General features: G+C 67.2%; 55 protein-coding genes and 1 riboswitch (1 of these 56 only partly in view). Of the genes, 29 read left to right on the plus strand and 26 right to left on the minus strand.

The window, feature by feature from the left end; genetic code table 11:
• Positions 1-192: 192 nt before the first annotated feature.
• From ASE61_RS24935 to ASE61_RS24945, 3 genes are all read left to right on the plus strand, one after another.
• On the plus strand, positions 193-630 hold the full coding sequence (locus ASE61_RS24935; RefSeq protein WP_185745155.1) for a hypothetical protein: 438 nt from the start codon (positions 193-195) through the stop codon (positions 628-630).
• Complete coding sequence (locus ASE61_RS24940) at positions 627-1820, plus strand: HlyD family secretion protein (RefSeq protein WP_061971603.1); 1194 nt, start codon at positions 627-629, stop codon at positions 1818-1820. Before ASE61_RS24935 ends, ASE61_RS24940 begins: the two co-directional genes overlap by 4 nt.
• A gap of 177 nt (positions 1821-1997) precedes the next feature.
• Positions 1998-2591 (plus strand): class I SAM-dependent methyltransferase, encoded by a 594-nt coding sequence (locus ASE61_RS24945; protein ID WP_082617740.1) that lies wholly within the window; start codon positions 1998-2000, stop codon positions 2589-2591.
• Positions 2592-2747: 156 nt separating this feature from the next.
• Here the strand turns inward: ASE61_RS24945 and ASE61_RS26725 are convergent, their stop codons facing one another.
• Both ASE61_RS26725 and mutM read right to left on the minus strand, forming a co-directional pair.
• Entirely contained in the window at positions 2748-3014 is a 267-nt protein-coding gene (locus tag ASE61_RS26725; RefSeq protein WP_156407228.1) for a hypothetical protein, read from the minus strand.
• Positions 3015-3077: 63 nt separating this feature from the next.
• Positions 3078-3974: a bifunctional DNA-formamidopyrimidine glycosylase/DNA-(apurinic or apyrimidinic site) lyase gene (mutM, locus tag ASE61_RS24950; protein ID WP_061971607.1), complete on the minus strand. Its 897-nt coding sequence runs from the start codon at positions 3972-3974 to the stop codon at positions 3078-3080.
• A gap of 99 nt (positions 3975-4073) precedes the next feature.
• Between mutM and ubiE the strand changes: the two genes are divergently transcribed.
• Both ubiE and ubiB read left to right on the plus strand, forming a co-directional pair.
• The gene (ubiE, locus tag ASE61_RS24955) at positions 4074-4850 is read left to right on the plus strand and encodes a bifunctional demethylmenaquinone methyltransferase/2-methoxy-6-polyprenyl-1,4-benzoquinol methylase UbiE (RefSeq protein ID WP_061971608.1); all 777 of its coding nucleotides are present in this window, start codon (positions 4074-4076) and stop codon (positions 4848-4850) included.
• A gap of 16 nt (positions 4851-4866) precedes the next feature.
• Positions 4867-6423: a 2-polyprenylphenol 6-hydroxylase gene (gene ubiB, locus ASE61_RS24960; protein ID WP_061971610.1), complete on the plus strand. Its 1557-nt coding sequence runs from the start codon at positions 4867-4869 to the stop codon at positions 6421-6423.
• A gap of 7 nt (positions 6424-6430) precedes the next feature.
• Here ubiB and ASE61_RS24965 read toward each other — a convergent pair whose 3' ends face one another.
• Positions 6431-7885, minus strand: a complete 1455-nt coding sequence (locus tag ASE61_RS24965; RefSeq protein WP_061971612.1) for an AMP nucleosidase — start codon at positions 7883-7885, stop codon at positions 6431-6433.
• Between the two features lie 155 nt (positions 7886-8040).
• Here ASE61_RS24965 and ASE61_RS24970 point away from each other — a divergent pair, with 155 nt between their 5' ends.
• From ASE61_RS24970 to ASE61_RS24985, 4 genes are read left to right on the plus strand one after another with little or no spacing between them, the layout of a single operon-like run.
• Positions 8041-8388: an ArsR/SmtB family transcription factor gene (locus ASE61_RS24970; protein WP_061971863.1), complete on the plus strand. Its 348-nt coding sequence runs from the start codon at positions 8041-8043 to the stop codon at positions 8386-8388.
• 41 nt (positions 8389-8429) lie between these two features.
• Positions 8430-8975 carry an SRPBCC family protein gene (locus ASE61_RS24975; RefSeq protein ID WP_061971865.1) on the plus strand — a complete coding sequence of 182 codons (546 nt, stop codon included), beginning with the start codon at positions 8430-8432 and terminating at the stop codon, positions 8973-8975.
• Positions 8976-9028: 53 nt separating this feature from the next.
• A complete protein-coding gene (locus ASE61_RS24980; protein ID WP_061971613.1) occupies positions 9029-9511 on the plus strand; it encodes a DUF1579 domain-containing protein in 483 nt (160 codons plus the stop codon).
• A gap of 31 nt (positions 9512-9542) precedes the next feature.
• Complete coding sequence (locus tag ASE61_RS24985; protein ID WP_061971615.1) at positions 9543-9977, plus strand: VOC family protein; 435 nt, start codon at positions 9543-9545, stop codon at positions 9975-9977.
• Positions 9978-10290: 313 nt separating this feature from the next.
• Here ASE61_RS24985 and ASE61_RS24990 read toward each other — a convergent pair whose 3' ends face one another.
• The 5 genes from ASE61_RS24990 to ASE61_RS25010 all read right to left on the minus strand — a co-directional run bounded on the left by ASE61_RS24990 (position 10291) and on the right by ASE61_RS25010 (position 15232).
• Positions 10291-11046, minus strand: a complete 756-nt coding sequence (locus ASE61_RS24990) for an SDR family NAD(P)-dependent oxidoreductase (RefSeq protein WP_061971617.1) — start codon at positions 11044-11046, stop codon at positions 10291-10293.
• Positions 11019-12056 (minus strand): ketopantoate reductase family protein, encoded by a 1038-nt coding sequence (locus ASE61_RS24995; RefSeq protein WP_061971618.1) that lies wholly within the window; start codon positions 12054-12056, stop codon positions 11019-11021. Before ASE61_RS24995 ends, ASE61_RS24990 begins: the two co-directional genes overlap by 28 nt.
• A complete protein-coding gene (locus ASE61_RS25000) occupies positions 12053-13000 on the minus strand; it encodes an isoaspartyl peptidase/L-asparaginase family protein (protein WP_061971620.1) in 948 nt (315 codons plus the stop codon). Before ASE61_RS25000 ends, ASE61_RS24995 begins: the two co-directional genes overlap by 4 nt.
• Before the next feature lie 76 nt (positions 13001-13076).
• Positions 13077-14669, minus strand: a complete 1593-nt coding sequence (locus tag ASE61_RS25005; protein WP_061971622.1) for an ABC transporter substrate-binding protein — start codon at positions 14667-14669, stop codon at positions 13077-13079.
• The gene (locus tag ASE61_RS25010; protein WP_061971623.1) at positions 14666-15232 is read right to left on the minus strand and encodes a MarR family winged helix-turn-helix transcriptional regulator; all 567 of its coding nucleotides are present in this window, start codon (positions 15230-15232) and stop codon (positions 14666-14668) included. The genes ASE61_RS25005 and ASE61_RS25010 overlap by 4 nt, the downstream gene beginning before the upstream one ends.
• Before the next feature lie 139 nt (positions 15233-15371).
• On the opposite strand from ASE61_RS25010, the gene ASE61_RS25015 reads away from it, so the two are divergent.
• The 10 genes from ASE61_RS25015 to ASE61_RS25060 all read left to right on the plus strand — a co-directional run bounded on the left by ASE61_RS25015 (position 15372) and on the right by ASE61_RS25060 (position 26383).
• The gene (locus ASE61_RS25015; protein WP_061971625.1) at positions 15372-16073 is read left to right on the plus strand and encodes a creatininase family protein; all 702 of its coding nucleotides are present in this window, start codon (positions 15372-15374) and stop codon (positions 16071-16073) included.
• Positions 16074-16236: 163 nt separating this feature from the next.
• Entirely contained in the window at positions 16237-17211 is a 975-nt protein-coding gene (locus ASE61_RS25020) for an ABC transporter permease (protein ID WP_061971626.1), read from the plus strand.
• Positions 17208-18086 carry an ABC transporter permease gene (locus ASE61_RS25025; protein ID WP_061971628.1) on the plus strand — a complete coding sequence of 293 codons (879 nt, stop codon included), beginning with the start codon at positions 17208-17210 and terminating at the stop codon, positions 18084-18086. The genes ASE61_RS25020 and ASE61_RS25025 overlap by 4 nt, the downstream gene beginning before the upstream one ends.
• Positions 18083-19795, plus strand: coding sequence for a dipeptide ABC transporter ATP-binding protein (locus ASE61_RS25030; RefSeq protein WP_061971630.1), 1713 nt, complete (start codon positions 18083-18085; stop codon positions 19793-19795). The genes ASE61_RS25025 and ASE61_RS25030 overlap by 4 nt, the downstream gene beginning before the upstream one ends.
• 11 nt (positions 19796-19806) lie before the next feature.
• The gene (locus ASE61_RS25035) at positions 19807-20709 is read left to right on the plus strand and encodes a polysaccharide deacetylase family protein (protein ID WP_061971631.1); all 903 of its coding nucleotides are present in this window, start codon (positions 19807-19809) and stop codon (positions 20707-20709) included.
• 1030 nt (positions 20710-21739) lie between these two features.
• Positions 21740-22822: an OmpA family protein gene (locus ASE61_RS27520; RefSeq protein ID WP_244493032.1), complete on the plus strand. Its 1083-nt coding sequence runs from the start codon at positions 21740-21742 to the stop codon at positions 22820-22822.
• A gap of 173 nt (positions 22823-22995) precedes the next feature.
• A complete protein-coding gene (locus ASE61_RS26730; protein ID WP_156407229.1) occupies positions 22996-23268 on the plus strand; it encodes a hypothetical protein in 273 nt (90 codons plus the stop codon).
• 48 nt (positions 23269-23316) lie between these two features.
• Complete coding sequence (locus tag ASE61_RS25050) at positions 23317-23514, plus strand: hypothetical protein (protein WP_061971635.1); 198 nt, start codon at positions 23317-23319, stop codon at positions 23512-23514.
• Between the two features lie 70 nt (positions 23515-23584).
• A riboswitch (TPP riboswitch) is annotated at positions 23585-23689 on the plus strand.
• Between the two features lie 79 nt (positions 23690-23768).
• The gene (gene thiC, locus ASE61_RS25055; protein WP_061971637.1) at positions 23769-25646 is read left to right on the plus strand and encodes a phosphomethylpyrimidine synthase ThiC; all 1878 of its coding nucleotides are present in this window, start codon (positions 23769-23771) and stop codon (positions 25644-25646) included.
• A complete protein-coding gene (locus ASE61_RS25060; RefSeq protein WP_061971639.1) occupies positions 25643-26383 on the plus strand; it encodes a hydroxyethylthiazole kinase in 741 nt (246 codons plus the stop codon). Before thiC ends, ASE61_RS25060 begins: the two co-directional genes overlap by 4 nt.
• 66 nt (positions 26384-26449) lie before the next feature.
• Here the strand turns inward: ASE61_RS25060 and ASE61_RS25065 are convergent, their stop codons facing one another.
• Complete coding sequence (locus ASE61_RS25065) at positions 26450-27310, minus strand: hypothetical protein (RefSeq protein ID WP_061971641.1); 861 nt, start codon at positions 27308-27310, stop codon at positions 26450-26452.
• 333 nt (positions 27311-27643) lie between these two features.
• On the opposite strand from ASE61_RS25065, the gene dnaK reads away from it, so the two are divergent.
• Both dnaK and dnaJ read left to right on the plus strand, forming a co-directional pair.
• Positions 27644-29560 carry a molecular chaperone DnaK gene (dnaK, locus tag ASE61_RS25070; RefSeq protein ID WP_061971642.1) on the plus strand — a complete coding sequence of 639 codons (1917 nt, stop codon included), beginning with the start codon at positions 27644-27646 and terminating at the stop codon, positions 29558-29560.
• A gap of 134 nt (positions 29561-29694) precedes the next feature.
• Complete coding sequence (dnaJ, locus tag ASE61_RS25075; RefSeq protein WP_061971644.1) at positions 29695-30831, plus strand: molecular chaperone DnaJ; 1137 nt, start codon at positions 29695-29697, stop codon at positions 30829-30831.
• Between the two features lie 67 nt (positions 30832-30898).
• On the opposite strand, the gene ASE61_RS25080 is transcribed toward dnaJ, so the two are convergent.
• Entirely contained in the window at positions 30899-31090 is a 192-nt protein-coding gene (locus ASE61_RS25080; protein WP_061971646.1) for a CsbD family protein, read from the minus strand.
• 78 nt (positions 31091-31168) lie between these two features.
• Positions 31169-31990, minus strand: coding sequence for a helix-turn-helix domain-containing protein (locus ASE61_RS25085; RefSeq protein ID WP_061971647.1), 822 nt, complete (start codon positions 31988-31990; stop codon positions 31169-31171).
• Between the two features lie 129 nt (positions 31991-32119).
• On the opposite strand from ASE61_RS25085, the gene ASE61_RS25090 reads away from it, so the two are divergent.
• Positions 32120-32545 (plus strand): hypothetical protein, encoded by a 426-nt coding sequence (locus ASE61_RS25090; RefSeq protein WP_061971649.1) that lies wholly within the window; start codon positions 32120-32122, stop codon positions 32543-32545.
• 70 nt (positions 32546-32615) lie between these two features.
• Positions 32616-34817 (plus strand): esterase-like activity of phytase family protein, encoded by a 2202-nt coding sequence (locus ASE61_RS25095; RefSeq protein WP_061971650.1) that lies wholly within the window; start codon positions 32616-32618, stop codon positions 34815-34817.
• Between the two features lie 87 nt (positions 34818-34904).
• Here the strand turns inward: ASE61_RS25095 and ASE61_RS25100 are convergent, their stop codons facing one another.
• The 5 genes from ASE61_RS25100 to ASE61_RS25115 are packed head-to-tail and all read right to left on the minus strand — an operon-like array spanning position 34905 to position 37958.
• A complete protein-coding gene (locus tag ASE61_RS25100) occupies positions 34905-35705 on the minus strand; it encodes a MetQ/NlpA family ABC transporter substrate-binding protein (protein ID WP_061971652.1) in 801 nt (266 codons plus the stop codon).
• A gap of 42 nt (positions 35706-35747) precedes the next feature.
• Entirely contained in the window at positions 35748-36413 is a 666-nt protein-coding gene (locus ASE61_RS25105) for a methionine ABC transporter permease (protein ID WP_061971654.1), read from the minus strand.
• Positions 36403-37521 carry a methionine ABC transporter ATP-binding protein gene (locus tag ASE61_RS25110; RefSeq protein ID WP_082617742.1) on the minus strand — a complete coding sequence of 373 codons (1119 nt, stop codon included), beginning with the start codon at positions 37519-37521 and terminating at the stop codon, positions 36403-36405. Before ASE61_RS25110 ends, ASE61_RS25105 begins: the two co-directional genes overlap by 11 nt.
• 7 nt (positions 37522-37528) lie before the next feature.
• Positions 37529-37702 carry a hypothetical protein gene (locus ASE61_RS26735; RefSeq protein WP_156407231.1) on the minus strand — a complete coding sequence of 58 codons (174 nt, stop codon included), beginning with the start codon at positions 37700-37702 and terminating at the stop codon, positions 37529-37531.
• A gap of 7 nt (positions 37703-37709) precedes the next feature.
• A complete protein-coding gene (locus tag ASE61_RS25115; RefSeq protein ID WP_061971656.1) occupies positions 37710-37958 on the minus strand; it encodes a hypothetical protein in 249 nt (82 codons plus the stop codon).
• A gap of 410 nt (positions 37959-38368) precedes the next feature.
• On the opposite strand from ASE61_RS25115, the gene ASE61_RS25120 reads away from it, so the two are divergent.
• Positions 38369-38746 carry a hypothetical protein gene (locus tag ASE61_RS25120; protein WP_061971658.1) on the plus strand — a complete coding sequence of 126 codons (378 nt, stop codon included), beginning with the start codon at positions 38369-38371 and terminating at the stop codon, positions 38744-38746.
• 110 nt (positions 38747-38856) lie between these two features.
• Entirely contained in the window at positions 38857-39336 is a 480-nt protein-coding gene (locus ASE61_RS25125; RefSeq protein ID WP_061971660.1) for a copper chaperone PCu(A)C, read from the plus strand.
• Between the two features lie 102 nt (positions 39337-39438).
• Here the strand turns inward: ASE61_RS25125 and ASE61_RS25130 are convergent, their stop codons facing one another.
• Together ASE61_RS25130 and ASE61_RS25135 are read right to left on the minus strand one after the other, a co-directional pair.
• Complete coding sequence (locus ASE61_RS25130; protein ID WP_061971662.1) at positions 39439-40368, minus strand: dihydrodipicolinate synthase family protein; 930 nt, start codon at positions 40366-40368, stop codon at positions 39439-39441.
• A gap of 26 nt (positions 40369-40394) precedes the next feature.
• The gene (locus tag ASE61_RS25135; RefSeq protein ID WP_061971663.1) at positions 40395-41081 is read right to left on the minus strand and encodes a fumarylacetoacetate hydrolase family protein; all 687 of its coding nucleotides are present in this window, start codon (positions 41079-41081) and stop codon (positions 40395-40397) included.
• A gap of 216 nt (positions 41082-41297) precedes the next feature.
• On the opposite strand from ASE61_RS25135, the gene ASE61_RS25140 reads away from it, so the two are divergent.
• On the plus strand, positions 41298-41507 hold the full coding sequence (locus tag ASE61_RS25140) for a cold-shock protein (RefSeq protein WP_061971665.1): 210 nt from the start codon (positions 41298-41300) through the stop codon (positions 41505-41507).
• 204 nt (positions 41508-41711) lie between these two features.
• On the opposite strand, the gene ASE61_RS25145 is transcribed toward ASE61_RS25140, so the two are convergent.
• Entirely contained in the window at positions 41712-42950 is a 1239-nt protein-coding gene (locus tag ASE61_RS25145) for a multidrug effflux MFS transporter (protein WP_244493023.1), read from the minus strand.
• Between the two features lie 139 nt (positions 42951-43089).
• Positions 43090-43725, minus strand: coding sequence for a glutathione S-transferase family protein (locus ASE61_RS25150; protein ID WP_061971666.1), 636 nt, complete (start codon positions 43723-43725; stop codon positions 43090-43092).
• 127 nt (positions 43726-43852) lie between these two features.
• On the opposite strand from ASE61_RS25150, the gene ASE61_RS25155 reads away from it, so the two are divergent.
• Positions 43853-44602 carry a hypothetical protein gene (locus ASE61_RS25155; RefSeq protein ID WP_061971668.1) on the plus strand — a complete coding sequence of 250 codons (750 nt, stop codon included), beginning with the start codon at positions 43853-43855 and terminating at the stop codon, positions 44600-44602.
• Between the two features lie 9 nt (positions 44603-44611).
• Here ASE61_RS25155 and ASE61_RS25160 read toward each other — a convergent pair whose 3' ends face one another.
• Complete coding sequence (locus ASE61_RS25160; RefSeq protein WP_061971670.1) at positions 44612-45559, minus strand: lysylphosphatidylglycerol synthase domain-containing protein; 948 nt, start codon at positions 45557-45559, stop codon at positions 44612-44614.
• 280 nt (positions 45560-45839) lie between these two features.
• Here ASE61_RS25160 and ASE61_RS25165 point away from each other — a divergent pair, with 280 nt between their 5' ends.
• The gene (locus ASE61_RS25165) at positions 45840-46142 is read left to right on the plus strand and encodes a hypothetical protein (RefSeq protein ID WP_061971671.1); all 303 of its coding nucleotides are present in this window, start codon (positions 45840-45842) and stop codon (positions 46140-46142) included.
• A gap of 37 nt (positions 46143-46179) precedes the next feature.
• Here the strand turns inward: ASE61_RS25165 and ASE61_RS25170 are convergent, their stop codons facing one another.
• Together ASE61_RS25170 and ASE61_RS25175 are read right to left on the minus strand one after the other, a co-directional pair.
• On the minus strand, positions 46180-48465 hold the full coding sequence (locus ASE61_RS25170) for an NADP-dependent malic enzyme (RefSeq protein ID WP_061971673.1): 2286 nt from the start codon (positions 48463-48465) through the stop codon (positions 46180-46182).
• 121 nt (positions 48466-48586) lie between these two features.
• Positions 48587-50419, minus strand: a complete 1833-nt coding sequence (locus ASE61_RS25175) for a methyl-accepting chemotaxis protein (RefSeq protein ID WP_061971674.1) — start codon at positions 50417-50419, stop codon at positions 48587-48589.
• Positions 50420-50522: 103 nt separating this feature from the next.
• On the opposite strand from ASE61_RS25175, the gene mutS reads away from it, so the two are divergent.
• On the plus strand, positions 50523-53246 hold the full coding sequence (gene mutS / locus ASE61_RS25180; RefSeq protein WP_061971676.1) for a DNA mismatch repair protein MutS: 2724 nt from the start codon (positions 50523-50525) through the stop codon (positions 53244-53246).
• A gap of 1 nt (position 53247) precedes the next feature.
• On the opposite strand, the gene ASE61_RS25185 is transcribed toward mutS, so the two are convergent.
• From ASE61_RS25185 to ASE61_RS25195, 3 genes are all read right to left on the minus strand, one after another.
• A complete protein-coding gene (locus ASE61_RS25185; RefSeq protein ID WP_061971677.1) occupies positions 53248-54105 on the minus strand; it encodes an NlpC/P60 family protein in 858 nt (285 codons plus the stop codon).
• Between the two features lie 41 nt (positions 54106-54146).
• Positions 54147-54500, minus strand: coding sequence for a MarR family winged helix-turn-helix transcriptional regulator (locus tag ASE61_RS25190; protein WP_061971679.1), 354 nt, complete (start codon positions 54498-54500; stop codon positions 54147-54149).
• Between the two features lie 142 nt (positions 54501-54642).
• A protein-coding gene (locus tag ASE61_RS25195) for a leucyl aminopeptidase family protein (protein WP_061971681.1) crosses the window boundary here: on the minus strand, positions 54643-55164 show its final stretch. Its footprint extends 849 nt past the window's final position; only the last 522 of its 1371 coding nucleotides appear in the window; its start codon lies beyond the right edge, outside the window; it ends in the stop codon at positions 54643-54645.

Genomic DNA, 55164 nt, shown 5'->3' on the forward strand with positions numbered 1-55164 from the left:
GACCGCAGATGAGGGCCGCGTGAAGGGCAAACGCCCCCGCAGGTAAATCACAGCTCGTGATCGCCTCGCTCGCAGGCCGACTTTTTCAACGGTATCGGCCCATTCCCGACATGTCCTAACGCGCTTACAATTCGCAGTTCGTATACGAACGCCTGATAGGCTGCCGCGTATTGCTTGCTAAGGGGTTGTTTTATGGCGACAGAAGCCAGTCTCGGGCACTCAAGCCCATCCTGGTTCACCGCTCCAGGCGAGACCGACATGTTGGCGTGGGTGGCTTTGGCGCTCATCTGCCTCGCGCTGTACGGGATCGTGACACTCTATGCTGCGTTCGACCGTTGGGCCGAACACAGCTCGAAGGGCACCCCGCTTGCAAAGACAATCCCGACATTGTTGGCAATCGCCCTGCTCTACGAAGTCTTTCCGCTCGAGCATTTCCACGTTTTCCTTCCGCTGAGCGCAATCCTTATCGCCCTGATGGCGGACTGGTCGCGCTTCCACGTTCCGCGAATTCACGAAGGTGAAGGCGCGGGCGAAGGGCACGCCGTCGTCTCGCCGGTGGCCGTCGGAGCGGGATCTCCGGAGGTTGCGGTCGTTGCCGGCCCTGCCCCGGCCGAAGGGGGGCAGAAATGATCGAGCTCCTTCTGACCTCCTTTCCGGCGATCTTCCGCTACTACCAGTTGAAGCGTCGTGGCGAAGCCATGACCGTTTGGAACATGCGCACGGCGGTGTTCCTGTGGGCCTTCCTCGCATTCTTACTGTTCGTCACGATCTTCTATTTCCATCCGAAGTCCTATTCCGGTCTCCTGCCTTACCGCACCGTATCGATCGTCGCGCAGACGAGCGGCCCGGTCACGGAGGTCGCCGTCAGGAACATGCAGAGGGTCTCTGTCGGCGATCTGCTTTTCCGGATCGAGAACAACACCCAGAAGGCGGCGCTGAAGCAGGCGGAGGCCGAATTCGACAAGATCACGGCCGCCGCGGCCAAAGCCTCTGACACTCTGAAGGTCGCGGAGGCGAGCGTGGCCGTGTCGAGCGCTTCGCTGGACAAGCTGAAAGGCGACCTCGAAAACGCGCAGGCTCTGGTCGCCAGGAACTCCGGCACAAGGGAAGCCGTGCGCCTGGCGGAGTCTTCCTTCGCGATCGGCGAGGCCAATCTGGCGTCGGCGCAGGCACAACAAAGCCTGGCCCAGGCCGAGATTTCCCAAACCATCCCGGCGCAGCGAAAAGCCGCCGAGGCCGCTCTGGAAAGCGCCAAGGTTGCGTTGGGGATGACCGAGGTGCGCTCGTTCACCGATGGCGTCGTGACCCAATTGGCCATGAGCACGGGAAGCCCCGCGTCCACGCTGATATTGAGCCCCGCGATGGTGATCATTCCCGACCGCCCGAACGATCTTCCGCTGAGAATCACGGCGGGCTTTCCCCAGGTCGCGCGTTCAGCCCTCTACGAAGGGATGCCAGCGGAAATTTCCTGCGACACCAATATCGGCCTGAGCTTCAGCAACACGGTCCTCCCTGCACGGGTCCGCCACATTCAGCCGGCGATAGCGACCGGCCAGATCGTGCCGGGAGGGCAACTGATCGATCTCAGCCAGCGAGTCACGCGCGGATCGCTTCTGGTCTATCTGGAGCTTGAGCATAAGGACCAAGAGAAGATCATGGTCGACGGTACCGGCTGTATCGTTCAGACCTACACCAATGATCTCGGCGGATTCACGGGGCACCTGATCGCGGCCACGGGCGTGGTCAAGGCTGTCGGCTTGCGCTTGAAGGTGTGGGGCGCACTGATCGCCGGAATCGGTCTTGCCGGAGGCGGCCATTAGCCAACGCCGCGTCGACGCCGGCGTTGGCTGGTGCATTGCCGGGCGGACGCCAATGGCGGCTGCCGACCCGTTGCAGGCATCGTAGCAGAGGCTACTCTGTGTGAGGCGACGTTTTGATCCGAGGCCGTTGTGGATTGGCAAACTTGGCACGGCAAATACGACACTCCCCACTCACGGATGGCCGAGCGACTGCGGACTGTTCAAGCGCAAATCGACCTTGCTCTCAACAGCTGCGATCCGGGTCCGATCCGCGTAATCAGCCTATGCGCAGGCCAAGGCCGGGATTTGCTCGAGGTCCTGCAGGGTCATCCGCGCCGGAATGACGTTCAGGCCCGCCTTGTCGAGCTGGACCGTCGAAATACCGAGTTTGCCGAGCGGCTCGCCTTCTCCAGCGGGCTTCATCAGATCGAGGTCATGACCGCTGACGCTTCGATCAGCGATCATTATCGCGGCATGACGCCAGCGCATCTCGTGCTGATCTGCGGCGTGTTCGGCAACATCCATGATGGTGATATCGAGCGCACGATCGACCGCTGTCCGCAACTGTGCGCAACCGGTGGACGCGTTATCTGGACCCGCCACCGCCGAAAGCCAGATCGGGTGCCCATGATTTGTCGACGGTTCGAAGGGCTAGACTTCGAACAACATTGGCTATCTGCCCCCGAGACAGAGTTGGCCGTCGGGGTCCACCAGTTTCGGGGAAAACCCTCCCCTCTCGTGCTGGGCGAACGCATGTTCACGTTCGTCGGTTACGACAAGTTGATATCGTGAGCTTAGGGGTGCCTCGGAGATGAGGTCCTCGGAGAAGGGGTAGGCGCTGCGATCGATTTCCGCTTCCGACCCATAGCTGACAATATAGTTTACGGTTCGCTAGTCCGCTTCTGCCCCAAAGCTGACAGCAATTTCTCACGAATGAAACAAAAATAGTTAGATGATCGTGCAATTCGCAAAAACAAACTGACGCTTATCGAGCTCTCTGAGGCACGCTTCTTCGCAGGTTTGTTGCTCGATTGGCGAGCCACCAATGCGCCGCACTACCTTGTAACAAACCAATAGGCCGCTTCGATCTTTCTTGCGAAAGACCGGTCCCATTTTCCGGCCGTTCAGTTGATCCTGTGCCGCAACATATCCCGACATGGCGGGGTCAATACCCAGCATGCCGATTAGCGCGATACGAGGTAGTTTTCTCGCCATCCTGCCTTCGTATCGAACTCTCGGCCGGATGTCCGCTCCCGACCCTAAGCGGAGATCGGACCGCTAGCGAACGGCCCGCTTCTGGCAGCTCTCGCAATAAAACGTCGAGCGTCCCGACTGCACCAGCCGCTTCACCAGCTTTCCGCAACCCGGCGTGACGCAAACCTCACCCTCGCGATCATAGACCTTGAAGCGGTGCTGGAAATAGCCGAGCGAGCCGTCGGCATGGGCGAAGTCGCGCAGCGTCGAGCCGCCGGCCGCGACCGCCTCCTCCAGCACCTCGCGGATGATGCGGGCGAGCTCATGGGCCTTCTCGCGCGGTCGCCCCGTCGGGGTCGCGATCGTTCCCGCTTCTGCCTCCGGATGGAGGCCGGCCCGGAACAAGGCTTCGCAGACATAGATATTGCCTAAGCCCGCCACGAGCCGCTGGTCGAGCAGCGCGGCCTTCAGGGGCGCGAACTTGCCCGCGAAGAGTTTTGCCAGCGTCTCGCCGGATAGTTCGTTGCCGAGCGGCTCGATGCCCATCCCGGCGAAGTGTCTGCAGGTCTCGAGCTCGTTGCGCGGCAGAATGTCCATGAAGCCGAAGCGGCGCACGTCGTTATAGGTGACGCGCGCGCCCGTCCCCATTTCGAACACGACATGGTCGTGGATCAGGTGCCGGCCGATCTCATTATAATAGGAGCCGGGCTCGGTCGGCGGCGTTCCGGGCGCCTCGACGATGAAGCGCCCGCTCATGCCCAGATGCATCACGAGCGCCGCGCCGTCGTCGAGATCGGCGATCAGATATTTCGCCCGCCGCGACAGGGCGTCGATCCGCCGCCCGGTCAGCCGCTCGGCGAAGCGCTCGGGCAGGGGGAAGCGCAGATCCGGCCGGCGCAGCTCGACGCGGTGGAAGCGCTCGCCCAGCATGGCGGGCTCCAGCCCGCGCCGGACGGTTTCGACCTCGGGTAGCTCCGGCATATCAACGACCTTCGTAAAGCCTGCGTCGAGACGGGCCGCGACAAGCCCGCAACCTTTGGCTATTCATCGCTTCAGCCAAACACAAGAGCGGCCAGAAACGTGACAGCAGCCCAGAATACCGGACCCGGGGACACCACCCATTTCGGCTTCGAGACGGTGAAGCTCGCCGAGAAGCAGGCCAAGGTCGACGACGTCTTCCACAAGGTCGCCAACCGCTATGACCTGATGAACGATCTGATGTCGGGCGGTTTGCACCGGGCCTGGAAGAGCGCGCTGCTGACCGCGATCAATCCTGCGAAGGATCGCCCCTTCCATCATCTCGACGTGGCCGGCGGCACGGGCGATGTCGCCTTCTCGGTGCTGGAGGCCGGCGGCCCCGAGACCGATGTCACCGTGCTCGACATCAACGCCGACATGCTGCGCGTCGGGCGCGAGCGCGCCGACAAGCGCTTCCCGGACAATGATCGCATCCGCTTCGTCCAGGGCAATGCCGAAGAGCTCGGCCTGCCGGACAACCATTTCGACTGCTACACCATCGCCTTCGGCATTCGGAACGTGCCGCGCATCGACAAGGCGCTGGCCGAGGCCTATCGCGTGCTGAAGCGCGGCGGGCGCTTCCTCTGCCTCGAATTCAGCCATGTCGACGTGCCCCTGCTCGACAAGATCTACGAGACTTATTCCTTCAAGGTCATCCCGCCGATGGGCCGCATGGTCACCGGCGAGGCCGAGCCCTATCAGTATCTCGTCGAATCGATCCGCAAATTTCCGAAGCCGCAGGCTTTCGCCAACATGATCGAGGATGCCGGCTTCCGCCGCGCGAAGTTCACGCCGATGACCGGCGGCGTCGTAGCGCTGCATTCCGGCTGGAAGCTGTGATGCTGGCTCAGGCGGCATGATCTCCTCCTTCTTCCACCTGCTGCGCGGCGCGCGCGTCGGCTTCGTGCTGGCGCGCGAGGGTGCGCTGGCGCTGGTCGACCCCTCCGTGCTGCCGCCGCTGGCGCGCGGGCTGATCCGCGTCGGCCGCCTGATCGAGCGCCGCGGCGCCGGCTCCTCCGCGACAAGGCTCGCGGCGGCGATGACCCGGCTCGGCCCGTCCTATGTGAAGTTCGGCCAGTTCCTGGCGACGCGGCCCGATGTCGTCGGCATGAGGATCGCACAGGATCTCTCGGCCTTGCAGGACCGGATGCCGGCCTTCCCGATGGCGGAAGCGCGCGCCATCGTCGAAGCCGCGCATGGCGGAAAGCTCGAAGACCTCTTCGTCGAATTCAGCGAGCCGGTCGCCGCAGCCTCGATCGCTCAGGTTCATCGCGCCCGCCTGAAGGACGGCCGCGAGGTCGCGGTCAAGATTCTGAGGCCCGGCATCCGCGATCGCTTCAACCGCGATCTCGCCGCGATGCGTTTCGGCGCCGAAACGGCGGAAGCACGCTCGGCGGAGGCGCGGCGGCTGCGCTTCAGCGGCGTGGTCGAGACCCTGGCGCGCTCGGTCGCGATGGAGATGGATCTGCGGCTGGAAGCTGCCGCCCTCTCCGAATTCGCCGAGAATACCAAGGGCGACACCGATTTCCGCGTGCCGGAGCCGGACTGGCAGCTCACGGCGCGGGAGATGCTGGTCGACGAATGGATCGACGGCGTCCGCCTCTCCGATGTCGAGGGCTTGCGCGCCGCCGGCCACGATCTGCCGGAGCTCGCCCGCAACATCATCCAGTCCTTCCTGAAGCATGCGATCCGCGACGGCTTCTTCCATGCCGACATGCATCCCGGAAACCTCTTCGTCGATGCGGAGGGGCGCCTCGTCGCGGTCGATGGCGGCATCATGGGCCGGCTCGGCCTGAAGGAGCGGCGCTTCCTCGCGGAAATCCTGCTCGGCTTCATCACCCGCGACTATACGCGCGTGGCGCAGGTGCATTTCGAGGCGGGCTATGTCCCGGCCCATCACGACGTCGCGGATTTCGCCCAGGCGATCCGGGCCGTCGGCGAGCCGATTCATGACAAGAGCGCCGACCAGATCTCGATGGCCAAGGTCCTGACCCTGCTCTTCGAGATCACCGGCATGTTCGACATGGCGACGCGCACCGAGCTCGTCATGCTGCAGAAGACCATGGTGGTGGTCGAGGGCGTGGCGCGCACGCTCGATCCCCATCTCGACATGTGGGGCACGGCCGATCCGGTGGTGCGGTCCTGGATCACCCATAATCTCGGTCCGCTCGGCCGTCTGGAAGAGGCCGGGCGCGGCGCCCGCTCCCTGCTCGGCTCGCTCGCGAGCCTGCCCGACACGGTCATCCGCGCCGAGCGCGTGCTCGGCCAGCTCGAGGATGCCTCGCGCCACGGCTTCTCGCTCGACGAGCGCAGCGTCGAGGCGATCGGCCGGGCCGAAGCCCGGCGCAACCGCTGGGGCAATCTCGCGCTCTGGGTGATTGCGGGGCTCTTGGCCTACGGTCTGTTCGGCTGAGCAGCGCTTACCTAAACGGCGGCTCGTCGAAGCTCCTGAGCTTGCGCGAATGGATCGTGGCGCCCGCTTCCTTGAGCTTCTCCAGCGCATCGAGCCCGATGCGCAGATGCTCGCCGACGGCGCGCTCGTAGAAGGCGTTGGCGGCGCCGGGCAGCTTGATCTCGCCGTGGAGCGGCTTGTCGGAGACGCAGAGCAAGGTGCCGTAGGGCACGCGCAGCCGATACCCTTGGGCCGCGATCGTGCCGGATTCCATGTCGACCGCGATGGCGCGCGACAGGTTGATGCGCCGCCGCTCCTTGGTCCATTGCAATTCCCAGTTGCGGTCGTCCTGGGTCACGACGGTGCCGGTGCGCAGGCGCTGCTTCAGCCGGTCGCCCTTTTCGCCGGTGATGTCGGCCGCCGCCTGCTGGAGCGCGACCTGCACCTCCGCGAGCGCCGGGATCGGGATGTCCGGCGGCACGAGGTCGTCGAGGATGCGGTCCTGCCGGAGATAGGCATGGGCCAGCACATAATCGCCGATGATCTGGGTCTGGCGGAGCCCGCCGCAATGGCCGACCATCAGCCAGCAATTCGGCCTGAGCACCGCGAGATGGTCGGTGATGTTCTTTGCGTTGGAAGGGCCGACGCCGATATTGACCAGCGTCACGCCCTCGCCGCCGGTCCGGATCAGGTGATAGGCCGGCATCTGGAAACGGTGCCAGGGCGCCGACATCACCCGCTCGGCGGCCGAGACGTCGATGCCGTCGCGGTCGATGCGGATGCCGCCCGGCGCGATCAGCGCCTCGGCCGTGCCGGCTTCGATCTCGGCGAGGCCGAGCCGGACGAACTGGTCGACATAGCGGTGGTAGTTGGTCAATAGCACCCAGGGCTGCACCGCCCGCCAGTCGGTGCCGGTGTAATGCACCAGCCGCCGCAGCGAGTAGTCGACCCGCACCGCGTCGAACAGCGAGAGCGGGCGCGGCTCGCCCTCGATCAATTCATAGCTGCCATCGGCGATCTCATCGCCGACCAGCGCCAAAAGCGGCGTCGGGAAATAGCGCGCCAGTTCCGCGGCGGTGATCTTGCCGCGCCCCAGTTCGTCGCCGCCTTCGAGCGCATAGGGGTAGGGGATTTCCTGGGTGCTGACGCCGGTCTCGATCGTGGCGCCATACTCGGCGACCAGCGGCTTGAGCTGGTCGAGCAGATAGGCGCGGAATTCGGCCGGCTGCGTCACCGTGGTCGAATAGATGCCGGGCACCGCGAATTTGGCGTAGCCACGCCGCGTCGCCGCCGGCAGCTTCGACGGCTCGTAGGTCACGCGCAGCATCGGGTAGCGATAGCGCTCCCGGTCATCCGCCGTCGGCGCCTCGCCGGTATCGAAGAAGCGCTGCAGATCGCCGCGCAGGGCCGAGCGTGCCTCGTCATAGAGCCGTTCGAGCCGGTCCACGGCGGCTTCCGGTGTCGCTGCGGTCTCGAAGCTCATGAACCCTCCTCGTTTGCTGTTGGTTCTAGCCGCGTGTCCGCGCTCCTGACAACAACCGGCGGTGGCCCGCGCCAGCTTGCGGCCCAGCTCGGTTGACAGGCAGGAGGAATGTGATTAGTAAACCGATCAGTTAATTAACTGATCGGTTTCATATGATGTCGACGGACCCGCTCAGCCTGACCTTCACAGCCCTCGCCGACCCGACGCGCCGCGCCATCCTGGCCCGGCTGTCGCAAGGCGAGAGTTCGGTGAAGGAGCTGGCAGAGCCCTTCGCGATGAGCCTGCCGGCGGTCTCCAAGCACCTGAAGGTGCTGGAGCGCGCCGGGCTGATCACGCGGGGGAAGGAAGCCCAGTGGCGACCTTGCCGGCTCGACCCCGGCCCGCTGCAGGACGTCTCGCAATGGCTGGAGCATTACAGCCGTTTCTGGGACCAGAGCCTGGGGCGGCTGGACGATATGCTCCGCGCGATCAAGGCGAAACCACCCGATAAGCCGGGCGTTTGACGCCAAAGCCATTCCTCTCAGCTCCGTTTCAGGTGTTCGTCATGCTCAAGACTATTCTTCTCAGCCTGCTCGGCCTCGTCGCGACCGGTATCGTCGTCGTGCTCATCCTGGCCGCCCGCAAGCCCGATACCTTCCAGGTCACCCGCTCCATCGCGATCAATGCCGCGCCGGAGCGCATCTATCCGCTGATCGCCGATTTCCGGGCCTGGAACGCCTGGTCGCCCTGGGAGAAGAAAGACCCGGCGATGAAGCGCACCTTCGGCGGCCCCGAGACCGGCGTCGGCGCGACCTATGCCTGGGCCGGCGACAAGAATGTCGGCGAGGGCAGCATGCGCATCACCGAGGCCCAAGTGCCGGGCAAGCTCGCGCTCAAGCTCGATTTCCTCAAGCCCTTCGAGGCGCATAACGACGTCGTCTTCGCGCTGACGCCGCAGGGCCAGCAGACGAACGTGACCTGGATCATGACCGGCCCGACCCCGTTCATCGGCAAGATCATGCATGTCTTCATGGACATGGACCGCATGGTCGGCGGCGATTTCGAGACCGGACTCAAGGCCATGAAGGCTGCGGCCGAGCGCGCCGCCTGAGGCGGCGCATCAACCCCGATCCCCGAAAACAACAACACGAGAGGAGAGAAACCATGATGGGCGAACCGCAGAAGGAGCATGAGTGGCTCCACCAGCTGGTCGGTGACTGGACCGCCGAGATGAACTGCTCGATGGGACCGGATCAACCGCCGTCAGCCTCGAAGGGCACGGAGAGCGTGCGCTCGCTCGGCGGGCTCTGGACGCTGGGCGAGGGGCAGGGTGAAGGGCCTGAGGGCACGCCGGTCACCAGCCTGATGACGCTCGGCTTCGATCCGGCCAAGGGCCGCTTCGTCGGCAGCTTCGTCGCCTCGATGATGACGATGATGTGGACCTATGACGGTGTCATTTCCGAAGACGGCAAGTCGCTGGTCCTCGACACCGAGGGGCCCAGCATGGCGGGCGACGGCTCGATGGCGAAGTATCAGGACGTCATCACCTTCCTGTCGCCGGACCACCGCACCCTGACCTCGCGCGTGCTTGGGCCCGACGGCCAGTGGGCCGAGTTCATGGCCGCCCAATACCACCGCAAGCGCTGAACGCTTTCCACCGCATCCAGGAGGACACGCGATGAAACTCTCGACCTATCTGATGTTCGACGGCAATTGCCGCGAGGCCTTTACCCATTACGAGAAGGTGCTGGGCGGCAGGATGCTCGCCATGATGGACCACAAGGGCACGCCGGCCGAGGAGCACACTCCGCCCGATTGGCAGGACAAGATCCTGCATGCCTGCCTCGAGATCGAGGGCCAGATGCTGATGGCTTCCGACGCGCCGCCGGATCGTTCGGACGGGCCGATGCGCTCGGTCTCGGTCAGCGTCGGCGTTGCGACGCCGGAAGAGGCAGACCGCATCTTCGCCGGACTCTCCGAAGGCGCCGCCAAGATCATGATGCCGATGGCCGAGACCTTCTGGTCGCCGCGCTTCGGCATGCTGACCGACCGTTTCGGCACGAGCTGGATGATCGGCGCCGAGATGCCGGCCGACAAGATGAACTGCGGCTGACGGCTTTCGAGGCTCTCGGCAACAGCCGAGATCAGAGCGAGAGGGGCAGGGGTGAGGTGTAGGTCCTTCGACCAGTGCCGACCGGGCGGCCGTACCACCGCTGTCTTCCCGTGCGCGCTGCGGCGCGCAGTGCCGCTGCGCAGACACGGGATCGCGTGCAGGAAAAGGCGCCTCTCTGGAGCGCGCGCAGAAAAGACGCCCTTTTCCAAGGGCGGTCCCCCGTGTCTGCGCAGCAGCTTTGGCATGTTGCAGCGCGCACGGGATGACGCGCTTTTCTCGTCGTCGGTGCGGCGTTCCGCGAATGGCGCCTCCCCTACGACCGCCCGCCATCCACCGAGAGCACCTGCCCGGAAATCCAGCCGGCCTGCTCGCTCAGGAAGAACAGCGTGGCGTTGGCGATATCCTGGGGCGTGCCGAGCCGGCGGGTATGGATGCTCTCGACCAGCTTTTTCTGCCCCTCTGGCCCGTAGCTCTGCCATTGCCGCTCGGTCGCGGGGTTGGAGCGCACGAAGCCCGGCGCCACCGAATTCACCGTGATGCCATACGGCCCGAACTCCCAGGCGAGCTGCTTCGTCAGGCCGACCAGCGCGTGCTTGGCGCTGGCATAGGCCTGGATGCCGGTGAGGCTTGGCCTCAAGCCCGCGCCCGACGAGATCGTCACGATCCGCCCATAGCCGGCCTGCTTCATCACGGGCGCTGCCGCCTGCGCCAGGAAGAAGGCCGCATCGACATTGGCAGCGAAGATCACGCGCCAGTCTTCCTCGGAAACCGCCTCGATCGCCCCGCCGACCTGCCCGCGCACGCCGCCGGCAGCATGGACGAGAAGATCGAGCTTGCCATCGGCCGCCACGATCGCGCGCACCAGCGCCTGCGCCGCATCGGGCGAGCCGAGATCGGCCGCGTGCCCGGTCGCGCTGATCTCCTTCGCGGTGGCCTGCACCCCCGCCGCATCGATATCGGCGAGGTGGACCCGCGCCCCGGCCTCGGCCAGCGCGACGGCGATCGCGCGCCCGATGCCCTGGGCTGCGCCGGTGACGAGGGCTACGCGGTTGTCGAAGCGGATCTGCATTGGTCGACCAGCACTTTCAGCGTCTCGAAGGCCATCGGACGGCGGCCGTCCTCGATGTCGTGGATCAGCGAGACCAGCGTCTCGATCGCGGGCGTCGCGATGCCGACCTCGCGGCCGAGCGTGGCGATGACGCCGATCTGCGGATCGACTTCGGTCTTGCGCTTGCGCACGGCGAGATCGCGCCAGATGCCGGAATGGGTCTTGGCGGTTTGCGAAGTGTAATGCGCGAGCCAGCGGATCGTTTCGACCTGGGGGCCTTCCGGTCGTCCCGGCGCGAACACCATCGGATCGAACTCGCCGAAGCCGAGCGAGGTCACGCCGCGCCTGGCCGCGACTGCGCCGACCTCGCGCCCGAGAGCCAGCCAGACCGGCAGCCGTTCCGGGTCCGAAAAGTTCGCCGACATGGAATCGTCGGTCAGGGCGGTGGCGAACAGCATCGCGCCATAGGCGAGCTTGCCCCAGAGATAGCCAAAGATGTTGCCGGTCAGGATCGCGTCCGGCTCGAACAGCCTCATCAGCCGGTGCATCTCGGTCGCGCGCTCGCTCATCGACCCGTCAAGCTCGCCGACAACCGTCGCACCGCGATTGCCGTAGAGGATTTCGCCCGGCCCGAGCCAGTCGGCACCGAAATTGACGAAGCAGCCCATGGTGCGCTGTTCGCCGACCGCCTTGGCGATGGCGAGTTCGTTCAGGCCGTTCTGGGCGGAGAGCACGAAGCCGTCCTCGGTCAGATGCGGCTTCAACGCGGCGAGCGCGGCTTCCGTCGCGCCGGCCTTCACGGCGAGCACGATACGGCTGTAGCGGCCGGTCAACTCGGCTGGCGTCGCAGCCGGGACAACTTGCGTAAAGGCCTCGACCGGCCCGGAAATGGCGAGCCCCTTGGTCCTGCACGCCTCGACATGCTCGGGCACGATGTCGACCAGCAGGACCGGCACGCCGGCCCGCGCCCAATAGGCGCCGAGCGTGCCGCCGATGGCGCCGGCGCCCCAGATCAGGATGGGTTCGCTCACGCCTGCCCCGCCAGTTCGACATGGTCATGCGTGGCGACATGGACGAGGCCGTCCGCCGTCACCCAGCCACGATACATGCCCTCGGTGTTGTAGGGCGCGACGACCGTGCCGTCGGCACCGACCGCGACCAGCCCGGCGCCGATCTTGTGCTCGGAGAGTTCGGCCAGGACGGCATCCGTCGCCGCCTCCAGCGAGAGGCCCTTATAGGCGATCAGCGACGCGATCTCGTGGCCGACGCAATAGCGGATGAAATACTCGCCCTTGCCGGTGCCGGAGACGGCACAGCGCCCGTCGCGGGCATAGGTGCCGGCGCCGATGATCGGGGAATCGCCGACGCGGCCGACCGGCTTGTTGGTATAGCCGCCGGTCGAGGTCGCGGCGGCAAGATGGCCCTGCGCGTCGCAGGCGACGGCGCCGACCGTGCCGTGCTTCTCGGCCTCGCTCGCCTCGGCGGCGGTGCCGACGATCTCGCGCAGCTTCATCGAGGCGAGGTTCTTGCGCCGCCGCTCGGTCGAGAAATGCTCGTTCTCGACGGTGTCGACGCCGTCATGCTCGGCGAAATCGTCGGCGGCGGGGCCGGCGAGCATCAGCGGGTCGCCGCGCAGCATCAGCGCCTTGGCGGCGCTGATCGGATTGCGGATGCGCCTGGCCCCGCAGATCGCGCCGGCGGCGAGCGTCGCCCCGTCCATGATCGAGGCGTCGAGCTCGTGCTCGCCCTCGCTGTTGAAGGCCGCGCCATGGCCGGCGTTGAAATGCGGGGAATCCTCCATCACCCGCACGGCCGCCTCCACGGCGTCGACCGCCGCGCCGCCCTTGCTCAGGATCGCCCAGCCGGCGCGGAGCGCGCCGGCGAGGTCGGACCGGGCCTGGGCCCATTCGCCCTCCGTCATCTCGGCCTTCGGCAGCGTGCCGCAGCCGCCGTGGATGGCAAGCGCGAGGGTCATATCGGTATCCTGTCGGGTCTTGAAAGCGTGATCCGCCACGGCCGGACGAGCGGCCGTGGCGTGGAAGGCGGCCGCGTTACTTCTTAACGGGCTTGATGTCCATCGCGAGGGTGTCCTCGTCGACGCGCGGCGAGATCGTCACCTTGTCCTTCTGCATCGCCCAGGCCGAGCCGATCGAGGTGACGGCGATGCGCGGCCGGTCCTTGGCGACGATCGCCGCGACGTCGGAGAGCATCTTGTTGCGCTTCGCCTCGTCCATCTCGACCGAGGCGTCCTCGATCAGCTTGTCGACCTCGGCGTTCTTGTAGCCGAGCAGGTTGAAGGCGCCGAGCTTCTTGGCGGGCTCGTTGGAGTGGACCAGCGAGGAGAGGGTGTAGTTGGCCTCGCCGGTCAGCGTGCCCCAGCCCGACATCGCCATCGAGTATTCGGAACGGGCGCGCGCCGGGAAGAAGACGGCCGCCGGCTGGGCGTTCGCCACCGCCTCGATGCCGATGCGGGCGAGCATCTGGGCGATCGAGGTGCCGACCTGCCGGTCGCCGGGCAGGCGGTCGCTGGTGAAGGAGAAGGTGACCTTGAACCCGTCGGGATATCCCGCATCCGTCATCAGCTTCTTCGCCTTGGCGGTATCCGCCTTGATCGCGGGCAGGTCCTTGTTGAAGCCGGCGATCGTGGGAGTGACCAGCTGGTTCGCGGCGGCGCCAAGCCCTTCCATGGCGATTTCAGCAAGCGCCGGCCGGTTGATGGCGAGATCGATCGCCTCGCGCACCCGGACATCCTGCAGCGGGTTCTTCGGCAGGGCGGAGCCGTCCTTGGCGGTGATCTGCGGAGGCTTGTCGCGCAGGTCGAGCTCCATGTTGAAGAGGTAGACGGTCTCGACCGTGGCGACGGAAAGCTTCGGGTCGCGCTTCAGCGTCGGCACGTCCGAGGCCGGTGCGCGCACGATGATGTCGACCTGCCCGGCCTTGAGCTGCGCGACGCGGGCGGCGTCGTTGGGCAGCTCCTTGCGCACGACCTTGGCCCAGGGCTCCTTCTCGCCCCAGAAGCCGTCGAAGCGCTCGAGGAGGAGCTGGTCCTTCGGCGTCCAGGAGACGAACTTGTAGGGGCCCGTGCCGATCGCGGCCTTGCCGGAATTGAAGGCCTCGTTGGCATTGTCCTTGGTCAGGCCGGCCGCCGCCTTGTGCGAGACGATGAAGAGCCGGATGAAGTCGTTCGGCAGGTTCGGCGCCGGCCCGTCGGTGGTGACCCTGACGGTCAGCGGATCGACGATCTTCACCTCCTTGACGCGGCGGACATAGATCGTCGTCGGATTCGGGCCGGCGACGACCGGGATGCGCTCGATCGAGAATTTGACGTCCTCTGCCGTGAAGTCCGAGCCGTCATGGAACTTGACGCCGGGGCGCAGCTTGAACTCCCAGACATCGGGCGAGACCGCCTTCCAGCTCGTCGCCAGCCGCGGCTCGAGCTGCAGCTTGTCGCCGGACCAGATCAGCGTGTCGAAGACCTGCTTCAGCGCTTCGGCATGGGTGCCGGTCGCGGTGTAATGCGGGTCGATCGATTCCGGGCCGGCGCGGACGCCGATGGTCAGGGTCTGGGCGAGCGCGCCGGTCGAGACGGCGGCGCCGAGCAGGGCGGCGAAGGCGGCGAGGCGGAAGCCTTGTGCGAGTTTCATGCGAGATCCCCTGTTGTTTTGTGTGGTTCTGGCTGGAGTTCCTGAGGCCAGGTGGGCGAGGCGATGACGAGCTTGTCCATCAGCACGCAGAGCTGCCGCTGCTCGTCTCCGCTGAGGCCGGCGAGCATCGTCGCCTGGTGCTGGATCATCGGCCCCATGGTCTCGTCGAAGATGTTGCGGCCGGCCGGCGTGAGATGGAGCACGTAGCTGCGCAGGTCGGCCGGATCGGTCTCGCGCTTGAGCAGGCGCCGCTGCAGCAGCTTCTGCACGGCGCGCGAGAGCGTGTTCTTCGGCAGGCCGGAGGAGGCGACGATGTTCTTGGCGGCGACGCCCTCCTTGAGCCCGACCGCATAGAGCGCGACGAATTCGGGGCGCACGAGGCCGTAGCGGGTTTCGATCCAGCGATAGACCGGGTCGTTGAAGCGGAACGCAATGAAGTTCAGCCGGAACGAGAGCCAGCAGGGATTGTCCCAGAGCTTGGTCACGGTCAGCGGATCGAGATCGGCCAGCGCGGCTTCGCGCTCCGGGTCGACGCGGGAAGGAGAGGTCGGCGCGCGCCGCATCAGGAAATCTCTCGGCGGATTTAGTTCCAAATGGAACTTGACGCTCCCGGACGCCGGAGTCAAGGATGGCTGTGGCGGGCAGCCCGTGCCGCCTGCCGGGATTGTCTACCGCTTGTCAGAGCGAAGCAAGGATCGCGCCGTGCGTGTCGCCGATTTGAACTGGATGCAGATCGAGGCCCAGGCCAAGCGGGACGACCGCTGCGTGCTGCCGCTCGGCAGCGTCGAACAGCACGCCTATTTGAGCCTCGCGACCGATGTGATCCTGTCCGAGCGCGTGGCGCAGGAGGCGGCCGAACCGCTGGGCATTCCGGTCTTTCCGGTGCTCGCCTATGGCCTGACGCCGGGCTTCCTGAATTTCCCCGGCAGCATCTCGCTGCGCCTGAGCACCTATGCGGCGCTGCTGGGCGACATCTTCGACGGCTTCTACCGCTCCGGCTTCCGCCGCATCGTCCTCGTCAACGGTCATGGCGGCAATTCGCCGGCCCTGAACTTCGCGACCGAATGGCTGGACAAGCACCCTGATGCGAGCGTCCGCCTGCATAACTGGTGGGCGGCGCCGCAATTCCAGGCGGCGGTGAAGGCCGTCGACCCGGCCGCCTCGCACGCCTCCTGGATGGAGAATTTCCCCTGGACGCGGCTCGCCGGCGTTGCCATGCCCGAGACGTCGAAGCCGCCCTTCAATGCGGCCGAATATCAGGCGGCGAGCCCGGCGAAGCGTCGCGAGATCCTCGGCGACGGCAATTTCCACGGCCTCTACCAGCGGCCGGACGAGGAGATGCTTGGGCTTTGGCAGGTCGGCGTCGAGGAGACGCGGGCCGCGATGGTCGAGAACTGGCCGTGATGCGGTTTCTTCTCAGCCCTCATCCTGAGGAGCGCCGCAGGCGCGTCTCGAAGGATGGTTCAGTTCGCGATGATGGCGCTTTCTGGAGCATCCTTCGAGACGCCGCTGCGCGGCTCCTCAGGATGAGGGCTCGACAGGGCGGGCCGCGCCGAAAGCTTCACCGATGCTAGGCCACGTCGCCAGCCGGCTCGCGCAGGCGCTCGTCGTCATGCTCGTCATGTCGGTGCTGGTCTTCGTCGGCGTCTACGCCATCGGCAACCCGATCGACGTGCTGATCGGGCCCGATGTCAGCCAGGAATTGCGCCTCCAGACCATCGCCCATTACGGGCTCGACCGGCCGCTCTGGGAGCAGTACCTGACCTTCCTCGGCCGCGTGCTGCATGGCGATTTCGGCCGCTCCTTCGTCTTCGGCATGCCGGTGATGGACCTGATCCTGTCGCGGCTGCCGGCGACGCTGGAATTGACGCTGGCCGCGGTCTGCGGCGCGGCGCTGATCGGCATTCCCGCTGGAATCTATGCCGGCTACAGGCCGGACAGTTTCGCCTCCAAGCTGATCATGACGGTCTCGATCCTCGGCTTCTCCGTGCCCACCTTCTGGATCGGCCTCGTGCTGATCATGGCCTTCGCCGTCGAACTGCAATGGCTTCCGGCGGGCGGGCGCGGCGAGACGGTCTCGCTCTTCGGCGTCGAGTGGAGCTTCCTCACTCTGAACGGCTTGAGCCATCTGCTGCTGCCGGCGCTGAATCTGGCTTTCTTCAAGCTCGCTTTGATGACGCGGCTCGCGCGTGCCGGCACGCGCGAGACCATGCTCTCCGACACCGTGAAATTCGCCCGTGCCGCAGGCCTCTCCGAATGGACCGTGCTGCGTCGCCATGTGCTGCGCCTGATCGCGATCCCGCTCGTCACCGTCTTCGGTCTCGAATTCGGCTCGACGCTGGCTTTCGCCGTGGTCACCGAGACGATCTTTTCCTGGCCCGGCATCGGCAAGCTGATCATCGACTCCATCCAGTCGCTCGACCGGCCGGTGATGGTCGCCTATCTCATGCTCGTCGCCTTCGTTTTCATCACCATCAACTTCCTCGTCGATCTCGCCTATGTCGGGCTCGATCCGCGGTTGCGGAAGGGAGGCGCGCGATGAAGGACGCGTCCCCCGCCGCCCGCTTCTGGGCCGAGTTCCGCGAAAGCCGAACCGCTGTCATCGCGCTCGCCGTCGTCGTCCTGATGATCGGCATCGCCTTGCTTGCGCCGCTGGTCGCGCCGCAGGACCCTTACGACCTCGCCAATCTCTCGCTCTCCGATGCGCGCCGCCCGCCCGGTTTCGTCGGCGAAGGCGGCTACACCCATTGGCTCGGCACCGATGCGCAGGGGCGCGACCTGCTGTCGGCCATCCTCTACGGCCTGCGCATCTCCCTGCAGATGGGGCTTGTCGCCGGCGCCTTCGCCTTCGTACTCGGTGTCTCGCTCGGTATCGGCGCAGCCTATGCCGGCGGGCGCCGCGAGGCCTTCATCATGCGCGTCATCGACCTGCAGCTCGCCTTCCCGGCGATCCTGCTGGCGCTCGTGCTCTCGGCCTCGCTCGGTCAGGGCAAGATGCAGCTCATCGCCGCGCTCGCCGCTGCGCAATACGCCTATTTCGCCCGCACCGCTCATGGCGCAGCCTCGGCCGAGCGCGGCAAGGACTATGTCGAGGCGGTGCTCTCGACGCCTCTGCCGGGCTGGCGCGTCGTCCTGCGCCATATCTTCCCGAACTGCCTGCCGCCGCTGATCGTGGTCGCGACCGTGCAGGTCGCCAATGCGATCGCGCTGGAGGCGACGCTGTCCTTCCTCGGCGTCGGCCTGCCGGTCACCGAGCCCTCGCTCGGCATGCTCATCGCCAACGGCTTCCAGTACATGCTGTCCGGCCGCTACTGGATCTCGATCTATCCCGGCATCGCGCTGATCGTGCTGATCGTCGCGATCAACCTCGTCGGCGATCGCATCCGCGACCAGGTCAATCCGAGGCTGAAGCGATGAGCGACGCGCCTCTCCTCGAAGTGACCGATCTCACAACCCATTTCCATACCCGCGCCGGTGTGGTGAAGGCGGTCGACGGCGTCTCCTTCGCGCTGAAGCGCGGCGAGGTGATGGGGCTCGTCGGCGAGTCCGGCTCGGGCAAGAGCATCACCGGCTTCTCGATCATCGGCCTGATCGACCAGCCGGGCCGCGTCGAGGCAGGCTCCTCGGTGAAGCTGGAGGGGCGCGAGCTCGTCGGGCTGGCGCCGTCGGATCTGCGAAAAATCCGCGGCAAGCAGATATCGATGGTCTTCCAGGACCCGATGATGACGCTGAACCCGATGCTGACCATCGGTACGCAGATCAGGCTCGCCCTGGAGGCGCATGAGACGGTGTCGGGCGCCGAGGCGCGCCGCCGCGCCGTTGCCGCGCTGGCGCAGGTCCGCATTCCCGACGCGGAAGCCAAGGTCGATTTCTACCCGCACCAGTTTTCCGGCGGCATGCGCCAGCGCGTCGCCATCGCGATCGCCCTGCTGCACCGGCCGAAGCTGATCATCTGCGACGAGCCGACCACGGCGCTCGACGTCTCCGTGCAGGCTGAGATTCTCGCCGAGATGAAGGAGCTGGTCGCCGAGCTCGGCACGGCGCTGATCTGGATCAGCCATGACCTAGCCGTCGTCGCTTCGCTCGCCGACCATGTCTGCGTCATGCGCCACGGCAGGATCGTCGAGGCCGGGCCGACGCTCGCGGTGCTGACCCATCCGCAGCACCCCTATACGCAGTCCCTGCTCGACGCCCTGCCCTCGCGTTCCGAGCCCGGAAAATTGCTGGCTGGCGGTGCCGGCTCCGACGTCGCGCCGCCGCCGCGCCTCGCCAGGCAGGTGCCGCCAGCCGTCGCCGACGCCGTGCACTATGTCCGCATCGAGCATGTCGCCAAACGCTTCACCCAGACGCCCGGCCTGTTCCGCAAGCTGGCCCAGAAGGCGGGCCTGTCGAAAGCGCCGACCGTGGTGCAGGCGGTCGACGATGTCACGCTGGTGCTGAAGCGCGGCGAGGCGCTCGGCCTCGTCGGCGAATCCGGCTCGGGCAAGTCGACGCTCGGGCGGGTCGCCGCCGGCATCTATGCACCGGATCAGGGTCTCGTCCGCATCGACGGCTCAGCCGTGATGAGCGCGGGCGACAACCCGCATAAGGTCACGACCCGCGTCCAGACCATCTTCCAGGACCCTTTCGCCTCGCTCAACCCGCGCATGACCGTGGGCGACAGCATCGCCGAGGGGCCGTTGGCGCACGGGCTCGTCGAGCGCGCACAGGCGAAGACCTATGTCCGGCAATGGCTGGCGGCGGTCGGGCTCGATCCCGATTTCGCGGCCCGCTATCCGCATCAGTTCTCGGGCGGCCAGCGCCAGCGCGTCGCCATTGCCCGCGCCCTCGCGATGCAGCCCGACGTTGTCGTCTGCGACGAGCCGGTCGCCTCGCTGGACGTCTCCATCCAGGCGCAGATCATCAACCTGCTGATCCGCCTGCGGCAGGAACTCGACCTGACGCTGATCTTCATTTCGCATGACCTCTCGGTCGTCCGCCATCTCTGCGACCGCGTCGCGATCATGTATCGCGGCCGGATCGTCGAGAGCGGCCCGGCCGGCGCGGTCTACGACCATCCGCAGCACGACTACACCAAGCGCCTGCTTGCCGCGGTGCCGGTGCTGCCGGGCACTGCTACGACCTGAGGAGAGCTGCCATGACCGACGCCAACGAACTCCTGCCCTGGCAATGGCCGGAAGAGATCTGGCGCGGCAAGGTCGAGCAGGTCCGCGCCGGCCGCAACCTGAAGCCGGCCAGGTGGAAGAACGGCGCCCGCTGCGCCGTCGCCCTCTCTTTCGACGTCGATCACGAGACCAACGAACTGCGCGACGGCGGCAAGTCGGTCGGGCGGCTCTCCTGGGGCCAGTACGGCAACCGCGTCGGCGTGCCGCGCATCCTCGATCTGCTGAAGCGGCACGATATCCCGGCGAGCTTTTTCGTGCCCGCCGTCACCGCCCTGCTCTATCCCGAAGAGCAGCGCCGCATCGTCGGTGCCGGCCATGAGATCGGCCTCCACGGCTGGATTCACGAGGTCAACACGGCGGTGCCGCCGGCGAACGAGCGCGAACTGCATCTGCGCTCGGCCGATACGCTGGAGAAGATCACCGGAATCCGCCCGGTCGGCATGCGCACCCCGTCCTGGGACTTTTCCGAGGTGACGCTCGCGATCGAGCGCGAGCTCGGCCTGCTCTACGACAGCTCGCTCTTCGCCGATGACGATCCCTACGAGATCGTCGAGAAGGGTGAGGCGACCGGCATCGTCGAACTGCCGGTCGAGTGGATCCGCGACGACGCACCCTATCTCAGCATGAACCGCTTCCAGGCGCTCCGGCCCTATACGTCGCCGGAAGCGGTTTTCGACATCTTCCGCCGCGAGTTCGAGGGCGCCTATGCGGATGGCGGCCTCTTCCTGCTGACCATGCATCCGCATGTCATCACCTATCGCTCGCGCTTCTGGATCCTCGAGGAGCTGGTCCGGCTGGCCAAGGCGAAGGGCGATTGCTGGTTCGCGACCCATGCCGAGATCGCGGCCTATGTGAAGGCCGAGGCCGGCATCTAAATCGGCAGGGCGGCGGAACCGCTGCCCGATTCCTGCCGTTTTCGCTTCATCGGGGGTTCAGGCCGGAGGCGGCCTGATACCTGCACGTTGAAACGAACGACGGGAAAAGAAAATGCGCACGAAACGCTGGTTGCTGGTCGGGACCGTCCTGCCGGCCCTCGTCCTTTCGCAAGCCGGGCAGGCCTTCGCCGAGGCCGGATACCGGGTCGCACAGGCCCCCGGTCCCGGAGACAAGGATGATCCGCGCGGGCCGCGGCGCCCGCAGCAGCCAGGCGCACAGCCCGGTCAGCGTGGCCCGGAACGCCCTGCTGCCCCGAGCGCCCCCGCCCAGCCGCATGCGCCGCGCCCGCCGCAGATGCAGCCCGCTCCGGCGGCACCCCGGCCGCAGCCTCCCGCCATGCCCGCGCCGCGCGCCGAGCCCCCGGCCGCGCGTCCGCAGCCCGAGCGCCCGGTGATGCCGCGTGAGGTGCCTGCTGCGCCTCGCCCCGCGCCGAATGCCGCGCCATCTCCCCGGGAGGCCCCGGCCGCTCGCCCGACAGCGCCACGCCCGCCGGCCGAGCCGACGGTGCCCGCGGCGCCGCGTACCGCGCCTCAGCCGCCCGCGCCGCCGGCCGGCGCATCTCCATCAACCGTTCCGCGTGGYGGYCCGKCKGTTCCGCCYTCGGCTGCGCCGACCMAGCCCCGCCCGCCGGGAACGCCGCCTGCGACGGCGCCGGCCGCTCCGTCCCAGCCCGGTGCCGGCGCGCCGCCCTCTGCGGTTCCGCGTGGYGGYCCGKCSGTTCCGCCTTCGGCTGCGCCGGACCGGCAGCGCCCGCCGGCCGCAGCGCCGCAGCCCGGTGCTCCCGTCCAGCCGGATGCGACCGTTCCGACGCCGCCTGCAGGGACGGCCCCGACGCGTCCGTCGCGCCCGGCTCCGGGAACGCCTCCGGCCGGGACACCGGGCGCTCCGGCTCCTGCACAGCCGGGCGCCGCAGTCCCGACGCCGCCCGCCGGTGCCGCGCCGGGCCAGCCGGGACGCACGGCTCCCGGCATGCCTTCCGGTGGAGCGCCAGGTACGGCTGCTCCCGCGCAGCCGGGCGCCGCTCCGGGCCAGCCGCCAGCCGGACCTCCCGGCCAGCCGCCCCAGCGTGAGGGCCGCCGCGGCGGCATCTCGCCGGGCGTGGCCGGTGCGATCGGCCTCGGCGCCGGCGTCATCGGTGGCATCATGGCGACGCAGGGCGCCGAGCGCTTCGACGACATCCGTCGCGAGCGGCGGGAGCAGCGCGAGGGCGACCTCACCATCATCCGCGAGCCTGGCCGCACCATCATCCGCGACGATGACGGCCGCGCCATCATCCGCCGCGACGAGGACCAGCGCTTCCGCGATCTCGGCTGGCAGGGCCGCTCCGAACGCCGTGGCGACGAGAACCGCACGATCTTCGAGCGCCCTGACGGCACGCGGATCGTCACCGTCACGGACGAGCAGGGCCGGCTGATCCGCCGCACGCGCATCGACCGCGACAACCGCGAGGTGATCATTATCGACAACACGCTGCGCGACCGTCCGGGGCGCTTTGCCGACGATGTCGTCGTGCTGCCGCCGCCACCGCTGCCGATCCCGCGTGAGCGCTATATCGTCGATGCGGACCAGGCCGACGAGGACCTGATCTACGAGACGATCACCGCCCCGCCGATCGCCGCGATTCCGCGCCGATACACGCTGGACGAGGTCCGCTACTCGCCGGATCTGCGCGCCCGCATGCGCAGCGTCGATATCGATACGATCAATTTCGATACCGGCTCCTGGCAGGTGGGGCAGGATCAGGCGCGCCGCCTTTCGGTGATCGCGGATTCGGTGAAGCGCGCCTTGCAGCGCTCGCCCAACGAGGTCTTCCTCGTCGAGGGCCACACCGACGCTGTCGGCGCCGATATCGACAATCTCTCGCTCTCCGATCGCCGGGCGCAGTCGGTCGCGGAGATCCTGACGCGCGACTTCCAGATCCCGCCGGAGAACCTGACGACCCAGGGCTATGGCGAGCAGTACCTGAAGCTGAACACGCAGGAGGCTTCCCGCGAGAACCGGCGCGTCACGCTCCGGCGCATCACGCCGCTGCTCAACGGCCAGAACCAGTGACACCCGGGCGGGGCGGCTTTCCAGGCAGCCCCGCTCTTCCGCAGGCGCAGGGAACACCCGTTCCCTGCGCCTGTTTCATTTGCGGAGGACAGAGCATTTTCAAGCGAGGTGAGCACCGGTTCGCGTGAAGAAAATGCGACAAGCAATGGTCCAGGCCGAAGGGAGATGCCGCCATGAGAAAGTTCGTTCCGGTTCTGGCTGGATTACTGGCCGCCAGCCTGCCTGGTGCAGTGCCGGTGCAGGCCCAGACGGTATCGCCTCCGGCCAGGCCGCAGGCTCCCGGCGTGCCGCCGGCGCCGCGATCGGGGGAGGCGGCTCGTCCGGCGACGCCCAACACTGTGGCGCCCCGCGACGAAAAGCGCGGTACCGGCGAGGACAAGGCGCAGGTCCGGCCCGAGCGTGATCCGCCGATGCCCAAGCCGGTGCCCTCGATCATCGCACCTTGAGCAACCGGGTTGAGGATTTGGTAGGGTTGCCCGGCTAGGGTGCCCGCCATGAGCGACACTGTTTCACTTGCCCAGAGCATCGTCACGATGCAGGCCGCCTCGACCCAGCAGGCGCTGTCCGTCGAGATGCTCAGGCAGAATGCGCAGGCCGAGCAGGCTCTGGTCGCCATGCTCCAGCAGAGCGCCGAGCAGACGCAAGCCGCGCTGCCGGCCGGGCAGGGCACGCTGGTCGACCTGACTGTCTGAGCCCTCCGTCCTATCCGACCAGACCTTTGCACAGCCCGTTGCCAAGCGGCGGCGCTGCGCCTAACCTCGTCCGCGTTCCGAGGGGTGCCCGCAAGGGCTGAGACGGCTTTCGAAGCTGAACCCATCGAACCTGATCCGGGTCATACCGGCGGAGGGACTGGAACGCGGTGCAGCCTTGGCCTGCATCCGCATCACAGCGCTTGAACCGCTTCGACGCCGGATCTCCTGACCTGTACCAAGGAGGAGATCCCCTTATGAACGCCCACGCAAAACCCCAGAAGAACAGCGTCAAGACCGCTCCCCAGAGCGTGACGACCGGGCCGATCATCGGCTCGCGCAAGATCTATGTCGCCGCGCCCGAGCATCCCGAGATGCGCGTGCCCTTCCGCGAGGTCGTGCTGACGACCGATGCCGAGCCGCCGGTGCGGCTCTACGATCCGTCCGGGCCCTTCACCGAGACTGATGCGAAGATCGATCTCAATGCCGGCCTCAATCAGCCGCGCCGCGCCTGGCTCGATGCGCGTGGCTTCCAGACTGTGCCCGGACGCGCTGTGACGGCCGCCGATAACGGCCATATCAGCGAAGCGCAGCTCGTTCCCGCCTGTCCGGCTGAGCGTCCGATCCTCGAGGCGAAGCCAGGCCAGATGACGACGCAATACGAGTTCGCGAAGGCCGGCATCGTCACCCCCGAGATGATCTATGTCGCGCATCGCGAGAATCTCGGCCGGGCCGCCATGCTGGAGGGCGCGCGCGAACGCCATGCCGATGGCGAGAGCTTCGGCGCCAGCGTCCCGGAATTCGTCACGCCCGAATTCGTCCGCGACGAGATCGCGCGCGGCCGAGCGATCATCCCCGCGAATATCAACCACCCCGAGCTGGAGCCGATGGCGATCGGCCGCAATTTCCTGGTCAAGATCAACGCCAATATCGGCAACTCGGCTGTGACGTCGGGCGCCGCCGAGGAGGTCGAGAAGCTGGTCTGGGCGATCCGCTGGGGCGCCGACACGGTGATGGACCTCTCCACCGGCCGCAACATCCACAACATCCGTTCCTGGATCCTCAGGAATTCGCCGGTGCCGATCGGCACCGTGCCGATCTACCAGGCGCTGGAGAAGGTCGGCGGCGATCCGATCAAGCTCGACTGGGAGGTGTTCAAGGACACGCTGATCGAGCAGGCCGAGCAGGGCGTCGACTATTTCACCATCCATGCCGGCGTGCGCCTGCCTTACGTCCCGCTGACGGCGAACCGCGTCACCGGCATCGTCTCGCGCGGCGGCTCGATCATGGCGCGCTGGTGTCTGGCGCATCACAAGGAGAGCTTCCTCTACGAGCGCTTCGACGAGATCTGCGAGATCATGCGTCGCTACGACGTCTCGTTCTCGCTCGGCGACGGCCTGCGGCCCGGCTCGATCGCCGATGCCAATGACCGCGCCCAGTTCGCCGAACTGGAGACGCTGGGGGAACTCACCAAGATCGCCTGGGACAAGGGCTGCCAGGTGATGATCGAGGGTCCCGGCCATGTGCCGATGCACAAGATCAAGGAGAACATGGACAAGCAATTGCGCGAATGCGGCGAGGCGCCGTTCTACACGCTTGGACCGCTAACCACCGATATCGCGCCGGGCTATGACCACATCACCTCGGGCATCGGCGCGGCGATGATCGGCTGGTATGGCTGCGCCATGCTCTGCTACGTCACGCCGAAGGAGCATCTGGGTCTCCCGAACCGCGATGACGTCAAGACCGGCGTCATCACCTACCGGATCGCGGCCCATGCCGCCGATCTCGCCAAGGGCCATCCGGCCGCGAAGATCCGGGACGACGCGGTCAGCCGCGCCCGTTTCGACTTCCGCTGGGAGGACCAGTTCAACCTGGCGCTCGACCCCGATACGGCGCGCGAATTCCACGACGAAACCTTGCCGAAGGACGCCCACAAGGTCGCGCATTTCTGCTCGATGTGCGGCCCGAAATTCTGCTCGATGAAGATCACGCAGGATTTGCGCGCCGAGGTGCTGGCCATGGGTGAAAACGAGCGCAAGGCGCTGGAGGCGCTTGCAGACGAGGGCATGGCCGCCAAGTCGAAGGAATTCCTCGACAAGGGCGGCAGCATCTATCTACCTGCGGCAGAATGAGCGCTTTCAGCGAAAAGCTCGACGCCGCCGGCGTCGCATCGATCCTCGCGCGGGTGGCAGAACGCCGCCCGCGCGTCCATTGCCTGACCAATACGGTGGCGCAGAACGTCACCGCCAACATGCTGCTGGCTTTCGGGGCGGTGCCCTCGATGGCCGGTCACCCCGACGAGGTCGCGGCCGTCGCGGCGGGCGCCGGCGCGATCCTGATCAATCTCGGCACGATCAGCCCGGAGGGCGAGCGGGCCATCCCGAAGCTACTGGCCGTGGCGCAGGAGCACCGCATTCCACTGGTGCTCGACCCCGTCTTCGTCGAGCTTTCGCCCCTGAGATTGCGGCTGGTCGGCGACGTCCTGGCATCGTTCGACGTGCTGGTGCGCGGCAATGCCACCGAAATGGCCGTGCTGGAGCCGCTTTTCGGACTGAGGCGGGATATCGTGCGCGTCACCACCGGCGCGGTCGACCGGATCGAGACCGAAGGCCGGAGCCTGTCGGTGGCGCATGGCCATGCGTGGATGACGAAGGTCACCGGCCTCGGCTGCGCATCGAGCGCGCTGGTCGCGGCTTGCCGAGCGGTAGAGCCTGACCCGGTGATCGCGGCGGCGGCAGCGCTCACGGCCTATGGTATCGCCGGCGAGATCGCGGCCGAACGGGCCACCGGGCCCGGCAGCTTCGCGATGCATCTGATCGATGCGCTCGCCGGGCTCGACGAGGCCGCTCTGGCGGCCCGGATGAGCTGAAGCCACCGCTGTCATGCCGCAGCGCAGACACGGGATGACAGCGCTCTATGACAGTGCTCTGCCCCGCTATTGCGTCGGCGTCAGCGAGAGCGGCGCAGGCTTCGGGCGTGGCCTCGGCTTGGTCGCGGCGGTCTTCGGCTCGGTGTTGAGGCCGAGCCGGGCGCGCAGCGAGGCGGCCCGCGCCTCGGTGACCCGCGCGCCGCAGAAGCCGAACTGGCCCTCGCGCTGGAAATCCCGGCAGATCATCTCGCGCTCGGCCGAGAAGCCGGCCTGCTCGCGCGCGAGCACGCGCTGCTCGATGGCGTCGGATTTGGCGGTCAGCGTCCGGTAGCCCTCGCGCACGGCGCGCTCGGCGACGCCGCGCGCGCGCTCGATCTCCTTGGCCTGCCCTGAAACCAGGCGCGCATCGGGGCCCCACAGCCCGCGCGGGTCGATCCGGCATTGCGCGGCCTGGACGACGCAGGGCTCCGTCGGCTCGACCACGAGGAAGGCGCCGTCGAGCACGTCGAAGACGATTGGGCAGATCGGCGCCTCCAGCCGGTAACGCGGCACGCCGGCCGGGCGCCCGAGCGCCGTGACGGGGAGAGGCGCGTCGCCGAAGGAGACGGCGCAGGGCTCGACGAGGTTCGTGCTCTGGAAGCCGTCGAGATTGAGCTTGAGGCCATAGCCCGTCGCCGTCTTCGAGAACACCGCCTCGCCGTGATGGCCGTGGCGGTGCAGGGTCTTGCCGATGATGGCATCCTCGCCGGCCACCTTGATGGCGGGCATGCTGGGCGGGCGCGGCGCTGCCGGGGCGCCGGGCCGGGAGGGCGCGGCCTGCTGGGTTCCGGGCGCGTTGAACGGCTGGGCGCCGGGCAATTGCAGCGGCTGTGCATGCGCCACGGTTGCGGTCGTGGCGAGGGCTATCGAGGCCAGGATAAGGCGCATCGGTCGAGTCATGGCGGCCCAGTGAAGCCTGAACGGCCTTTCTGCATGCAGGCGCGAGCCGGGTTAGACAAGGACGGGAAGGCCACACCCGGCCGGAAAGCGCGTTTCGCGGGCAGCCCGGCCGGTGCTCCCCGTTGCTTAATCGGCTCGCCTGTCTTGCAAGGGGTGGAACACCCTCACTATATACGCCGCCAAGGGGCGGTTTAACCACCGTCAAACGTGGAATGCCGGTTTCGTTCGCCGCTGAAGCGGGGGCGATCCGGTCCATGGGCCGGCAGGCGACGGACAACCGTCGCAGGCCGGCGATCTGCTCAATCGAAAGGGATCCCATCCATGGGTAAAGTCATTGGTATCGACCTCGGCACGACCAACAGCTGCGTTGCAGTGATGGAAGGCTCGACGCCCAAGGTCATCGAGAATTCGGAAGGCGCGCGCACCACGCCCTCCATCGTCGCCATCACGGATGACGGCGAACGCCTTGTCGGCCAGCCTGCGAAGCGCCAGGCCGTCACCAACCCGGAGCGCACCTTCTTCGCCATCAAGCGCCTCATCGGCCGGACCTTCGACGATCCGATGACGCAGAAGGACCTGAAGCTCGTTCCCTACAAGATCAAGAAGGCCTCCTCGGGCGACGCCTGGGTCGAAGCCGACGGCAAGGACTATTCGCCGTCGCAGATCTCGGCCTTCACGCTGACCAAGATGAAGGAGACGGCGGAGGCCTATCTCGGCCAGCCCGTCACTCAGGCCGTCATCACGGTCCCCGCCTATTTCAACGACGCCCAGCGCCAGGCGACGAAGGATGCCGGCCGCATCGCCGGCCTCGAGGTGCTGCGCATCATCAACGAGCCGACCGCGGCTGCGCTGGCCTATGGCCTCGACAAGAAGCAGGCCGGCACGATCGCGGTCTATGACCTCGGCGGCGGCACCTTCGACGTCTCGATCCTCGAGATCGGCGACGGCGTCTTCGAGGTGAAGTCGACCAATGGCGACACCTTCCTCGGCGGCGAGGACTTCGACATGCGCCTGGTCGAGTACCTGGCGGACGAGTTCAAGCGCGAGCAGGGCATCGACCTGAAGAAGGACAAGCTTGCTCTCCAGCGCCTGAAGGAAGCGGCGGAGAAGGCCAAGATCGAGCTCTCGACCACGGCCCAGACCGAGATCAACCTGCCCTATATCACGGCGGATGCCTCGGGCCCGAAGCACCTCGCCATCAAGCTCTCGCGCGCCAAGTTCGAGAGCCTGGTCGACGATCTCGTCCAGCGCACCATCGAGCCCTGCAAGAAGGCGCTCAAGGATGCCGGCCTGTCGGCGGGCCAGATCGACGAGGTCGTCCTCGTCGGCGGCATGACCCGCATGCCGAAGGTGCAGGAGGTCGTGAAGCAGTTCTTCGGCAAGGAGCCGCACAAGGGCGTCAATCCTGACGAGGTCGTCGCCATCGGCGCCGCGGTTCAGGCCGGCGTGCTGCAGGGCGACGTCAAGGACGTGCTGCTGCTCGACGTGACCCCGCTCTCGCTCGGCATCGAGACGCTGGGCGGCGTCTTCACGCGTCTGATCGACCGCAACACCACGATCCCGACCAAGAAGAGCCAGGTCTTCTCCACCGCCGAGGACAACCAGAACGCGGTGACGATCCGGGTCTTCCAGGGCGAGCGCGAGATGGCGGCCGACAACAAGCTGCTCGGCCAGTTCGACCTGATGGGCATTCCGCCGTCCCCGCGCGGCATGCCGCAGATCGAGGTGACCTTCGACATCGACGCCAACGGCATCGTGTCCGTGACGGCGAAGGACAAGGCCACCAACAAGGAGCAGCAGATCAAGATCCAGGCTTCGGGCGGTCTCAGCGAGGCCGATATCCAGAAGATGGTGAAGGATGCCGAGGCCAACGCCGCCGAGGACAAGAAGCGCCGCGAGGTGGTCGAGGCCAAGAACCAGGGCGAGAGCCTGGTGCATTCGACCGAGAAGTCGCTGAACGACTATGGCGACAAGGTTTCCGAAGCCGACAAGGCGGCGATCGAGACCGCGGTCGAGGCGCTCAAGACCGCGCTGACCGGCGAGGACGCCGAGGCCATCACGGCCCGCACCAACGAGCTGATGCAGGCTTCGATGAAGCTCGGCGAGGCGATGTATGCGGCGAGCCAGGCCGAAGGCGCTGCCGCCGCCGAGGGCGAGCCGACTGAGGAAGCCAAGAAGGACGACGTCATCGACGCCGACTTCAAGGACGTCTCGGACGACAAGAAGAAGAGCGCGTGATCGCGCGCTCGTAACGCAAGCGACGTTTTGGCCGGGCTCGACCCGGTCATCGCGTCCAGGAATTGCATGCTGTACGGATGGCCGGGCTCGCTGCCCGGCCATGCCGCGTCAAAGCTGCGGGGACAGACATTTCGATGTCGAAACGCGATTACTACGAGATTCTCGGCGTCAGCCGGACCGTGACGGAGGTCGAGCTCAAGGGCTCCTTCCGCAAGCTCGCGATGCAGCATCATCCCGACAAGAATCCCGGCGACAAGGAAGCCGAGATCAAGTTCAAGGAAATCAACGAGGCCTATCAGGTCCTCTCGGACGGCCAGAAGCGCTCGGCCTATGACCGCTTCGGCCATCAGGCCTTCGAGAACGGCGGCGGCGGTGGCCCCGGCGGCAATGCCGATTTCTCCGACTTCATGTCGGATATCTTCGATTCCTTCTTCGGCGATGCCCGGCGCGGCGGCGCGCGCGGCGCCAATGGCCGCGAGCGCGGCGCCGACCTGCGCTACAATCTCGAGATCGGGCTGGAAGAGGCCTTCACCGGCAAGAACGAATCGATCCGGGTGCCGACCTCGATCTCCTGCGACTCCTGCTCCGGCACCGGCGCCAAACCCGGCTCGAAATCGCGCCAGTGCCCGACCTGCGGCGGCCATGGCCGCGTCCGTGCCAATCAGGGCTTCTTCTCGGTCGAGCGGACATGCCCGACCTGCTCGGGCCGCGGCGAGGTCATCGACGATCCCTGCAAGAACTGCCAGGGCGCCGGGCGCGTCACGCGCGAGCGCACGCTCTCGGTCAACATCCCCGCCGGCGTCGAGGACGGCACGCGCATCCGCCTGGCCGGCGAGGGCGAAGCGGGCCTGCGCGGCGGGCCTGCGGGCGATCTCTACATCTTCCTGTCGATCAAGCCGCACGCGATCTTCCAGCGCGATGGCGCCGACCTGTTCTGCCGCGTGCCGATCGGGCTGGCTTCCGCCGCGCTCGGCGGCGAGATCGAAGTGCCGACGCTGTCGGGCGAGCAGGCGCGGGTCAAGATTCCCGAGGGCACCCAGACCGGAAAGCAGTTCCGCCTGAAGGCCAAGGGCATGAGCGTGCTGCGCTCGCGCGATGTCGGCGACCTCTACATCCAAGTCGTGGTCGAGACGCCGCAGAAGCTGACGGCGCGCCAGCGTGAGTTGCTGGAGGAGTTCGAACGCGAAAGCTCGCACAACAACCACCCGGAGACGGCGGGCTTCTTCGGCCGGGTCAAGGATTTCCTCGGCGGTTTCGGCGGCACGGCCTGAGCCGCAATTGGAGCCGGATATGAAAAGGGCCGCCTTTCGGCGGCCCTTTTGCTTTGAGGCGGATGCCTCAGACCTTGTCGACGGCCTTCTTGACCGCGTCCTTGCCCTTGCCCAGCGCCTGCTGGGCCTCGCCCTTCAGCTCCTGGGCCGCGCCCTCGGCTTCGAGGTCCGGCTTGTTGAACGCCTTGCCGGCGGCCTGCTTGACGTTGCCGGCGGCCTCATTGGCCAGGCCCTTGATCTTGTCGGTCGTGCTGCCCATCGCGCTTGACTCCTGAAAGGTCGGCCCCCAGCCGTTTTCCGCTGAAGAAACCGGCGCGGCGCGGAAAGGTTCCGGGTTTCAGGCCGCACTTTCCGCCTGTGCGGCGAGGCCACGCAGCGCCTCTGCCGTCGCCGCATCGGCTGGAAAGAACGTCTCCAGTGCCAGCTCCGAAAGCGTGATGTCGACAGGCGTGCCGAACACGGTCGTCGTCGAGATCAGCGACAGCGTGGTCTCGCCGAGCTTCAACTGCATGGGGACTACGATCGCGGCTTCCGCCTCGGCTTCGTGGCGCGATTGCGTCCCCCCGCCGGGGTCGGGGTAGCCCATGAGCTCCCCCAGTAATTCGCCGAGCTTGGGATCGGCGGTCGCCCGGACCTGCTGGCGCAGCCTGGTCAGCAGATGCGCGCGCCATTCCGCGAGATTGAGGATGAAGGGCGCGAGCCCGTCCGGATGCAGCGACAGGCGCAGCACATTGACCGGCGGCTTCAGCAGTTCCGCGTCCGCAACGAGGCCGAGCAATCGCGTCACCGCGCTGTTGTAGGCCAGCAGCGTCCAGTACCGATCGACGGCGACAGCCGGGTAGGGCTCGTGCCCCCTGAGGATCAGGTCGATCGCGCTGCGGGCGGCGTTCAGCGAAGGGTCTTCCAGCGGGCGCTCCGGATAGATCGGGGCGTAGCCCGCCGCCAGCAGCAGCGCGTTGCGCTCGCGCAGGGGCACGCCGAGATGCTCGGCCAAGAGCAGGACCATCTCGCGGCTCGGGCGGGAACGCCCGCTTTCGATGAAGCTGAGATGCTTCTGCGAGATCTCGGCTTCGAGCGCGAGATCGAGCTGGCTGAAGCGGCGGAGCTGGCGCCAGTCGCGCAGCAGCGCGCCGATCGGGGGAGGGTGGTGTGTCGTCATGGCGGAGAAGCTAGCGATCCCGACGGTCGGTTCCAATTACCTCCCGCTTAATCGACCGGCCGACGCGGTTCCGTCAGCATTCCCCTCATCGAAACGGGCTTGAGGCCCAGAATCGCCAAGGAGAATGCCATGTCGCTGATCCAGTCCTCGCCCCTGCTGCGCAGCGCTCTCGTCCTCGACGCCGCCGCCTGCGCTGGCCTCGGCCTCATCCTCGCCACCACGGCCGGGCCGCTTGCCGCCCCGCTCGGCCTGCCCGCGGAGTTCCTGCGCGGCGCCGGTCTGGTGCTGCTGCCTTGTGCGGCGCTGATCGCCTGGTTCGCCAGCCGCAGGGTTTTGCCGCGCCTCGCGGTCTACGCCGTGATCGGCGTCAATCTGCTCTGGATCGCCGACAGCATCGCGATCCTGCTGATGGGCTGGTTCGCCCCGACCGGGCTCGGCATCGCCTTCGTCCTGGCCCAGGCTGCTGCGGTTGCGATCGTGACCGAGCTCGAAGTCATCGGCTTCAAGCGCTCGGGTGCGGCAGCCCTTTCCGGCGAGGCCGCGTCGCTTCGTTGAAAACCGTCATGTGACTGTCGCATGGGCTGATTAGCCGACGGGCCTCTGTCCCCGTCAGCGGTGAGATCCCATGCGCCAGCCCCTCGTCCTCGCGGCTCTTGCCGCTGTCCTGCTCAGCGGCACGGCCATGGCCGAGCCGCTCTTCAACCGGATCGCCACCTTCTCCGTGCCGCAGAACCTGCCGGCCGACCGCGATCCCAAGAAGAAGACCGTCTCCGAGATCATCGCCGCCAATGGCGACGGCACGCTGCTCGCCTATACCGACGCGGAGCAGAAGGCGATCGGGATCATCGACATCGCCGATCCCGCCAACCCCAAGCCCGCCGGCTTCGTGCCGCTCGAAGGCGAATCCACCTCGGTCACCATCCTCGGCGACAAGGCCTTCGTCGCCGTCGTCACATCCGGCGACAATTTCAAGGAGCCGGCCGGCCATCTCGCCACCGTCGATCTCAAGACGAAGCAGGTCGTGGCGAAATGCGATCTCGGCGGCCAGCCGGACTCGGTCACGCTGACCAAGGACAAGGGCAAGATCGTCATCGCCATCGAGAACGAACGTGACGAGAAGCTCAACAAGGGCGCCCTGCCGCAGCTTCCCGCCGGCAATCTCACCCTGATCGGCATCAAGGACGGCGCCATCGACTGCGCCACCCGCCAGGTCGTCGACATGACCGGCATCGCCGCCGTCGAGTCGACCGATCCGGAGCCGGAATTCGTCGACGTCAACCAGGACGGGCTCGTCGTGGTGACGCTGCAGGAGAACAACCACCTCGCCATCGTCGATTCGAAGACCGGCAAGGTCGTGACGCATTTCTCCGCCGGCACGGTCGATCTCAAGAACATCGACAAGACCCGCGACGGCAGGATCAGCCCGACCGAGGAATTGAAGGGCGTCGCGCGCGAGCCCGACGCCGTGCGCTGGCTCGACAATGACCGCTTCGTCACCGCTAACGAGGGCGACTGGAAGGGCGGCTCGCGCGGCTTCACGATCTTCCGCAAGGACGGCACCGTCGAGTTCGATTCCGGCTCCGATGTCGATCACACCGCCATGCGCCTCGGCCATTATCCCGAGAAGCGCTCGGGCGCGAAGGGCAGCGAGCCCGAGGGCATCGAGGTCGCGACCTATGGCCAAGATCGGCTGATTTTCGTCGGGTTGGAGCGCGCCTCGCTGGTGCTGGTCTACAAGGACGAGGGTGCCGGCAAGGCGCCGCGCTTCCTGCAGGCGCTGCCGACCGGCATTGGCCCGGAGGGCCTGCTGGCCATCCCGCAGCGCGATCTTTTCGTCTCGGCCTCCGAGACCGATGTCGGCGAGAAGGCCGGCGCGCGTTCGGCCGTGATGATCTATCGCCGCGCCGAGCAGGTTGCCGCCTATCCGACAATCCAGTCCGCCGATGAGAACGGCCTGCCGATCGGCTGGGGCGCGCTCTCCGGCCTCGCGGCCGATCGCGCGGCACCCGGCAAGCTCTTCGCGATCACCGACAGCGCCTATACGCCTTCGCGCCTCCTTGAGATCGACGCGACGCAGAAGCCGGTGAAGATCACCGGCGCCATCACCGTGACCAAGGACGGCAAGCCCGCCTCCTACGACCTCGAGGGCATCGCGACCCGCGAGGGCGGCGGCTTCTGGCTGGCTTCCGAGGGCAACCCCGAGAAGAAGGATGCGCCGCTCGCCGATATCCTGCTGCGTGTCTCGGCCAAGGGCGAGGTTGAGGAGGAGATTCGCCTGCCGGAAGCGCTGGCGAAGCACGCGATCCGCTTCGGCTTTGAGGGCGTGGCGGTGACGGGTACGGGCGCGGACGAGACCGTCTGGCTCGCCGTCCAGCGCGAATGGAAGGACGATCCCAAGGGCAAGGCCAAACTGCTCTCCTACAAGCCGGCGACCAAGGAGTGGGGCGTGCTGCACTACCCGCTGTCGCAGCCGGCCGCGGGCTTCTGGATGGGCCTCTCCGAGCTGGTTTCCCTTGGCGACGACCGCTTCGCCGTGATCGAGCGCGACAACGGTTTCGGCGCCAAGGCGGTGAAGACGCTCCAGACCTTCTCGGTCAAGGGCCTGAAGCCGGCGGCGATCGGTGCGGCGGAGATCCCGACCGTGACCAAGACCCTGCTGCGCGACCTGACGCCCGACCTGATGAAGGCCGGCGGTTACGGCCTCGACAAGGTCGAGGGCATGACGATCGACAAGGCCGGCAATCTCTTCGTCGTCACCGATAATGACGGCGTCGACGATTCCTCTGGCGAGACCCAGTTCTTCGCGTTCGGCCCGCTGCCGCGCTGATCCCGCAAATAAAAAACCCCGGATGCGGGTCGCATCCGGGGCAAGGCGCCTGGCCATATGACTGGAGAGCCAGGTGGGGAGGAGCGGTTACCAGCCGGCGAGGACGGCGCCCTTGAAGCGCTCGGCGACGAAGGCCTTGATCTCGGGCGTGTGGTAGCTTTCGACCAGCGTCTTGACCCAGGGCTTGTCCTTGTCGGCGCTGCGCACGGCGATCAGGTTGACATAGGGGCCCTTGGCGTCCTCGCGCAGGATCGCCGAGGCCGGGTCGATCTTGGCATCGACGGCATAGTTGGTGTTGATCGCCGCGGCGGCGACATCGGCCAGCGAACGCGGGGTCTGCGCGGCTTCGATCTCGATGATCTTCAGCTTCTTCGGGTTGCCGACGATATCGGCCGGGCTCGGCTTGAAGCCGACGCCGTCCTTCAGCTTGATCACGCCCTTGTCCTGCAGCAGCAGGAGCGAGCGGCCGCCATTGGTCGGGTCGTTCTGGATCGCGACGGTCGAACCATCAGGCACCTGCGACCAGTCCTTGTACTTGGCCGAGTAGATGCCGAGCGGGAAGTTCACGGTCAGGCCGGCGCTCTCGATCTTGAAGCCGCGATCCTTCACCTGATTGTCGAGATAGGGCTGGTTCTGGAAGGAATTGGCCTCCAGCTCGCCGGCATCGAGCGCCTGGTTCGGCACGACATAGTCGGAGAACTCGATGATCTTGAGGTCGATGCCCTTCTTGGCGAGGACGGGCTTCACCTTCTCCAGAATCTCGGCATGCGGGCCGGGCGAGACGCCGATGCGGATCACCTGGTTCTGCTGGGCAAGGGCGGGGACGGCGGCGAGCGTCAGGGCAAAGCCGGCGAGCAGCGCGGCACGGCGGTTGAGAGAGGTCGTCATGATGTCGGTTCCTTCAGTCGGATGCGGATGAATGGGGCAGCGTCAGGCGTGACGCAGACGCTTGTTGAGATGGCGGGCGAGCCGGTCGCCGATGCTCTGGACGAGCTGGACGAGGACGATGAGCACGGCGACGACCGCCGCCATCACGTCCGGCATGAAGCGCTGGTAGCCGTAGCGGATGCCGAGATCGCCGAGCCCGCCGCCGCCGACCGCGCCGACCATGGCCGAGAAGCCGATCAGGCTGACCAGAGCCAGCGTCAGGCCGAGCACGATCGCCGGCAGCGCCTCGGGCACCAGCACCTTGCGCACGATCTGCACGGGCGTGGCGCCCATGGCGCGTGCGGCCTCGACCAGCCCCTGGTCTACCTCGCGCACCGCGCCTTCGATCAGCCTTGCGATGAAGGGCGTGGAGGCGACGGTGAGGGGCACGATCGCGGCGGCGGTGCCGATCGAGGTGCCGGCGATTAGGCGCGTGAACGGGATGATCGCGACGACCAGAATGATGAAGGGCGTCGAACGCGTGGCGTTGACCAGCGTGCCCAGCAGGAGGTTGGCGGCCGGCGCCGCGAAGAGCTCGCCGCGCTTGCTGGTGGCGAGGAAGACGCCGAGCGGCAGGCCGAACAATGTGCCGATGCCTGCCGCGACCGCGACCATGGCCAGCGTATCCAGCGTCGACTGGGCGATCAGGCGGATGATTTCAGGAGACATGGCCGATTACCTCCGCCTTGAGTCCGAGGCTTCTGAGGGCGCCGAGCACGGCGTCGCTCTCAGGGGCACGTGAGGGCACCGAGACGAGCAGGCTGCCGAAGGGCTGGCCGGCGATGGCGTCGATCCGCCCGGCCAGGATGTTGACGTCGACGCCGACGATGGCGCTGAGCCGGCTGATCACCGGGGCGGTCGCGTTCTCGCCGAGGAAGGTGATGCGCAGCACGATATTGTCGCCGGGACGGGCCTCCTTGCGGACGCGATGGGCGAGATGCTCGGGCAATTCGACGCCAGTCACCGTCTCGACGAAGCTCGCCGTCGTCGGGTGCTGCGGGTTGGTGAAGACCGCGAAGGTCTCGCCCTGCTCGACGATCTGCCCGCCCTCGATCACGGCGACGCGGTCGCAGATCTCCTTGATGACGGGGATCTCATGGGTGATCAGCAGGATGGTGATGCCGAGTTCGCGATTGACTTGGCGAAGCAGGGCGAGGATCGAGCGCGTCGTCTCGGGGTCCAGCGCCGAGGTCGCCTCGTCGCAGAGCAGCACCTTCGGATCGGTGGCCAGCGCCCGGGCGATACCAACGCGCTGCTTCTGCCCGCCCGAAAGCTCGGCCGGATAGCGCGCGCTCTTGTCGGACAGGCCGACCAGGGCGAGCAGGCGCTCGACCTTGGCCGTGATCTCGGCCTTGCCGGCGCCGGCGATCTCCAGCGGCAGCGCGACATTGTCGAAGACCGTGCGCGAGGACAGCAGGTTGAAATGCTGGAAGATCATGCCGATCCGCCTGCGCTGCTGCCGCCAGCCGGATTCGGTGAGGCCCGTGACATCGGTGCCTTCGATCAGGATGCGCCCTTCGGTGGCGCGCTCCAGCCCGTTGACGAGGCGGATCAGCGTCGACTTGCCGGCGCCGGAGCGCCCGATCACGCCGAGGATGGTGCCGGCGGGCACGTCGAGATCGATCCCGGCGAGCGCGCCGACCGGTTGCTGGCCGCGGCGGCCCGGATAGGTCTTGCCGACCCGCTCGAAGCGGATCGCCGGCTCGGGCAAGGATAGGGGCAAGGAAACAGAAGAGACGCCGGCACTGAGCGTGCCGGGTCTGACGGGGGCGTTCATCATGTCCTCAGAAATGCGTGTGGCAGGACCAGTGGGCGATGCCGAGCTGCTCGATGGTCACGTCATGGACCGAGCGGCGCTGATCGTCCGCGGCTGCGGCGTCGAGCGGGTCGAAGGTGGCAGGGACGGCTTGCGCGAACCAGTTCGCGATACCGTTCCAGAGAGCGGCAAGAAGCTGCATCGCCGCCTCACGAAGCCAGCAGCAGCGGCGCGCGTCGCTGCGAACGGAAGAGCCGGCGGGCGGCGGTCTCGGCAGCGCCCGGCGTCGCGAAACGCTGCCCGTCCAGCGCCCGGAAGGCGGCGGAGGCCGAGACGAAGGTGAAATCGCGCTCGTCGGCGCGGCGGCTCACCAGCCCGATCTGGGCCTCGCCGAGCTCGATGACATAGGCTTGCTGCGCCGGGCGCGCCCGGCTGGGAAGAGACTGAATCTGGGACATGGAACTGCCTTTCGCCGCTGGCGGCGTTCGTCGAAACGATCGGGTGGGAACGGCCCCTCGGCCTTGCGATCTCAGCGTCGACAGCGGCAGGACATTCGGCGGAAGCGGGATTGGCTTCGGCTCGTTTTCGCAACGGTCATGTCAGTCTCCTCGATCTGGAGCCCACGACCCAGTCGTGGCGCTTTAGCGTTTGGTGACGCGGCGCAAGCTGCTGCTCAAATCTCCGCGGCTCCCCGATCGCTCAAGGAACGATCTGCAATCTGATGGAGAGCGTCCTCTTTGTCAACCGGATCGTTCTTTTGAAGAAACGGTACGGCGGAGAAGAATTTTCTCCGCAAGCTCCTTGCTCCGATGACTGATGCGGCAATGCGCGGCTTGACGAAGCCGGGGAAGCGGCGCCATTTGCGGCCATGCAGGCTCGTGCCGCCCTTCTCAATCGTCTTCGCCGCTCCGGGCTCGGGGCCTGGCTGGCGATGGCCTATGCGCTCTGCGTCATGGCTCTGGCGCTCGCGCCGGCTCCTGCCATGGCGGCGTTCGGTGGTTCGGACGGCGTCGTGCTCTGCTCGGGCGCTCCGGTTCCCAATGAAGGCCAGCCGGTTCCTCTCGGCGATCTCGCCCATTGCAAGGGTTGTCCGCTCAATCCGGTTCTCGCTGGCCCGCCAGTCGAGGCTGCGCCCGTACCGGGACGCCTCGCCACGCGGCTCGTTGCGGCCGAGCTATGGGCCGAGGGTTTGCCGCATCGTTTCGCGGCCGGGCTCGCGCAATCGCGCGCGCCGCCGCTGGGCTGAAACCTCCGCCTGCCCATCCGCATCCAATTCCGGCCTGTCCGCTTCGTTTGGGAGCGAGGGCACGTCTTCACGAGGCTGCGTCAGCGGCCCGTTCATCCAGGATATCCATCATGAAGCTTTCCTATTCACTCGCCGCCGCGGCTCTCCTGCTCTCGGCCGGCTTCGCCACCGCCCATGAATTCAAGGCGGGTCCGCTCAAGATCGGCCATCCCTGGTCGCGCGCCACGCCGGCTGGCGCCAAGGTCGGCGGCGGCTATCTCTCGATCGAGAACACGGGCACGGTCGCGGACCGGCTGGTCTCGGTGTCCGTTCCCTTCGCGGCGCGCGCGGAAGTCCATGAGATGGCAGTCAAGGACGGCATCATGACGATGCGGCCACTGGATAATGGCGTCGATGTTCCGGCCGGCGCCAAGATCGAGTTCAAGCCCGGCGGCTACCACATCATGTTCATGGACCTGAAGCAGCAGCTCAAGCAGGGCGAGATGATGAAGGGCACGCTGACCTTCGAGAAGGCCGGGACCGTCGATGTCGAGTTCAAGGTCGACTCGATTGCGGCAAAGGGCGGCGAGGGCGAGCACAAGGGGCATTGAGCCCGGATATTCAAGCGTCATGCTCGGGCTTGACCCGAGCATCTCTTGCCGGAGATTCTCGGGTCACCGCTATGCGGCGCCCGAGAATGACGTTCTGATCGATCAGATCTTCGCGCGCGGGTCGTGCTTGGCGATGCGCGACAGCAGGTAGTCCACCTCGGCCTTGGCCGCGGCGCTGAGCGCCGCGCCTGGCTTGCGCTGGGCGTCATGGCTGAGGATGCCGCGCTTCATCATCGTGTATTTGCGCACGGCAAGGCCGACACCCTGCTGCTGCTCGTAGCGCATCAGCGGCAAATGCGCGTCGAAGATGTCATGGGCCTCGTCGCGTTGGCCGGCCTTCTGCAGGCGCACGACGTCGATCAAGAGTTCCGGGAAGGCGTAGCCGGTGTTCGCGCCGTCGGCGCCGCGCTCCATCTCGAAATCGAGGAAGAGCCCGCCATTGCCGGTCACGATCGAAATCGGGCGCAGCGAGCCTTCCTTCTGGAATTTGCGCAGCGTCGAGATCTTCTCCAGCCCCGGCCAGTCCTCGTGCTTCAACATCACGCAGGACGGGTTGTCCATGACGATCTTGCGGATCACCGCCGGCGTCATCACCACCGAGAGCGTCAGCGGATAGTCCTGGATGACGAAGGGGATGTCGCTGCCGATCGCCTCGACGGCCTGCGCGTAATAGCCGGTGATCTGGTCGTCGGTGCGCAGGGACGGCGGCGGGGCGATCATCACGCCGCCGGCGCCGAGATCCATCACCTGCCGGGCGAGCGAGCGCATCGCGGCGAAGCCGGGCGCCGAGACGCCGACGATGATCGGCTTGCCGCCCATCCGGGCGACGCAGCGCTTGACCAGCTCGACCGATTCCTCGGGCTCGAGCTTGGGCGCCTCGCCCATGATGCCGAGCACGGTGACGCCGTCCGAGCCGATGTCGTGATAGAACTGGAACAGTCGGTCGGCCGAGGCCCAGTCGATGCTGCCGTCCGGGTTGAACGGGGTCGGCGCGATCGGGAAGACGCCGGAAGCGTCGGGGGTGAGGCGCATGATGCGGTCCTTGTCGTGTCGTTAGGTCAGGCGATGCGGGTGCGGACGGTGCCGACGCCGACGATCTCGCCTTCGAGTACGTCGCCCTTGTTCACCGCGGCGACGCCTTCCGGTGTGCCCGTGAAGATCAGGTCGCCCGGCTTCAGTTCGACGAGCCCGGAGAGATAGGCGATCGTCTCCTCGACGTTCCAGATCTGCTTGGCGAGGTCGGAGGTCTGGCGCACGACGCCGTTGACGGTGAGCTCGATCTTGCCGGCGCTGGGATGGCCGGCATGGCTCGCCGGTACGATCTCGCCGATCGGGCCGGAGAGGTCGAAGCCCTTGGCCATGTCCCAGGGGCGCCCAGCCTTCTTGGCGACGTTCTGCAGGTCGCGGCGGGTCATGTCGAGCCCGGCGGCATAGCCGTAGACATGGGCCAGCGCCTCGGATTCGGGGATGTCCTTGCCGCCGGTGCCGATCGCGACGACGAGCTCCATCTCGTGGTGGAGGTCCTTCGTCTTGCTCGGATAGGGCATGTCGGCGCCGTTGATCAGCAGCGCGTCGGCCGGCTTGGTGAAGAAGAACGGGTCCTCGCGATCGGGATCATGGCCCATCTCGCGGGCATGTTCGGCGTAGTTGCGGCCGACGCAAAAGATGCGGCGCACGGGGAAGGAGCCGCCGCCCGCGACCGGGACGGCCGTCACGGCCGGCGGGTCGATCACAAAATTGCTCATCCTGCTGCTCCCTTGATCACAAGCTTGCGCCGTTCATGGGCGAGCGGCGCCCGGACCGCAAGCGGCTTGCGTCGGCGGCGGGCCTGCACGGGAGGCATTGCGGCACGCTTTTCGCAAGCGCGGCACGGGTTGTGCGGCGCGTCGTTGCAAGTGGGACGATTTGCTCCTTACATTACCCCGCCGGGGGAACCGGCGAGCCTATGGAAGGAACGGCATGTGAGTACGGGAACCGTGAAATGGTTCAACGAGACCAAGGGTTACGGCTTCATCACCCCGGATGGCGGCGGCAATGATGTCTTCGTCCATGTCAGCGCAGTGACGCGCGCTGGTCTGCGCGGTCTGAACGAAGGGCAGAAGGTCAGCTACGATCTCGAGCCGGATCGCAAGACCGGCAAGAACTCGGCCGTGAACCTGCAGACGACCTGAGCGCGTCTATGCGTTCTGCGGGAAGGCGGTGGCGGCGTCTTTCCCGAGCCTAGGGCGGACCGCTCTCGGTCCAGGTCGGACCGAAGCGGATTCCAGGCATTCCCGTCGCCGCAGGCGGCGGTGCGCAGGTGAAAGCATCGGGTCGAGAAGTGGATCCCACTTTTCGGAAAAACCCGATGCGATGACAATGGCCTAAGGGCTTTCTCAGACCCGGCCCGGCGCCGGATGGAACAGCCGGCCTCGCTCCACGATCAGCACGACGACGAGCGCCGCGATGCCGCAGAGCGCGAAGCCCAGCGTCAGCGGCACGACCGTGCCGTTGAAATGCTGGCCGATATAGAAGCCGAGCAGCGCGCCGATCACCGTGGTGACGAAGCCCTGCACCGAGGAGGCCGTGCCGGCGACATGGCCGAGCGGCTCCATCGCCATCGCCCCGAAATTGGGGCCGATCAGCCCGAAGCAGAACATCGCCCCGCCCTGCAGGATCGCGAAGCTCCAGAGCGATTCATGGCCGGCCAGCGCCACCAGCGCATGGATGCCGGTCAGCGCGATATAGCCGAGCAGCGCGCCATGCGAGACGCGGCGCATCCCGAGCTTGCCGACGATGCGCGAATTCAGCAGCGAGGACGCCGCCATGAACATCGCGATCAGCGCGAAGATGGTGGTGAACAGCTCCGGCGCGTGGAAGACGTCGACGAAGACCTGCTGTGCCGAGTTGATGAAGCCGAAGAGGCCGCCGAGCACGAAGGCCATGGCCAGCATGTAGCCGACGCCGATGCGGCTGGTCAGGGTCGTCCGGAAGGAGGCGAGCACGCTCGCCGGCTCGATCGGCTTGCGGTCCTCGGGATGCTGGGTCTCGGGCAGTTTCAGCAGGACCCAGATCATCACGACAGCGCCGAAGCTGGTCAGCACGCCAAAAATCCAGCGCCAGGGCGCGACCCAGAGGATCGCCTGGCCGATCGAGGGCGCCAGGATCGGCACGGCCAGGAAGACGATCATGGCGAGCGACATGACGCGCGCCATCTCGCGGCCGGAATAGCAGTCGCGCACGATCGAGACGACGAGCACGCGGGTCGCGGCGGCGCCGATGCCCTGCACCACGCGCGCTGCCATCATCGCCTCGAACGAACCGGCGAAGGCAGCGGCGATGCTGGCGACCACGTAGATCGAAAGGCCCGTGAGCAGCACCGGGCGCCGGCCGAACCGATCCGAGATCGTGCCGTAGAAGATCTGCGAGACGCCGAAGCCGAGCAGATAGGCAGTGATGATCCATTGCCGCTGGTTGGCCTCGACGATGCCGAGCGCCTCGGCCATCTGCGGCAGGGCCGGCAGCATCGAATCGATGGCGAGCGCGTTCGTCGCCATCAAGGCGGCGGTCAGGCCGACGAAGGGGTAGAAGCCCATGCCGTGGCGCGGCCGGGCAAGGGCGGACATGTCGTTCATGGCGATCGCGAAGCTTGCTGCTAGACCCGGCGGCTGCGGTCAAGCGGCAGCGGCGGGCGAAATTCTGCCCGCAGCATTAGCCCCGCCGGGTCCGCCGGGCAACCGGTCCAATCGGCCATGCGCCATGCACCGGGCGCGTTCACCCTTGCTTCTGCATCTCGGCCATCAGCGCATCGTCGATCTCGGCGGCGCGCCGGGCCGCCGGCCGCGCGGAGATGCGGGCGCCATAGGCCTCGAAGGCCGGCCGCTTCTCGATCGTGCCGAATTGCAGCCCCCACAGGACCTGCGAGCCGACATAGACGTCGGCGGCGCTGAAACGGTCGCCGGTCAGGTACTCGCCGCGGGTCACCGCGTATTCGAGCGTGTCCATCGTATCGGCATAGGTGCCGTAGCCGATGGCCCGCGCCCGGTCGGGCGGCACTTCCAGGCCGAAGGCCTTGCTGGCGACGGCGGCCTCGACCGGGCCGGCGGCGAAGAACATCCAGCGATAATAGGGGCCGCGCGACCGGCTGTTCGGCGCGGGCGCGAGCCCGGCCTGCGGGAAGGCATCGGCCATATAGGCGCAGATCGCAGCGCATTCCGTGATGACCGTATCGCCATGGACCAGCGTCGGCACCTTGCCCATCGGGTTCAGCGCCTTGTAGTCCGCGCTCTTCATCGGCGTGCCGAAGCCGACGATCTCGGCCCGGTAGGGCTGGCCGACCTCCTCCATCATCCAGCGGGCGATGCGTCCGCGTGACATCGGGTTGGTGTAAAGGACGAGTTCGTCGGCCATCGTCTTTTGCCTCCATGATGGTTCGAGGATGCCCTTATCCTGCGGCATCGGCGTGACGCTGTCAGGAGCCCGTCGCCTGACGCGGGCAGCCTGAGCTGTTATCGTCGCGGCGAAACAGGACGGAAACATGAACGAATCAGGCGTGGCGCGCAGCGTTTCCGTCAGCGACGGGCGGATGGCGATCGAGGGTCTGTCGACCCGCTATGTCCAGGATGCGGCGCGGCGCTTCCGGCTGTCGGCTTCGGGCCTGCGTTTCGTCGGCGGCTTCGAAAGCCGCGACGGCCGTCTGGAGGAAAGCCGGCGCTTCCTCGCCGAGGCGACGGTTGTCGATGGCGGCTTGCGCCGCGCCGGGCGCGAAGGCGAGGCCGGCACGATCGCCCTGACCTTGCGCCCGCTGTCGCAGGCTGGCGAGCAGCCGCGCCTCCTCCTGATGCTCGGCTGCCGCGACGAAGGTGGCGCCTCGCAGCCCTTCGCCGAGGCCTTTCTGGCGCCCGCCGTGTTTGCAGCGCTCGAGGCGGATATGCTCGCCGGCCTGGCGCAGGACATCTCGCTGAGCGCTACGACGAGCCTCTGGATGCGCGAGGAGGATCGCGGGCGCACGCATGGCGAACCGCTCGACTGGTATCTCGGCCTCGACGCCGATGGGCGCTCGACCCAGCCCGCGCACGGCTTCATCGAGACGATCGAGTGGCGGCCTCGCGAGCTTCCGGTCGCCATCGAGACCGCGCCGACCCCCGATCCCGTGGCGGCTCCCGTCCATGAGACCGAGGATGACTGGCCGGAAACCGCTGCCGAGCAGCTGGGCAAAATCAACGGGAGCTTCCGGCTGCTCCTGCTGATGCTGGCCTTCCTGCTGATCATCGTCGCGATGAAGTAGGCGCAGACCCTACGGCTCGTGGCGACGGATGCGGCGGATCATCTCGTTCAGCGCCAGCAGCACCAGCGCCAGGATGAACGGCAGGATGTAGTAGACCACCCGGAAGATCAGCAGCGCGCCCAGCACATGCTCGTAGGGGAAGCGGTTGAGCGCGACGAGCATCGTCGCCTCGAACACGCCGAGCCCGCCCGGCGCATGGCTGGCGATGCCGATCAGGCAGGCGAAGATATAGGCGGCGAGGAAGGTCGGATATTCCAGGCCGTAGCCGCCGGGCAGCAGCACGAACAGCACGGCGGCGGCCGCGCAGACCTCGCAGGCGCCGAGCGCCATCTGGCCGAGCGTGGTGCCGAGGCCGGGCAGGTGCAGGTTCCAGCCGCGCACCCGGATCGTTCGCTCGTCCGTGGCGATCCAGGCGAGATAGCCGAGGATGCCCAGGCCCACGAGCCCGCCGACGATCTGGACGACCAGCGGCGAGGTCCGCGCCAGCATCGCCACCGCATCGGCTGAATAGATGAGGCTGGCGCAAAGGATGGCGCCGAGCCCGAGCCAGAAGGTGATGCCGGCGATCACCGTCAGGCTCGCCACCTCGGAGGCGCGCACCCCCTTCGGCGAATAGATCCAGTAGCGCACCGTGCCGCCGGTCACGATCGGGAAGCCGAGCGTGAACGAGACGGAGTAGCTGGTGAAGGAGGCGAGCGCGGTCGTGCGATAGGGAATCGAGAGGCCGAGCCGGCGCAGTGCCAGCTTGTCGTAGCCGGTCAGCAGCAGATAGCTCAGCGCGGTGAAGGCGACGGCGAGGCCGAGCTGGCGCAGGCTGGCATTGGCGAAGGCGCCGGCAAGCTGGCCCGGCTCCATCCCGCTGATGATATGCCAGAGCACGACCAGCGAGGCGCCGAAGATGACGAAGCTCGCCAGCGGGCCGAGCCACCACCAGCGGCTGCGCTTGCGCAGGGGCATTCCTGGCTCATGCGGGCCGAACGACATGCGCTCTCGGGGTTGCGCGGCGCTGCGGGATCGCGGCGGCGCGGTGGCGGGCGGGGCTCGGGTTCAAGCTCCGCCCGACAGATAACGCCTCGGCGGCAATGCACAAGCCGCTGCGACGAATGACGCCGATGAAGGAGGCGACTGGCGCGATGCGCTCACCGCCTGACCATGGCCAGGAGCGTGCGATCGCGGGGGTGGGAACAGCGATGCGGAGCCTTGCGTTTCCAGTTCGAATTCACAGGGGAGTTTTGCCATGCCTCAGGGAGACAAGTCCGCCTACACCGACAAGCAGAAGCGCAAGGCTGAGCATATCGAGGAAAGCTACGAGGAACGTGGCGTTTCGCACGAAGAGGCCGAGCGCCGCGCCTGGGCGACCGTCAACAAGGACAGCGGCGGCGGCAACAAGTCCGGCTCAGGTCGGGGGCAGCCGGACACCGATGAAGCCGCAAAGCGGGGTGGCAAGCTGGGTGGCGAGGCTTCCGCCGCGCGGCCGAAAGCGGCGCGTTCCGCTTCAGCGAAAAAGGCAGCCGAGACGCGCAGGAAGAAGGCATCCTGAGCCGAACGATCTGCCCGGCTCAGGCGTTATCGGGCAATCAGCCGCCGATATTGAAGGCGGCGAGCGCGGCCATGTTGACGATGTCGGAATCCTTGGCGCCGAGCGGCACGATCTGGATCGGCTTGTCGAGGCCGACGATCAGCGGGCCGATCACGGTTGCGCCGCCAAGCTCCTGCAGCAGCTTGGTTGAGATCGAAGCCGAGTGGAAGGCCGGCATCACCAGCACGTTCGCCGGCCCCGAGAGGCGGCAGAACGGGTACTGGCTCATCACCTCGCGATTGAGCGCGACATCGGCCGCCATCTCGCCGTCATACTCGAAATCGACGCGCTGGCCGTCGAGCAGCGCCACGGCCTCGCGCACCTTCTCGGAACGCTCGCCGGCCGGATGCCCGAAGGTCGAGAAGGCGAGCATCGCGACCTTGGGCTCGTAGCCGAGCCTGCGGGCGACGCCGGCCGCCTCGATCGCGATTTCCGACAATTGCCGCGCGGTCGGCATTTCGGTGATCGCGGTATCCGCCACGAGGACGGTGCGGTCCCGCGAGATCACGACCGAGATGCCGATCACCCGGTGGCCCGGCTTCTCGTCGATGACGCGGCGGACCTCTTCCAGCGCGATCGAGTAGTTGCGGGTGACGCCGGTCACCATCGCATCGGCATCGCCGAGCGCCACCATCGCCGCGGCGAAATGGTTGCGGTCCTGGTTGATCAGGCGCTGGCAGTCGCGGAACAGGTAGCCCTGCCGCTGCAGCCGCTCGTAGAGATATTGCGCATAGGCGCTGTTTCGATGCGAGAGCCGGGCATTCTGGATCGAGATCCCCTTGGCTTCGAGGTCGACGCCGAGGAAGGTCGCGGCTTCGGTGATGCGGTCCTCGCGGCCGACCAGGATGGCATGGCCGAGCCCCTGCGCCACGAAGGAGGCGGCGGCGCGGATGACCTGCTCCTCCTCGCCCTCGGCGAAGACGACGCGCTTGGGATAGCGCCGCACGCGCTCGAAGATGCGGTTGAGCGTGCCGGCGATCGGGTCGCGCCGGGCCGAGAGCTGCGCCTTGTAGGCGGCGACGTCGACGATCGGCTTGCCGGCGACGCCTGAGTCCATCGCGGCCTTGGCGACGGCCATCGGCACGACATGGATCAGGCGTGGGTCGAACGGCACCGGGATGATGTAGTCCTTGCCGTAGCGCGGGCGCGAACCCTGATAGGCGGCGGCGACCTCGTCGGGTACGTCCTCACGGGCGAGCATCGCCAGCGACTCGGCCGCGGCGATCTTCATCTCCATGTTGATCGTGGTCGCGCGCACGTCGAGCGCGCCGCGGAAGATGAAGGGGAAGCCCAGCACGTTGTTGACCTGGTTCGGATAGTCCGAGCGGCCGGTCGCCATGATCGCGTCGTCGCGGATGGCATGGACCTCCTCCGGCGTGATCTCCGGATCGGGATTGGCCATGGCGAAGATGATCGGGTTCGGCGCCATCGCGGCGACCATCTCCGGCGTCACCGCGCCCTTCTGCGACAGGCCGAAGAAGGCGTCGGCCCCGTCCAGCGCCTGCGCGAGTGTGCGCCGGTCGGTGACCGCAGCATGAGCCGACTTCCACTGGTTCATGCCCTCGGTGCGGCCCTGATAGATCACGCCCTTGGTGTCGCAGAGAATGACGTTGTCGGGCTTGAAGCCCATCGCCTTGAGCAGTTCGATGCAGGCGATCGCCGCGGCGCCCGCGCCGTTGATGACGAGCCTGGTCGTCTTGATGTCGCGCCCGGTGATGTCCAGCGCGTTGATCAGGCCGGCGGCGGCGATGATCGCGGTGCCGTGCTGGTCGTCATGGAAGACGGGAATGTCCATCAATTCGCGCAGGCGCTGCTCGATGATGAAGCATTCCGGCGCCTTGATATCCTCGAGATTGATGCCGCCGAAGGACGGGCCGAGATAGCGCACGGCGTCGATGAACTTGTCCGGATCCTCGGTATCGACCTCGAGATCGATCGAGTCGACATCGGCGAAGCGTTTGAACAGGACCGACTTGCCCTCCATCACCGGCTTCGAGGCGAGCGCGCCGAGATTGCCGAGGCCGAGGATCGCGGTGCCGTTGGTGATCACGGCGACGAGGTTCGAGCGCGTCGTATAGTCATAGGCGCGCGACGGGTCCTCCGCGATCGCCAGTACCGGTACGGCGACGCCGGGCGAATAGGCCAGCGAGAGGTCGCGCTGCGTCGCCATCGGCTTGGTCGGCACGATTTCCAGTTTGCCGGGCCGTCCCTGCGAATGGAACAGCAGGGCTTCCTGGTCGGTAAAGGTCGGGCGGGCTCTCTTGGTCGTCGGACGGTCGTTCATCGAAGCGTCTTTTCTTGTGCGTTTCCTCGAGGGGTACCGACCATAAGGCGGCGGCGCCCGAGATCACAAGCGGCGAGTGCTTCACAGAACTCTTGTCGTGGCGAAGGGTATCCCGGGCGGGTCAGGTCCGCGAGGCGGTGCGCACGCTGCGCACGAAATCCGCGACATAGCGATCGAGCGCCTCGGCCTGCTCGTCGACCTTGCGGGCGGCCTCCGCGACATGGATCGCGGCATCGCCGGTGACGCGTGCTTCCGCGCCGACTGCCCCGACATTGGTGGTGACGGTGTCGGCGCTCAGTGCGACGGCCTGCGCATCGGCGGCGATCGTCGAGGCGATGCCGGCCTGGCGGCTGACGACGGCGGCGATCGCGCCCGAGGTCTGCTCGATCGTCGTCATCGTGCCCTCGATATGGGCGACGGCCTCGAAGGCGGCCGCGGCGGCGCCGCGGATATCGGCCAGCGTCGCGGCGATGTCGCGGGTCGCCTTCTGCGTCTGCTCGGCGAGCGTCTTGACCTCGCCGGCCACCACCGCGAAGCCGCGTCCGGCAGCCCCGGCGCGGGCCGCCTCGATCGTCGCGTTGAGGGCGAGCAGATTGGTGCGGGCCGCGATCTCCTCGATGAAGTCGAGCACGGCGCGAACCTTGTCGGCGGCTTCCGTCAGCCCGGCGACGTCGCTGCGCGTGCTGCGGACGTAGGATGCAGCGGCGCGCACGGTGTCGTCGGCATGGCTGGTCTGCTGGGTGAGTTCGCGGATCGAGGCCTCGATCTCTTCGGCCGCAATCGCGACGCTGCCGATCCGGCGCGAGGCGCTGCCGGCCTCCTGCGTCACGCTTTCGGCGCGCTGGGTCGTCTTGTTGGCGTTTTCGACCATCTGGCCGGCGGCATCGTGCATGCCGCGCAGCGAGGCGCCGACATCGCGGAGCGCCTTGCCGACGGTTCGCTCCAGATCACCGGCCAGCGCGTCGAGGGTCGTCTTGCGCAGCGTCTCGATCTCGCCGCGGCGGGTTTCCAGCGTCTTCTCGGCTGTGACGTCGAGCAGGATGCCGTCCCAGACCAGCGTTCCGTCACGCAGGCGCCGCTTGGTCGATTCACTGCGCAGCCAGACGATGCCGCCGTCGGGCGCGTGATAGCGTCCCTCGAAGCGCCAGAGCGTCTCGGTGTCCTGCTGGTCGCGCCGCTGCTGCTCGAAGCGGGCGCGATCCTCCGGCAGGAGTTTTCCAAGCCAGATCTCCGGGTCCCGTTCGACCTCTTCCCTGGTGATGCCGAGCAGCCTGTCGATGGCGAAGGAGGCGAACTGGTAGGTCAGCGTGCCGTCCGGTCGCACGATGCGCTGGTAGAGCGTGCCCGGCGCGCGATCGATCAGCGTGCGCAGCCGATAGGCCGTTTCCCGTCTTTCGCTGTCGTTGATGACGATGATGCCGGTCAGGAAGATGCCGATCGTTCCGACCAGGATCATCACCGGCACGGCTTCGCGCAGGAAGCGCTCGCCGGCCGCGCCAGGGATGAAGCCCACCGAGGCGATCAGGATGAGGGCGTCGATGGTGCTCAGCGCGGCGAGATCACCGATGCCGAGCGGCCGCCGGCGGCGCGCCAGCCACAGGGCATAGGCGATGCCGATCGCGGCGCGGGCGAGGATGCCGGTGATGCCCGTCACCATGCCGACGCCGCCGCTGAGATAACGCATCACGACGAGCGGCGCAGCCGTCAGGACGGAGGCGATCGGTCCGCCGACCGGGCCGGCGAGGATCGCGAAGCTGTTGCGCGAATCGACGACGAGGCCGGGCATGATCTCGAAGGGGTTGCCCATGCTGACGAGGGCGCCGGCCGCGAACAGCACGCCGACAATGACCTGACGCAGCCAGGAGCGGTCGCTGAGCCGAGGCGTCGCGACGGTCAGCAGCAGTCCCGCCAGCAGCAGGAAGAACAGGCTCTCGGCGAGATTGATCAGCAGCAATGTGGAGGCCCTGGCCCGATTCGGCGCCCGAATATTGCTTTCAATTGTTGAAAGCCGTCCTAACGGATGGTCTTGCCCGGGCATTTTGCTAGCGTGCCGCGCAATGCGCCAGAATTCCTCTTCCGAACCCGCCCGTCCCGCGCCCCCGGCTGCGGCCGCGGACCGCGTCACGCCGATGATGGCGCAGTACGTCGAGATCAAGGCCGCCAACCCGGACTGCCTGCTCTTCTATCGGATGGGCGATTTCTACGAATTGTTCTTCACCGACGCGGAGATCGCCTCGCGCACCCTCGGCATCGTCCTGACCAAGCGCGGCAAGCATCAGGGCGACGACATCCCGATGTGCGGGGTGCCGGTCGAGCGTGCCGACGACTATCTCCAGCGCCTGATCGCCGCCGGCCATCGCGTCGCCGTCTGCGAGCAGACCGAAGATCCGGCCGAGGCCCGGAAGCGCGGCAACAAGTCGGTGGTGAAGCGCGACGTGGTGCGCCTCGTCACGCCGGGCACCATCACCGAGGAGCGCCTGCTCGAACCCGGCCGCGCCAGCCTGCTGGTCGCCGTCGCGCGCCGCAGGACCGGAGAATCGGCCTCCCTCTACGGGCTCGCGGCGATCGACATCTCGACCGGCCGTTTCACCGTGATGGAGACGCCGCAGGAGCGGCTCGCCATAGAATTCTCGCGCCTGGAGCCGCGCGAGATCGTCTGCCCGGACGCGATCCATGACGATCCCGAACTCAAGGAATTCTGGCGCGAGATCGCGGTCCCGGTGACGCCGCTCGCCCGTGACGGACTCGACGCGGCCTCGGCCGAGCGGCGCCTGAAGGAATTCTTCGGCGTCGCCACGCTCGATGCCTTCGGTGCCTTCACGCGGGCCGAGATCGCCGCGGCCGGTGCGGCGCTGGCCTATGTCGAGCGCACCCAGCTCGGCGCCCGCCCGCCGCTCTCGGCCCCGGTGCGCGATTCCGGTTCGGCGACGATGCTGATCGACGCGGCGACGCGCGCCAACCTCGAACTGACTCGCACGCTGGGCGGCGAGCGCCAGGGCAGCCTGCTCGCTACCATCGACCGCACGGTAACGCCGGGCGGCGCCCGCCTGCTGGCCGAGCGCCTCGCCGGCCCCTTGACCGATCCGATTGCCATCGCGGCGCGCCATGATGCCGTCGAGCTGCTCGTCGCGGATGCCGGCTTGCGTGAGGATCTGCGTTCCGCCCTGGAGAAGGTGCCGGATGTCGCCCGCGCGCTGGCGCGGCTCTCGCTCGACCGTGGCGGCCCGCGCGATCTTGCGGCGCTCGGTGCCGGGCTCGATGCGGCCCGCGCGATCGCGGCGCTGCTCGTCCGGCGAGGCGAGCTTCCGGTCGAGCTGGCCCGCGCCATGCGAGCGTTGGGCGAGAGCGATCCCGATCTGCCGGTGCGCCTCAATGCGACGCTGGCCGACGAATTGCCGCTCAACCGCCGCGACGGCCGTTTCGTGCGCGAGGGGTTTGACGCGGCGCTCGACGAATTGCGCCTGCTCCAGATCGACTCGCGCAAGGTCATCGCCCAGTTGCAGGCACGCTACGCGACAGAGACCAACTGCCGGACTTTGCGCATCAAGCACAACGCCATGCTCGGCTATTTCGTCGAGGTGCCGCAGGCAGCCGGCGAGGAGTTCCTGCGCGATCCCTGGCGCGCGACCTTCGTGCATCGCCAGACTATGTCCGACGCGATGCGCTTCTCCTCGGTCGAGCTCGGCGAGCTCGAAGCCAAGATCGCCTCCGCCGCCGACCGGGCGCTGAAGCTCGAACTCGCGATTTTCGCCGCGCTCTGCGAGGCCGTTCTGGCCCAGGCCGAGCCGATCAAGGCGGCAGCGCTGGCTCTGGCCGAGCTCGATGTCGCCGCGGCCCTGGCCGATCTGGCAATCCGCGAGGGCTGGAGCCGCCCGCAGGTCGATGACGGCGTCGCCTTCACCATCGAGCGTGGCCGCCATCCCGTGGTCGAGGCCGCGCTGAAGCGGGACGGGAAACCCTTCGTCGCCAACGACACCGAATTGTCGCCACCGGCCACTGAGGCCAAGGGCGGGCGCATCTGCCTGATCACCGGTCCGAACATGGCCGGTAAATCGACCTTCCTGCGCCAGAACGCCCTGATCGCCGTGCTTGCCCAGATGGGCTCCTTCGTGCCGGCGACCTCGGCGCATATCGGCATCGTCGACCGGCTGTTCTCGCGCGTCGGCGCGGCCGACGATCTCGCGCGTGGGCGATCGACCTTCATGGTCGAGATGGTCGAGACGGCGGCCATCCTGAATCAGGCCGGCCCGCGCGCGCTGGTCATTCTCGACGAGATTGGACGCGGCACCGCGACCTTCGACGGTCTCTCGATCGCCTGGGCCGCGATCGAGCATCTCCACGAGATCAACCGCTGCCGCAGCCTGTTCGCGACCCACTATCACGAGCTGACGGCGCTCGGAGACCGGCTCGACCGCGTCGCCAACGCGACCGTGCGCGTCACCGAATGGAAGGGCGAGGTCGTCTTCCTGCACGAGGTCGTGCCGGGCGCGGCCGATCGCTCCTACGGCATCCAGGTCGCCAAGCTCGCTGGCCTCCCGCCGGCCGTGGTCGAGCGTGCGCGCGCCATCCTCGGCGAGCTCGAGAAGACCGAGCGCGAGAAGCCGGTCGCCTCGCTGGTCGACGATCTCCCGCTTTTCGCCGTGCCACAGCGTCGGCAGACGCCGGTGGTTCCCGGAGGCGAGCCGGACGGGTTGCGCGAGGCGCTTGCCGGGATCGACCCGGACGAGATGACCCCGCGCGAGGCGCTGGAAGCGCTCTATCGCCTGAAGGGTTTGGGCTGAGCTAGCCCAGCCGCTTGATCGCCGTGATCTCGCCGAAGCTCTTGGCGCGGATGCGGTCGCGCGCTTCGCGCAGGGGCTCGCGATAGACGCTCATCACATGTCCGCTGGCGTGGAGCAGCGTGTCGGGGGCGGTCAGGATGCCGACATGGCCCTTCCAGAAGATCAGGTCTCCACGCTGGAGCCCCGATAGATCCTCGCGCAGTTCGACCGGGCGGCCGAGCGTCGCTTCCATCATGTCGGAATCGCGTGGCGCGGAAATCCCGGCCACCGCGAGGCTGAGCTGCGTCAGCCCCGAGCAGTCGAGCCCGAGGCTGGTCTTGCCGCCCCAGAGATAGGGTACGCCGACGAAGCGCTCGGCGACCTCGACGAAATCCGGCTCGGGCTGGTCGAGCGGCGCGAGATGGGCGGCGAAGACATGGCCGCCATCGGCCAGAACCGCGAAATCGCCCTTGTTCTCGACCACGGCGACATTGGCGCCGAGCGAGAGCGTGGTGAGCGGCGGCAGTTTGATCGAGGGGCCGGGGTAGACGAAGGTTCGCAAACCCGCGACGCGATGCGTCGGCGCGGGCTGGTCCGGGCGCAAGGCATCGTCGGGGATGTAGCCGACATAGCCGTCATGGGCGAGCTGCGCCCAGGCCCAGCCCTCCTCGCGCTCATAGACCTCAACCAGTTCGCCGGCCAGCGCCTCGGTGTCGAGGGCGGCGTCCGGGCGTGGCTCGCGCCGCACCGGGGCGGAGGCCGCGACGATGCGCATCGGTTGCGGGTAGGCGAAGCGGGCGGCCTCGACCTGGCCCGTCAGCGCACGCGCTGCGAGATCGGGGCGGAAGGCATGGATGCGGCGGTCGAGAATCGCGGTCATGGCGGCAATCTAGCGTGGCGGGAGGCGGTCGGGGAGAGGCCTCAGCTTCCGCCGATCTCCTTGGCATGCTCGGTCACCAGATCGGCCAGGCGCTCGACGGCGAGCGCCCCGGCGACGGTGCGCTGGATCACGACATTGCGGCGGTCCGCCTCGTCGCGTTTGCGTGTCAGCAGGCCGAGCTTGCCGAGCGTATCGAGGGCGCGGGTGATCACCGGCTTGGTCACGCCGAGCTGCTGGGCGAGACCTCGCACCGTATGCGGCGGCAATTCGAGATAGACGGTGAGCAGGATCGCGGTCTGGCGGGCCGAGAGATCGGCATCATGATCCCGCACCAGATCGAGATGCACCTGCCGCCACAGCTTGAGCGCCTGCGAAGGCCTGATCTCGAGGGGCATGAACGGGTCCAGATCGTTACGGACCCGTATCATTATCCCGGCGGGGCTGCCGCGCAATCGCCTTTGCCGATCAGCCTTAACCGCGCGGATGAAGCATCGGCCCGAAAAGTGGAGACCGGTTTTCGGACCAGCCGATGCGGGATCAAAAACGCTGTTTCACCAGCGCATGGATCAGCCGCGCGCCCTGGCATTCGCCGCCCTCCGGCCGCCCCGGCTTGGCCGAGGGATTCCAGGCATAGATGTCGAAATGCGCGTAGGATTGCGTTTTCTCGACGAAGCGGTTGAGGAACAGGGCCGCCGTGACCGAGCCGGCCATGCCGCCAGTGGAGATATGGTTGACGTCGGCCATCTTGGAATCGAGCAGGCCGTCATAGGGTGGCCAGAGCGGCAGCCGCCAGACCGGGTCGTTCACGGCCATGCCGAGCCGCGCGATCTCGGCGGCGAGGCTCTCGTCATGCGTGTAGAACGGCGGCAGGTCCGGGCCGAGCGCGGTCCGTGCGGCGCCGGTCAGCGTCGCGAAATCGACGAGCAGCTCGGGTGCCTCCTCGTCGGCCAGCGCCAGCGCATCGGCCAGGATCAGCCGGCCTTCGGCATCGGTGTTGCCGATCTCGACCGAGAGGCCCTTGCGGCTCGCCAGCACGTCGCCAGGCCGGAAGGCATTGCC

The sequence above is a fragment of the Allobosea sp. Root670 genome (genome assembly GCF_001429415.1).
Lineage (GTDB): Bacteria > Pseudomonadota > Alphaproteobacteria > Rhizobiales > Beijerinckiaceae > Allobosea > Allobosea robiniae.

Bases quoted from the DNA above. Each gene is read 5' to 3' on its own strand.
- thiC (WP_061971637.1), top strand. From the start codon at position 23,769: ATGAACGCCCACGCAAAACCCCAGAAGAACAGCGTCAAGACCGCTCCC.
- ASE61_RS25155 (WP_061971668.1), top strand. From the start codon at position 43,853: ATGAACGAATCAGGCGTGGCGCGCAGCGTTTCCGTCAGCGACGGGCGG.
- ASE61_RS24965 (WP_061971612.1), bottom strand. From the start codon at position 7,885: ATGAGCTTCGAGACCGCAGCGACACCGGAAGCCGCCGTGGACCGGCTC.
- ASE61_RS24945 (WP_082617740.1), top strand. From the start codon at position 1,998: ATGGCCGAGCGACTGCGGACTGTTCAAGCGCAAATCGACCTTGCTCTC.
- mutS (WP_061971676.1), top strand. From the start codon at position 50,523: ATGCGCCAGAATTCCTCTTCCGAACCCGCCCGTCCCGCGCCCCCGGCT.
- ASE61_RS25005 (WP_061971622.1), bottom strand. From the start codon at position 14,669: ATGAAACTCGCACAAGGCTTCCGCCTCGCCGCCTTCGCCGCCCTGCTC.
- ASE61_RS25030 (WP_061971630.1), top strand. From the start codon at position 18,083: ATGAGCGACGCGCCTCTCCTCGAAGTGACCGATCTCACAACCCATTTC.
- ASE61_RS25150 (WP_061971666.1), bottom strand. From the start codon at position 43,725: ATGGCCGACGAACTCGTCCTTTACACCAACCCGATGTCACGCGGACGC.
- ASE61_RS25160 (WP_061971670.1), bottom strand. From the start codon at position 45,559: ATGCCCCTGCGCAAGCGCAGCCGCTGGTGGTGGCTCGGCCCGCTGGCG.
- ASE61_RS24970 (WP_061971863.1), top strand. From the start codon at position 8,041: ATGTCGACGGACCCGCTCAGCCTGACCTTCACAGCCCTCGCCGACCCG.
- ASE61_RS25080 (WP_061971646.1), bottom strand. From the start codon at position 31,090: ATGGGCAGCACGACCGACAAGATCAAGGGCCTGGCCAATGAGGCCGCC.
- ASE61_RS25100 (WP_061971652.1), bottom strand. From the start codon at position 35,705: ATGACGACCTCTCTCAACCGCCGTGCCGCGCTGCTCGCCGGCTTTGCC.
- ASE61_RS25145 (WP_244493023.1), bottom strand. From the start codon at position 42,950: ATGAACGACATGTCCGCCCTTGCCCGGCCGCGCCACGGCATGGGCTTC.
- ASE61_RS25010 (WP_061971623.1), bottom strand. From the start codon at position 15,232: ATGCGGCGCGCGCCGACCTCTCCTTCCCGCGTCGACCCGGAGCGCGAA.
- mutM (WP_061971607.1), bottom strand. From the start codon at position 3,974: ATGCCGGAGCTACCCGAGGTCGAAACCGTCCGGCGCGGGCTGGAGCCC.
- ASE61_RS26725 (WP_156407228.1), bottom strand. From the start codon at position 3,014: ATGGCGAGAAAACTACCTCGTATCGCGCTAATCGGCATGCTGGGTATT.
- ASE61_RS24990 (WP_061971617.1), bottom strand. From the start codon at position 11,046: ATGCAGATCCGCTTCGACAACCGCGTAGCCCTCGTCACCGGCGCAGCC.
- ASE61_RS25060 (WP_061971639.1), top strand. From the start codon at position 25,643: ATGAGCGCTTTCAGCGAAAAGCTCGACGCCGCCGGCGTCGCATCGATC.
- ASE61_RS27520 (WP_244493032.1), top strand. From the start codon at position 21,740: ATGCCTTCCGGTGGAGCGCCAGGTACGGCTGCTCCCGCGCAGCCGGGC.
- ASE61_RS25085 (WP_061971647.1), bottom strand. From the start codon at position 31,990: ATGACGACACACCACCCTCCCCCGATCGGCGCGCTGCTGCGCGACTGG.
- ASE61_RS26735 (WP_156407231.1), bottom strand. From the start codon at position 37,702: ATGCAGCTTCTTGCCGCTCTCTGGAACGGTATCGCGAACTGGTTCGCG.
- ASE61_RS25130 (WP_061971662.1), bottom strand. From the start codon at position 40,368: ATGCGCCTCACCCCCGACGCTTCCGGCGTCTTCCCGATCGCGCCGACC.
- ASE61_RS25110 (WP_082617742.1), bottom strand. From the start codon at position 37,521: ATGAACGCCCCCGTCAGACCCGGCACGCTCAGTGCCGGCGTCTCTTCT.
- ASE61_RS24975 (WP_061971865.1), top strand. From the start codon at position 8,430: ATGCTCAAGACTATTCTTCTCAGCCTGCTCGGCCTCGTCGCGACCGGT.
- ASE61_RS25165 (WP_061971671.1), top strand. From the start codon at position 45,840: ATGCCTCAGGGAGACAAGTCCGCCTACACCGACAAGCAGAAGCGCAAG.
- ASE61_RS25000 (WP_061971620.1), bottom strand. From the start codon at position 13,000: ATGACCCTCGCGCTTGCCATCCACGGCGGCTGCGGCACGCTGCCGAAG.
- ASE61_RS25035 (WP_061971631.1), top strand. From the start codon at position 19,807: ATGACCGACGCCAACGAACTCCTGCCCTGGCAATGGCCGGAAGAGATC.
- ubiB (WP_061971610.1), top strand. From the start codon at position 4,867: ATGATCTCCTCCTTCTTCCACCTGCTGCGCGGCGCGCGCGTCGGCTTC.
- ASE61_RS25185 (WP_061971677.1), bottom strand. From the start codon at position 54,105: ATGACCGCGATTCTCGACCGCCGCATCCATGCCTTCCGCCCCGATCTC.
- ASE61_RS25120 (WP_061971658.1), top strand. From the start codon at position 38,369: ATGCAGGCTCGTGCCGCCCTTCTCAATCGTCTTCGCCGCTCCGGGCTC.
- dnaK (WP_061971642.1), top strand. From the start codon at position 27,644: ATGGGTAAAGTCATTGGTATCGACCTCGGCACGACCAACAGCTGCGTT.
- ASE61_RS25065 (WP_061971641.1), bottom strand. From the start codon at position 27,310: ATGCGCCTTATCCTGGCCTCGATAGCCCTCGCCACGACCGCAACCGTG.
- ASE61_RS25025 (WP_061971628.1), top strand. From the start codon at position 17,208: ATGAAGGACGCGTCCCCCGCCGCCCGCTTCTGGGCCGAGTTCCGCGAA.
- ASE61_RS25125 (WP_061971660.1), top strand. From the start codon at position 38,857: ATGAAGCTTTCCTATTCACTCGCCGCCGCGGCTCTCCTGCTCTCGGCC.
- ASE61_RS25135 (WP_061971663.1), bottom strand. From the start codon at position 41,081: ATGAGCAATTTTGTGATCGACCCGCCGGCCGTGACGGCCGTCCCGGTC.
- ASE61_RS25090 (WP_061971649.1), top strand. From the start codon at position 32,120: ATGTCGCTGATCCAGTCCTCGCCCCTGCTGCGCAGCGCTCTCGTCCTC.
- ASE61_RS24935 (WP_185745155.1), top strand. From the start codon at position 193: ATGGCGACAGAAGCCAGTCTCGGGCACTCAAGCCCATCCTGGTTCACC.
- ASE61_RS25095 (WP_061971650.1), top strand. From the start codon at position 32,616: ATGCGCCAGCCCCTCGTCCTCGCGGCTCTTGCCGCTGTCCTGCTCAGC.
- ASE61_RS25050 (WP_061971635.1), top strand. From the start codon at position 23,317: ATGAGCGACACTGTTTCACTTGCCCAGAGCATCGTCACGATGCAGGCC.
- ASE61_RS25115 (WP_061971656.1), bottom strand. From the start codon at position 37,958: ATGTCCCAGATTCAGTCTCTTCCCAGCCGGGCGCGCCCGGCGCAGCAA.
- dnaJ (WP_061971644.1), top strand. From the start codon at position 29,695: ATGTCGAAACGCGATTACTACGAGATTCTCGGCGTCAGCCGGACCGTG.
- ASE61_RS24985 (WP_061971615.1), top strand. From the start codon at position 9,543: ATGAAACTCTCGACCTATCTGATGTTCGACGGCAATTGCCGCGAGGCC.
- ASE61_RS25170 (WP_061971673.1), bottom strand. From the start codon at position 48,465: ATGAACGACCGTCCGACGACCAAGAGAGCCCGCCCGACCTTTACCGAC.
- ASE61_RS25190 (WP_061971679.1), bottom strand. From the start codon at position 54,500: ATGCCCCTCGAGATCAGGCCTTCGCAGGCGCTCAAGCTGTGGCGGCAG.
- ASE61_RS25105 (WP_061971654.1), bottom strand. From the start codon at position 36,413: ATGTCTCCTGAAATCATCCGCCTGATCGCCCAGTCGACGCTGGATACG.
- ASE61_RS26730 (WP_156407229.1), top strand. From the start codon at position 22,996: ATGAGAAAGTTCGTTCCGGTTCTGGCTGGATTACTGGCCGCCAGCCTG.
- ASE61_RS24940 (WP_061971603.1), top strand. From the start codon at position 627: ATGATCGAGCTCCTTCTGACCTCCTTTCCGGCGATCTTCCGCTACTAC.
- ASE61_RS25020 (WP_061971626.1), top strand. From the start codon at position 16,237: ATGCTAGGCCACGTCGCCAGCCGGCTCGCGCAGGCGCTCGTCGTCATG.
- ASE61_RS24980 (WP_061971613.1), top strand. From the start codon at position 9,029: ATGATGGGCGAACCGCAGAAGGAGCATGAGTGGCTCCACCAGCTGGTC.